Origin of the sequence: Bradyrhizobium sp. CCBAU 45384 (assembly GCF_028128665.1) — a bacterium.
Taxonomy (GTDB): Bacteria; Pseudomonadota; Alphaproteobacteria; order Rhizobiales; family Xanthobacteraceae; genus Bradyrhizobium; species Bradyrhizobium manausense.
The window spans coordinates 1-57,671 of record NZ_LBIZ01000087.1 but is presented as its reverse complement, the minus strand read 5'-3'; the positions used below and the strand labels follow the sequence as shown (position 1 = coordinate 57,671).

Below are 57,671 nucleotides of genomic sequence, written 5' to 3'. Positions count from 1 at the left end.
GAGGTCGGCATGCGCATTCGCAAGCCATGTTGGCGGTTCGTTGTAAAGGTTGGTCAGCGTCCGCTTCTTCAGGAGCTTGGCGGCTTCGTCGTTCACGGGGATGAGACGATCGGGAGTTGCGACGGCTGGACGGCGAATGTCTATAGTTGTTGGGGGAAGAGCGGAAGAAACTCGTCTTTCCTTCCGAAGGGCGCTCGTGACCGGAACTTCCAAGGTAGGACCGCTTTCGATCTAAGTACGTGTAACGTAGCCTACCGTCTGTAGGGGATCTACGAAACGGATTCAGTCAGCGACCCAGCCAAGCTCAGGGGGTGGTCGAAGTCTATTGGGTCACCGGGAACATAAATTGCTAGGATTTCTGTGACCGTGACATCCGTCTCCGACCGCGTTCCTTCATTGAATGTCGAGGCGCTCTGCAAGGCGACAGCCGACATTGCCAAGGCGATGAATCTCACGCCTGCATTTGCTATGCCGTTCGCGTGTTCCGGTTCGGCATTCCTCCAGCCGCGAGGATCTCCGCACTCGGACGCTGCCCTTCCACAGGGTGGCGTGGTCAGACTTGATGGGAATGCTGTCTGCATTCAACAGGATGACGTCGGAAGGCTGGATCGGCGGCGGCTCGGCCGGATCATGCTCGGAAATAGTCATCCCGAGGCGACTGAGCTGGCGACGCACGATAGAGATTTCGCGCTCATCCCTCATCACCATGAGAGCGCGACGGCCGCGGATGGAAAAGGGGGAAGGTCTGGTCATTTCACGATACGCAAATGGTTCGAGCGCTTCGCGACGGCATCATTGCTTTTTCCCGACCTCCTGCCGAACGCGCTCAGGTCCAGGTTCGAAAGATACGGATCCGGACGTTCAGGAGCATCGGCTTCCCAGAAGATACTGAACTGACATCCAGGCATGGAGCGTGCCAGCCTTGGCGTGAGGAAGCAGTGATTGTTGTCCGGATCCACCCAAACCGGACCCTGCGGGGAATCGTAGCGATGATTTGCTGCGGCGCGCCGCACGGCGCCGACCTCCGCCGAACCCGCGCGGCGGATGGCGCGGGCAAGCAGCATAACGCAGACATAAGTGGACTGCCCGTCGACCGAGAGGCTGCTTTCTTCGCCATGACGAGCCTTCCATCGCGCCACAAAACCGCGATTTTCGGTGCCCTCGATGCTCTCGAAATAAGCGGATGAGGTGATGCACCCGACCGAGGCCGCCGATCCGATCAGCTTGAGCTCAGGCTCGCACAGGCTGCAGCTCAGCATTGGGATCGAGAGGCCGGCACGCGTCGCCGCCGCATGGAGGGCGCGCATGAACGCGTAGCTGGATTCGCCGACCAGCGTATTGAACACGACCGGCGGTCTTCGGTCGATGACCTCCGTGACGATGTGGTCCACCGCGGTCTCGCCGAGTTCGAGCAGGCGTTCGGCAAGAATACGGCCGCTGGCGCTGGTCACGATTTCGCGGATGACGCGGTTCATTTCCCAGGTCCAAATATAATTGGACCCGATGCAGAATACGTCGGCGGAGATGTGGTCGAGCATGTGACGCACCAGCGGCACGACATGCTGGTTGGGTGCGGCGCCGACATAGATGACGTTGTCGCTGCTTTCGAAGCCTTCGTAGCGCGCGGGATGCCAGAGCAGCCGCTCGGTTCGTTCGACGATCGGAATGACCTGCTTGCGTGAGGCCGACGTGTAGCAGCCGACGATATGACCGACGTGCTCCTCGCGAATGAGATCGGCGCATGCGGTGTGATATTCGGCGACTATCCCGCCGGGATCGCGGAGGTGAGGTGTGAACGTGAAGTCGAACGCGTCGCTTTGGTTGATTTCGTCGACCGCCATCAACGCGCTCTTGCGCATTTCGCCGGCCATCATGGTGTAGGGTCCCGATTGGGAGAACACGAGGCCGAGAGGGATGGTCGTGGTGCCGGCCGCCGACGGCAGCACCGACTTATCGGTGCTGAAGAACGAACTCAAGGGCAAGTCGACCAGCCTGCGCGCAGCGGGAGACGCTGACCATCGCGGGCTTCGCCCTCGATGAAGGCAAGTGGGACGGCATCTATCTCGGCCGGCGCAAGGGCGGCGACTTGGTCTACGCCAGCAAGGTCGATCACGGCTTCGACAAAGCCTCGGCCGCCGACCTGCAGGAGAGGCTCAAGCCGCTGATCCGTAAGACGCAACCCTACGCCAAGCGTATCGCGCACAAGGGCATCTGGGTTGAGCCCAAACTGCTCGCGGAAATCGAATACCGGGCGAAGTCGGCAGAGGGGAAGCTACGCCACCCCTTCTTCAAGGGACTGCGCGAGGATCTGTGATGGATGCCTACGACGGTTTCGGCGGCGGGGCAGTGTCGCGCCCCCGCGAAGGTTGCCGGCCGGAGCGTGCCTCATTAGTCGAGACGCGCGTGGGGCAACTGTAACGGACCGCGATAAACCGCACCGGCGCTATTCGATTAGCTCGTCGGCAAGCAGCAAGATTGACGGAGGTATTGTCAATCCGAGCGACTGCGCGGTCTTGAGATTGACGACAAGACGGAAGCGCGTCGGCTGTTCAAGCGGCAGATTGGCGGGCCTCTCGCCTTTCAGTATCCGCTCCACCAAGGTCGCCCCGCGCTGAGCGGTCTCTACCTCGTCGGGACCATAGGACATGAGGCCTCCGTCGCGCACGAAGGTATCCGCCTCATAGATAGCAGGCAAGCGATGTCTCGCCGCGAAGTCAAAGACGCGTTTGCGATTGAGAGCGGTGAGCGCGTCCGCGACCATCAATAACCCATCTGGCATGGAGCGTTCCATGCTCGCAAACGCATCTTCGAAATCATCGGGCTCGCGTACGCCCAATGCCATCACTGTGATGTTCAACGTCTTCGCCGCCGCCGCAGATGCTTCATAGCGCGCGGTCATCCCGGGGTTACCTGCATTCCACAGCAATGCTACGCGCTGAAGTCGAGGCGCCGCGTTCTTCAACAATTCGAGGCGCTTCGGCGCCAGCTCGGCGGCGACATCGGAAATACCCGTTATGTTTCCTCCTGGCCGATTGAGGCTGGCGACGAGATGCGTTTGCACGGGATCACCGGTGGCAAAGATCACGGCCGGAACCGTACTGGTACCTTCCTTCACTGCAGCAGCCACAGGATAGCCGATGGCAATTATTATGTTGACCTTCGCTGCAACCAGCTCTGCCACGAACCCCGGTAAACGGTCGAGATGCCCTTCCGTGGCACGTTTGACCAGCTCGAGGCCGACCCCAGGAGTAAAGCCATTCTGCACGAAGTGTTGAGTTAGTTGGTCGGTGAGCCTGCCGGAGTAAGTATCCGGTGCGAAGCTTCCTGCGCTTATGATGCCGACGCGGTAGAGCTTTAACGTCTGCCCGAACCCATCCACGGGCGACGTGAGCGGCCATACTGCCACACCTCCAAAGGCTAAAAGCAGCTGGCGTCGTTTCATCGCAGTACCAAGGACCTGATTGATGACCACCTCAATGTAGCACGCCCCCGTATCGGCCGAGCATGATTTCGCAGCCGCATTGAGCGACAAGGCTCCGGCGATGCCCGCCTCGGGTCATTCGCGTCGATCTTGCCGGATCTCGGTTATGTCCGGTTTGGCCTCGACTGCTGACAAGCCCAAGCTCGTCGCGATCTTCGCCTTCGGGCCAACAGACGGACCTCGTGTCGCCACCTCGCATCTGGGCCACCCGCGGACCATGGCCAGACCGCTCACGGTGGCAGAAGTTCTAGTGCCTGCTCGACGAGTTGGGTGCTGGGTGCGGATTGATGGGAACGCGCGAAAACAAAACGCGATGTCACGGGTATTTCCGCTGTGGCTCGACCGTCTTGACCGATTAGGATCAGTCCGGCTCCGCCATTTGCCACATTCAGAATAATCGGCTCGCCGCTCCACGTCTTGATGGGCTCCATTCCGATGATGAGAAATTCACCCATGGGCTGGTCGAAATATTGGATTCGCAATTGCGGGCCGACCTCGGCCGCAGCAAGTTCAAGGCTGAGTTGTCGAGCGCGCGCGTAAACGTTAGCCAACGTCACCGTATCGGACGTGAATCCAAGCTGGGCTGGCGATATGGCTACAAGCTCCACATCTGTCTTGTGAGAGCCAACAGTGAACGTCGGTCGAGCAAGGATTTCAGCAGCCTGCCCACCTACATTGCAGCCCCTATCATCCAGCTCGTTGCGCAGCCTGAGCGGGTCAGCGAAGGTACCGATTGTAACAGTCTTCCATGTCGGAACATCGCGGACGAACTGGATAGGTAGTTGGGACGCTTGGGCGGAGGGTGTCTTGAATTTTAGTTGGTTCTGTAGAACATCGCGGGCTGCGCATTGAGCCGACGCGGTGGTCGCGAATTGAACGACGCAAGCTGCCCATAGCATCGAAGCGATGAAGTCACGGCTAACTCGTCGTGTACTCGAATGATCATTGCCTGCCGTGCAATCGGCGTGGTTTCTCAAAATAGACATGGCGAAATCGCCTTTTCGAAAAGCTTGGCAAAAAAAACCGCCTCCGAGTCAATGGGAAGAACGGAGGGAAATGACGTCCATGAACATTCCCCGGCCGACTTTGAAATGCGTCCGGAAGCGGGGCCTATGGCTTCAAGTATTCCAATTTCCAAATGGCAGGCGGCAGTCCGTAAGCCTGATAACCCGCCCGCCCATCAGACCTAAGTGGAATGATGTAGTAGGACGATAGCACCAAGGTCACATCGGCTCAACATCGAAAGTCCGCTGCAGGTCTTGGCCGCGTGAAAACGTTTCAATGCGGGGGCGGCGCTTTGAACAGCCCCATGGGGTCGCGGATTGGCGCCGAAATGGCGTAATTTCCGGCAAGGCCCCGGAAGCCAGCCCAATGGCTTGCCCGAGCCACTATAATCGATGATGAGGTTGGTGGCACGCGCGCGACAGCGCTCCTGGCTCACGCCTGAATCGCCGCGATCAACGCACCAGCACCCATGATGTTCATCACGCGCGTGAGATTGTAGGCGAGCACGTGCAGCGCCATCTCAGTGGCGACCTTCGGCAAGCGCTTCGTCAGGAAGTGCGTCGCGCCCATGCGCATCTTCAGCGTGCCGAACGGATGCTCGACCGTCTCGCGACGGCGACGCATCGCCTGAGGATCAGCGTCGAGCCGCCTCTGGGCATCCTCCATGACGTGTTCATGTTCCCAACGGGAGATGACGCGGTTTTTGGCCGTGGTGCAGCGCGCCTTCGGTAGGCAACTCCCACAGGCTTTCGTGACGTAGCGCCGAATGGTGCGTTCGCCATCCACTGTTGTGAGCCAATATGGCAGCAACTCGCCAGCCGGGCAGCGATACACATCCTGCTTGGCCAGATATGCGAAGTCGTGCTTTCCAAACTTGCCCTTCGCCTCCATGCCCGTCGTGTTTGGCTTCGGTAGAGTCACAAGGATATCAGCGTCGGCGCAAGCCTTGATCTCCTCGCCTGTGTAATAGCCGCGATCGGCCACCGCCTCGAGCTTGTCCACGCCGAGCACGGCCTTGGCCTGCTTGCCCATGTTTGCCAGTTGAGCGCGATCCGAGCCGCTATTCGTTACTTCGTGCGCGATGATGAGATGATGCTCGGTATCTACGGCAACCTGCACATTGTAGCCACGACGCCCGAGCCACGGCCACTCGTTGCCATGGACCGACTGTCGGGATCGGTCAGCGAGATCTGTTGATCTGGTGATGCCAGCATCGCCTCTCCGTAGGCTTCGAGCTTGTGCATCTCGCTCTTGAGCTTGGTGAGCTTTTCCTTCAGATGCGCCGTCTTCGCGGCGAGAGTCTCAGATGGCTCCTGCAGATCTGCCGTGTCGAGCTGTGCGAGATAACGCGAGACGCTCTCCTCCAGTTGCTGGCGACGGCGCTCGACCTTGCCCTTTGTGAAGTTCTTGTCACGCGTGTTGACCGCCTTGAACTTCGATCCGTCGATGGCGACGCTCGCCTGCGTCAGCAATCCCATCCGCCGGCAAAGCTCAACGAACTTCGCGCACACCTTCCTGATACCGAGGCCGTTGTCGCGACGAAAGTCGGCGATCGTCTTGTCGTCGGGCGAAAGCCGTTGTAACAGCCAGATCACCTCGAGATTGCGTCTTGCCTCCCGCTCCAGCCGGCGGCTCGACTGGATGCGGTTGAGATAGCCGTAGATGTACAGCTTGAGCAGCACCGCTGGATGATAGCCGGGTCGCCCGGTCGCCGACGGTTCGATGTCCTCAAAACCCATCTCATCAAGATCAAGTGCTTCGACAAACGCATCGACAACGCGAACAGGATTGCTCTCACCGACCCAATCATCGAGGCATTCCGGCAGCAATTCGATTGATTGCGATCCGCGCCTTCAATGAACCGTCGCATCGACCGTCTCCGAAAAACCCAGAGACGATCTCTATCTGACTCGTTGTTTTCACGCAGCCAGGGTCATTCGCGTCGATCTGGCGGCGATCTCGGCACGTCCGGTCCGGCCTCAACTGCTGACCAGCCGAGCACGACCACGAGCTTCGCCTCAGGGGGCAAGGTTGCCAGTTAGAAGCAGAGGCTATTTGTGAATCGACGTAACATTTGGCCCAAGCGGCGTCCAACGTTGACGCCATCCATGGTGTTTGAAGCTTTTGCGGCTGCAAGAGAAATCGGCATCGGTCTGCGGTCACGAAAGTTCGGAGCCGCTACAGCTTCCTCGCCCGACTAAAGCGACTTTAAACCCGCCTTCGTCAACCGCGTCTCCGCTCTTTGCGAGCTTCTTCAATCGGGACAGTGATAATGACCGGTATGGTGCCGGATTGACCGGCGAGCCGCGGCCGATGCGCTCTCTCCCTGACTTCACGCTGCGCGCGCAAGCAGGAACGCGCCCGACAGGATGAGGGCCGCCCCGGCGGAATGGCTCAGCCTGCCGCCGAAGGGCAGCATTTTCTCGCAAGCGACATAGAGCGCAATGCCTATGATCCAGACGAAGTTCATCACACCACTGACGAACAGGAGCGCCATCAGAAACCAGCAGCAGCCGACGCAGTAAGTGCCATGCCTCGTTCCCATGCGCAGCGCCCCTGCGGCGCCGGCCCGCCAGAAGCTGCTCAGGAACAGGAGCGGGCTTTGACAGTAACGAAGGCAGGCGCGCTTGAGCGGGGTGAACTGATATAGTCCCGCCGCGAGCAAGATGATGCCGCCTAAGGCACGGCTGGTGCTGGCCATCGCCATCGATAGCAGTCCGAAGTGCTCGAGCACCCCCTGCGCGAGAACGGCCATGAGGCTGAAGCCCGCCCATATCAGAAGGTATCCGGAAAGAAATATCCAACCTTCCAGCACAGGGCCGGATATATCATCCTTGCCGCGCTTGACGGCAGCGTACAGCAGCACGGTAGGAGCCGCGCTCGGCACCATCATCGCGATCATCATTACCCACCACATGACGAACAGCAGTGCGGCAGAGACCGGCGTCCATGGCATCGGCGCCATGTCCGGCATCTCGGTCATCATGTCGGTATCGATACCGGCGCCGTTGGCGAGATACACCCAGGCGAGCGCCACCACCGTTGCGGTCCCGACCGCTACGATGAGGCGTTCGCGGTGGAGCAGGCGTTCAAGCGCCAGGTGCGCGGTCATGGATGCTCTCGACCGAGGATACAGCCGATCATTGGCCCGGCTTCAGCGCGCCATCAGGCCGCGACACCCCGCGGCGTCTGCGTCACATTGGCGAGAGAGGAATGCGTTCCCTTGGTGTCGAACTTGATTTCGCCAGTGGAATGGATGTCTGCAGAGGCGACCTCGGCGCCCCGGTGTTCGAAGCCATCGGGCATCATTACCTGAATCCGGTGCGGGGCGCCCGTGACCGGATTCTTGATCGGTTCGACACTGGTTTCGAGCACGCCCTTTGCGACGAGCTTCGCGACGCGCCCGTTCTTGTCGAAGGAGAATTCGAAGGGAACGAAGACGGGATCGTGAATGGTGGTCACGATCATGCTGAAGATGTGGAACATCGTCCCTTCCGCCGAATGCTTGCCCGACAGAATATTGAAAAGGGCTTCACGCTGCTGCGGCGTCGCCCGCTCATCGACGATGGGCTGCATCTTGCCGTTGCCTTCGTGCAGCGCGCCGGGAAAATCGACGACGGCCGCAAAGCAAAGGCCATCGAGCCTAGTGCTCTCAAAATGCCCCTTGGTGATCCGCATGGCGACGAGCCCTTGGCAGGATCCATGGGTTGGCGGGGCGTTAAAATCGCAGGGGCACCCAAATGCGCAATTGCAGTTCTTGATCCATTCGCCTTCGAGACGCCAATCGGACTCAGCCATGGTACATCTCCAGTATGAGGAGGACGCAGCAGCCTCTTCTGTTTTCTATTCGGTAGACTGCATTCGGTCCCAATAGCAAAAAGCATATCAGGGGCGGGGTTGACGGTACAGCGAACGTTTGTTTGCAGGCTGGTCCGGGCCGGGAATTCCTGCGCTCGGCTGCAAGGTAGTGCCATCCGCGCCCGGATCTGCCGCTGCGCTATGCCGAAGGCTCGGCGCCATCTCCCCTCGCTCCTAACCGGGCAAATCCAACGGCGAGGGCGAATTCAAAACGGGATAAAACTTGGGAGCAAGGTCAAGGCGGCTGCCATTAAACATTCGTGCCCTTCTCTCGTCCCCGGTAACTACCTTCTGCCGGCTGAGCGAGCTCGAGCCAGGCCTGCGCGACGCGGATCCAGCGCTGCCGTTCGAAACCATCGGCGTTGACGGCCTCCTTCATCGCCGCCTCAGCCAGCTTTCGAGGATCGAAATCGCTGCCCATGCGGAAGATACCGTACCAGCCGTGCGTAAACGATAGATGGCGACAGCACCGTAGGAATCCGGAGCACTCCGCTTGGACAAAGGCGCCGCCCAGCTTTGAGCTCGCGGATGTGGCGCAGACGGCCAGCAACTGCAGTGAGCAGCGGTCGTTATCTTCCATGGAGAATGAGAGAGCCAAATTGCTGGCCCAGGCCGAACGGTGCTGGAGGCTTGTTGCCTCGATCACCGATCCGGACACGGTCGAGCGTCTCTCCGGTCTTGCCGAGGAATGCGAGAGGCGCGCCGCCGAGATCACCTCCCAAGGCGAAGAGGGCGATCGGTAAGGTACACTTGAGGTACGATCAGGCCTCCCCAGAGCCCGAGAACAGCACCGTCGGAGGCGTCGCCCGAGGTGGCGGGATCGACCTTCCGCCCGGGCTTCCGGGTCTGCTCCTGAGATCGTACCGCTGGGCCAGGTCGAGCAGCCGTCGCCTGGTGAACGGATCCGCGTTCTCGGCCAGATCGCGCGCCCGCTGCGCGAAGCTCCTGTAGAACTCTTCCACGACGCCACCCCCCGCAACATCACTGAAAGCCGAATTTCAACGCGCGCTTGCCGTCGCGTCAAGTGATCTGACGCAGTCGGATAGCTTCCTGCGATCCGCTTGCGCTCTCCGCACGTCGGGAACTAAGCTGCGTGAGGCAGGGGATAAATTCGATGGCGGTGCTCTTTCCGGTTCGAAAGCCGTGTCCGACGTGCGGCAAGCCGATGAAGACGGTGCCCGACGAAGCTCGGGAGGGGCGACTGCGCTACGTCTGCACCAGCTGCGACGACGACCCGCTGCATGACCCGGCGGCCCTCAAATGGGCTGACAGTCCTCTTCGCCCGCCCGCGAAATGAGCGGCGTTCGAGTAACTTCGCGTTCAAACAAACCTGGCGCTTGTGCCGATGCAGGTGGCAATTTGGGACGAGCGCCTGTTTTGCGTTGGCCTGTCTCAACGATCCGACTTGTTCGCGTCGGAGGGGCCCTTAGGTAATCAACCGCAATTTCGCTCGATCGGGTCCGGGAGCATGATGATGTCATGCAGCGCCAGATCATCTATAGGTGTCCGCGCACCGGCATGAACGTGCAGCATCAGCTCGACGGTGCGGCCCTGCAGCGCCCCGCCGAAACATCCACGTTTCGGTGCGGTGTCCGGCCTGCGCCTCGCTGCATTTCGTGAACGCCGTGACCGGCAAGCTGCTCGGCGATCGGAGCGGACCGCCGGCGCACGTCCTGCATTCGGCCTGAAGGACGCATCCGGACCCGCTGCAGGCGAAGGCCGCCCGATCAGTACGCCCTGGCGCCACGACCGGCGGAAACGGTATCAGTGGCTTGAAAGAGGTCCGCGCGTTCGATCAAGTTCCCGCTGGAGCATTGCCCCGACCGCATCTGCGGCAAAATCTATGTAGGGTAAGTCGAAGCGCTGGTCGTCGCTCGGCTCACCATAACCCATGACGAAAGTGCCGATAGCCGCATCCGCTCGACCATAAACGGGGCGCGAGCGCAACGATCTTATGCCGTGCGAAAGGCACGTCGCGATGAAGAGGTCGCTGAAGCGGCTTTCCTTCTCCAAGTCGTGAACGGTGATGATTTGGTTCCCCTGCATCGCGGCCGTGCAGCAGCCGATGTAAGGTGGTCCCATTGGGAGTTCCTTGATGGCCTGCTGAAACGTCGGCGGCAGATTGGGAAAGACGGATCGCTCCAACTTCGTATGATCGGAACTTGCAATGCAGACGCCCGCTCTGCATCCAGGCACCAATGCCTCCACTCGGCCGCACAAAGTGGCAATCTGCGAGTCGAGCGGATCAGTCATATCTGAAGAAGAATTCTTTGGCATCGGTCGATCCACTACCCCAGCTTATGCGGATAGGTCGCTCAGCGGTATGCTTTCTCCGCATGGACGCTCTCCTCATCAATCTAGGAACTCGCAAAGCCTTTCTTGGTTCAGGCGGCATCGAAGTCGGGGTCAATAGCCAGCCGGTGGTCAGCCTAAGGTCCTAGCGTAAGTTGCAGCATCACAACGCAAGCGCCGGCGAGGAGGCAGGAAAGAGCTCAAGGGTCCAATCCGGCCGAGAGCTCCGCGAGACCAAGCGTGCGATGCATTTCAGCGTCTTTCTCACGCGGGCCTCTTCAATCGTCGTCGGGTGGAAGCCGCTCGAGATAGGTTAGCCCGGAGCGCGCGAGTTCATCGGTGTCGCTCTGCTGCGCCTGCAAACTGCGCTGCAGGTGTCGCTCGAGCAGGCATCGCCGGGCGTCCGCCGGATCGACGTCGTCGTGCATGCTCAGGTACAGCGCCCACGCGGTATCGAGTGCCCGCCTCAGTGTGCCGTCTTCCGACATCGACAAACCTCCAGCACGGCCGGATTCTTCGGAGCCAACTCTCCCTGGCCACCGATGTTTCCTTCTTTCCCGGTGTCCGCGCATTGGGAACGTCATGCCATCTTCCAGGATTGGTTTGCGCTGGAGCACAAACATGAACAGCCCCGATCATGACTCTCTGTTTCGCGCGATCGTCGACGCGCGACGAATTCTCGCCGAGGACGGGCCAGGCCCGCCGGATCCCGGAGAGACCTTGCGCCGGCTCCGTGCTGTCCTCGACGGCGACGAATTGGTGCATGCGCTCGACCGCCTGAATCGTCAGACGGTCTCGCGGCTCGGACGCTGAGCGGCTCCGCCGGCGCGAGGTCGGCGACTGATGATCTCTGGCTATATCTTTTGGCTTGCGGAACAAAGTTCCTCTGTCCAGATTTGTACCGAGTTCAGGATTCCGGGTATCCGAGCCCTGACGCGCAAGGGGGGACGTTGGACCAGCCGTCCATCTTGGTCGTCGAGGACGACTATCAGTTGCAGGAGATGATCGAGGACGCCCTCGGCGAGGGCGAATTCTTCGTCAACACCGTGGCGACCGCGGAGGAAGCCCTGACGCTTTTCACCGGCAATCCCAGCGCGCACCGCGCCCTGGTCACCGACATCAACCTTCGCGGCCGGCTGAGCGGATGGGATGCGGCGCGGCGGGTCAGGGAGATAGTCCCCGACCTGCCGGTGATCTACATGACCGGAGCGGCCGGCGATCAATGGCCCTCGCAGGGGGTGCCCGGCTCGATCCTTCTGGCGAAACCGTTCGCGCCGGCCCAACTGGTCACGGCGGTGTCTGAATTGCTGACCGTACGGGACGCGCACTTCGCGGGAGGCCCGCGGTGACGTCCGCATCGATCCTGCTCGTCGAGGATGAGGCCCTCATTCGGATGATGGTCGCCGAAATGGTCGAGGAGCTCGGCCACCGTGTGGCGGCCGAAGCGGGGACGCTGGAGGCGGCCATTGCAACAGCCCGGGACGGCGCGTTCGACGTGGCGTTGCTCGACGTCAATTTGGGAGGCCTCGCAGTGACGCCGTAGCGCGGATCATCCACGAGCGCGGGCTGCCTTTCATCTTCGCGAGCGGGTATCCCGGAGAATTCCGGGAGCGGCCGGTGCTTCAGAAGCCTTTCATGCCCGATGCGCTGAAGCGCCAACTGGATGCCATCCTCGATCGTTAAAGTTCAATCCGGGAGCGTCCTAGTTTCGTTGTTGGAACTGGTTCTGGCCGGCGACGTTCTGGAGTCGTTTTTTAACGACCCAAGGAGCGCGCTATGCAAAAGCGCCGCAGAGTGAAGCAGACCCGCTCCCTTGAAGAACGTCTTGCCGAAGAAGCGAAGCGGCTGCGTGAACAAGCCAACTCACTTCCCCCGGGCGTCGAGCGAGATCACGCACTCCGCAAAGCCAGACAAGCCGAGACCGGCTCGCACATGAGCGAGTGGCTGACATCGCCCGGCCTCAAGCCGCCGGATTAGGAACATCGGCAGAGTCAAGCTATTTTAGATCCATCACCAGCAACGCGTGTCTTGCAGGCGCTGGTGGCTGAGAGATGCGAGCGCTCCCGCCTCAATATGGAGCGCCCATGCCCCTTTTTTATTTTGACCTAAGAGACGGCGACGCCACGTCCGTTGATGAGATAGGCATGCAATTCCCGTGTTTGAGGGCGGCCGCGGAAGAGGCCGAGCGCGTGCTTAACAACTTCACCAGACAGGCCGAGGTCGCCCCCGAGAAGTCGTACCTCCGCGAAATGATCATTGAGGTTCGCGACGACAAGGGAAACGTTACCGAGGTCTCGCACAGCAATCCGACTACACATTAAGGCCAGCGCCCCGCTGCAAAGCGACGGCGCATCATTGGGCGCGCGAGCTAACTGCGCTTGGCCATGTACCACGACTCATGCCGCCTACCTATGTGAAAGCCTATGTGAAGCGCAACAAGAACGACGTGGCCGATGCCGAGGCGATCTGCGAGGCGGTTAGACGTCCATCGATGCGCTTCGTACCGATAAAAACGACGGAGCAACAATCGGCCCTCATGATACATCGGGCTCGCGAGTTGCTGATCCGCCAGCGCACTATGCTAGTCAATGCCTTACGTGGGCACTTGGCCGAGTTCGGCCTTATCGAGGCGCAGGGGTTGCACAAAGTGGCGAAGCTGATTGCAATTGTCCTGGACGAGAAGGACAGGCGCATATCGGATATTGCCCGCCAGGTGCTGAAGATGATCGTCAGCCAAATCGAAGATACTCAAGCCCGGATCGCTGGGCTCGAGAGGCAGATCCTAGCATGGCACAAGAACAACCCAGTCAGCCAACGACTGGCCACCATTCCGGGGATAGGGCCGATCATCGCCACCGCCATTGCAGCAACTGTTAGCGATCCAGGGACATTCTGCAGCGGCAGAGACTTCGCCGCTTGGCTTGGGTTGGTGCCGCGACAAAACTCCACTGGTGGTAAAGCGCGTCTGGGCGGGATTAGCAAACGAGGTGACTGTTATCTCCGCCGCCTGCTCGTTAATAGCGCTCACACCGTGCTGCTCTGTTCGAAACAAGCCAAGACCGACCCTTGGCTAAGCTCCTTGCTCAGTCGAAAGCCAAGACTAGTTGCCGCAGTCGCCTTGGCCAATAAAACGGCACGTGTAGCTTGGGCGATTATGAGCAGACAGGAAACCTACCGAAATGCGACATTGGCGGCCTGACCTCTAAGGGGCGTACCGCCAGCTTGCGAGAGTGAAAACACGTGATGGCACAGTCGGTTACCCGACGGATCGAGAGAAACCTGACCGCCTCAGCCCGAAGTCCAAGCCGGCGGCGACCAATGTCGTCGATCTGATGGAGGCGCTGCGCCGATCCGTCGGGAAGGAGGCCGCGCCGGCGAAGGCGGGCAAGCCCGCCAAGAACGGGCGCAAGGCATCGGCCGGGCAGAAGGAAATGCTGATGCCGATCGAGGGCAAGAAGGCGAAGGAAGCGGCTACGAAGAAGCCGCAGCAAAGCCGCAGCGGAGATCGGCCTGACGGACGTGAAGCACCAGTCACGACCGACCGGTGCCAGGCGTGTGCGGTCCGCGATACAAAGGTGCAGACGATCATCCGAGCCTCGATGTCCATAGCCGGTTTGATGGAACCGCTTGGTCATGGCCCCTCTGTCGAAGAGCTTGGAGGAACCGGAAACCACACAATCGGTTACCTCACGTTGCAAATCGACATACCCGGCACGGTCTGATGCTCCGTGGGTAGGTTCTTTTTCGGGTATCGCTTAATACCCCCGGACGGGGCGGCTGGTGATGGTGGATTATCGCAAAATCTTTGAAAGCTCTCCCGCCCTATTCCTTGCCCTCGGTGCCGACGACACTTTTCCCATCCTGGGCGCCAGCGATGCCTATCTTCGGGCAACCCACACGGAACGTGATGCGATCATCGGCCGCCCTCTGTTCGAGGTCTTCCCCGATAATCCCGATGACCCATCGGCCACTGGAATTCTCAACCTCCGCTCTTCCCTCATGAGAGTTCTTGCCGGGGGCCGAGCGGATACGATGGCCGTACAGAGATACGACGTCCGCGGACCGGATGGCAGCTTCGAGAAACGGTACTGGTCACCCCTAAACTCCCCGGTGATCGGCCCGGACGGGCGACTTCAATACATCATGCACCGGGTCGAAGACGTTACCGACATCACCCGCGGCGACCGCGCCGCCGCGCACGCCGACGAAGCCATGCGGCTCGAAGTGATGCTGCGAGCGCAGGAGTTGCAGGAGGCCAACCGTCAACTGCGGGAGGCTACCGAGCAGTTCCAGGCGGTCTACGACCAAGGCCTGTTTGCCGCGCGCCTCCGCCTGGACGGGACGGTCCTCGACATCAATCGGTCCGCCCTCGAGGTTTGCGGCTTCAAACGCGAGGACGTCCTCGATCGCCCGTTCTGGGAGTGCGGTTGGTGGAATGGGTCGCGGGAGGTGATGGCGTGGGTGCGCAGGGCCGTCGAGCAGGCTATCGCCGGCGAGCCGTTCCGAGGCGAGTCGCTGTACTTCTGGGGCGATGGCTCGGAACACATCGTCGACTTCGCCTGCATGCCGGTGCGGGACGCGTCCGGCCGCGTTGTCGTCGTGGTACCGACGGGGATGGACGTCACCGAGCGGGTCAGGGCCGAGCAGAACCTGCGGGAGCTGGAGGCCGAGCGCAGGCGCGCCGAGGCGCTCGCAGAGATCGACCGCAGCAAGACGCAGTTCTTTTCCAACATCAGCCATGAATTCCGGACGCCGCTGACCTTGATGCTTGGGTCGCTCGAGGAGATGAAGCGCGAGTCGGCCGGCACGGAGATTCCGGCCGCTTACTTGGGCCAGATTGATCTCGTCCATCGCAACGGCTTGCGCCTGCTCAAGCTTGTCAACACGCTACTCGACTTCTCGCGGATCGAGGCGGAGCGCGTACAGGCCGTCTATGAGCCGACTGATCTCGCCGAGATGACGGCGCATCTCGCCAGCGAATTCCGCTCGGCGATCGAGAAGGCGGGGCTGGCGCTGGTCGTCGATTGCCCGCCTCTTCCGGACGCGGCCTTCGTCGACCGGGAGATGTGGGAGAAGATCATCCTTAATCTCCTGTCGAACGCCTTCAAGTTCACGTTCGAGGGTACGATCAAGGTAACCCTGCACCAGGCAGACGGACAGTTCGAGCTCGTTGTCGCCGATACCGGCACGGGCATTCCGACCGGCGAGCTGCCTCGGCTGTTCGAGCGTTTCCACCGGGTGGAAGGCGCAAAGGGCAGAACCTATGAGGGATCAGGCATCGGGCTCGCGCTTGTGCAGGAGCTTGCCAGGCTACATGGCGGCGACGTCACCGCCGAAAGCAAACTCGGTGCCGGCTCGACGTTCCGGGTGAAGATACCCACGGGGTCGGCGCACCTGCCGCCAGGACAGATCGGCGGTGTCCGCACCCAGGCCTCGACAGGTCTGAGCGCGAGACCATTCGTCGAAGAGGCGCTGCGCTGGCTTCCCGACGCCTCGCCTGTGCCCGACGAGATCATCGACGTTGCGCTGCCCGTGGAACGGACCCCGGCGCCGCAAGCGCAACGGCCGCTCGTTCTGCTGGCGGACGACAACGCGGACATGCGCGAATATCTGACGCGCATTCTGGGCGAACATTATCGCGTTGAGGCTGTGGCGGACGGCAAGGCGGCCTTGGAAGCGATCTCCCGGAGACTGCCCGATCTCCTGCTCAGCGACGCGATGATGCCGCGGATCGACGGAATGGAATTGCTGACGCGGCTCCGCGCCGATGCTCGCACCAGGTCGCTGCCGGTGATCCTGCTTTCGGCACGCGCGGGCGAGCAGACCAAGGTCGAAGCCCTCGGCGCCGGGGCCGACGACTACATCGTGAAGCCCTTCACCGCGCGGGAACTGCTGGCGCGCGTAGACGCGCACCTGAAGATCGCAAGCGTGCGCGGCGAGGCGATGGAGAGCCTTCGCCAAAGCGAAGAACGCTACCGCGCCTTCGTCACCGCGACCTCAGACATCGTCTATCGCATGAGTCCGGACTGGAGCGAAATGCGCGACCTTCAGGGCAAGGGCTCCGTCCGCGATACGGAGAGCCCGAGCAGGACCTGGCTCGAAACGTACGTCCATCCGGAGGATCGGACACAGGTCTTGTCGTCCATCGACGAAGCGATCCGAACCAAGACCCCGTTCGATTTCGAGCATCAGGTCAAGCAGATCGACGGCACGTCGAGGTGGGTGCATTCGCGGGCCGTTCCTGTGTTCGACCGAGACGGAGAGATCGTGGAATGGTTCGGGTCCGCGCGCGACGTCAGCGAGAGGAGGCGGCACGACGAGACGCAGCGCCTTCTGATTGGCGAGCTCAGCCATCGCGTCAAAAACATGCTCGCGGTCGTCCAGGCGATCGCGCAGCAGACGCTGCGGCGCGCGAAGGATCCGGCCGAGTTCGCGGCGAGTTTCGGCGGCCGCATTCAATCGCTATCGAGCATGCACGGGCTTCTCAGCCAATCGGGCTGGCAGCACGCGGAACTCCTCGATATCCTGCGCGATCAGCTCGCTGCGCACGAAGCGTCTCGCGTGGTCGTTGCCGGGCCCCCCGTGCAACTCGAGCCGCAGGTCGCTCTGCATGTGGCGCTGATGCTGCACGAACTCGGAACCAATTCCGTCAAGTACGGCGCTCTGTCCAAAGCCGAGGGTGGGGTGAATGTGGTTTGGTCCGTAAACGATGGCAAGTTACGGCTGGAATGGCGCGAGCGCGGCGGCCCCCCGGTCAAGTCGCCTCTCAAGCGCGGTTTCGGAACCACTCTCATCGAACAGACCGCGAAGAGCGAGGGTGGAAGCTCTCACGTGTTCGTGGAGGCGGAAGGCTTGCGCTGGGAGATCACGCTACCGCTCAACACCGAAAAATCGATAGGAGCGGCAGAGCGGGACAGATCCACTCCGTCAAGTACCGAAAGGTCGCGGACGATCCGACAGGCCGCACCGCCCGAACCGCTCAAAGGCAAGCGATTCCTGATCGTCGAGGACGAGCCTCTGATTGCGCTCGACATCGTCGCCGGTCTGGAGGGCGTTGGCGTGAACGTCGAGGGTCCGATCGGTTCGGTAAAGAATGCGCTTCGGGCGGTCGAGGAAAGTTCGTTCGACGGAGTGCTGCTCGATGCCAATCTGCGGGGCGAGCCCGTCGACGAAGTCGCTGCGGCGCTGATCCGCCGCAACATTCCGTTCGCGTTCGTGACGGGTTACGGACGCCAAGCCCTGCCGGAAAGCTTCGCGCGGGCTACGGTGCTGACAAAGCCGTTCACGCAGGAGCAATTGCTCCGCACGGTATCGCAGCTCGTCGGATCGGACCGGACCGGGCTACATCTGCTCCATGATCGAGATCGGCGCGGTTGATCGAGCATGGAGTGCGCTCGGTGGGCCGGTCCCCTTCACGTCTTCCTTAGGAGGTCGCGGATCTCAGTGAGCACCTTTACTTCCGGCGAAGGCCCGGGAGGCGGCGCGGCGGGCTCTTCCTTTTTGAGCTTGTTGATCCCCCTGATCGCCAGGAAAAGCACGAAGGCGATGATGATGAAATTCAGGGCGACCGTCAGAAATTGGCCCCATCCGAGCACGGCCCCCTGTTTCTTGGCGTCGGCATAGGATAGCCCGGCTTGGACCTTCGACGACAAGGGCAGGTAGTAGTTCGAGAAATCGAGACCGCCGGTGACGGCGCCGATCACTGGCATGATGATGTCGCCGACCAGGGACGTAACGATCGCGCCGAAAGCCGCGCCGATGATGACGCCGACGGCGAGGTCGATGACGTTGCCACGCATGGCGAATTTCTTGAATTCCTCAAGCATGATCCTCTCCTCTGGGTTGTTGCCCCTACGTCGCTGTCGCGGTAGTTGGCCTGCCGTCATCGCCACCATGTGGGAACGGGTGTTCGCGGGCAAGTGAATAACATCTTGCAGAGGGGCCCCGATGGCTTGACTGCATTTAGGTGCCGCTGCCGCCGGTGCGCCCCCAAAACTTGCTCGGCGAGCTCGAGTGCCCATGCTTCGTTCTCGAGACCACGACGCGCCGCCACGGAGGGTGGGTCATGAAGCCGCGCGGACGGAGGCGGCGGGGTGGCTAAAAGGCGAAGAAGTAGCCGCGGGCCGGAAGCAAATGCTGATGCCGATCGCTGGCGAAGAAGCCGGCGAAGGAGTCAGTTGTGAAAAACCCGCGGAAGAGGCGGCGGAAGTCGGCTCGGGAACGGAGACGCGGGAGGCCGGTTTCTATCGTGGCCACGCTGGGAGCGTTCGGATGGTTATGATGGATATGAAGAGGTGTCGGCGATGACGGAGGCCTCTGGACTGACGGACGAGCAGGGTAGCCTCGAGCGAGCTTCGGCGGAGCGGTCGAGGACCGACGCCGCGGACGGCAGGGCGATCCGGCCTGCTTCGGAGGATGCAGCGGTGCGCTGGGCCGAACGCCTGCGCAAGGCAACGTTGGAAGCCCCGCTGCAGTCGCTCCTTGTCGCATTTTTGCTCGGCATTTGGTTTGCGCGGCGACGGTAGATCTGCCGATGGTCACGCGACCGCAGCGCCGGGGCGAGCACCGCGAAAAGGGCTCCCGGGATACCATTGATCTGGCACAAGCGTCCGGCGCCGAGGTCACCGATTCTGGGAGCGTGAAAACGTCTGATGATCGGGACCGGTCCACCAAAAAGGCGCCTTCCAGGCCAACCCGCCGGGAGGAGGCGCGCAGAGCCGCGGAGGAATACGCCGACGACCTCCGACAGCTCGTCAGGAAACTTCGGGCGCGTCTTTTGAACTGAGATTGGTGACTGAGGGAGATGCGTAGCAGTCGGAGGCAAGGATTAACCAAGCCGATTTCAGGCCAAAAAAATTCGTGCTCCGCCCCTTGAAACTTTTCCCCCGCTTCTAAATTTCTCCGTCGTCGTCGCCGCGGTGGCGGCCGGGACGCCTTCGGGGTCCCGCTGATTGAGACGGGCGCCCGGACGGTGTCCGGAGCCTGCTCGTACCCATCTTGCTCCAAGGAGGATTTGGATATGAGGTATGATTGGACTCCCCTCTGGAGATCGACCATTGGGTTCGATCGCCTTTTCGACGCGCTCGACGAGGTCCAGCGGACCGCCGAAGAGACCTATCCCCCCTACAACATCGAACGCCTTGACGAGAACTGCTTCCAGATCACGGTGGCGCTCGCCGGCTTTGCGCCGGCCGAAGTCTCGCTGACGAGCGAGCAGAACGTTCTGACCCTTGAGGGCCGCAAGAACGACAAGGAAGACAAGACCTTCCTGCACCGGGGCATCTCGACCCGTAACTTCAAGCGCCAGTTCACGCTGGCCGACTACGTCGAGGTCAAGGGCGCCCGCTTCGAGAACGGCCTGCTTCTCATCGATCTGCAGCGGGAGATCCCCGAGGCGATGAAGCCGCGCCGCATCGAGATCAACGATGGTGCCCCGAGCAACGTGACCCAGATCGAATCCAAGGCTGCCTGACCGGACAGGGCAGCCAGGTTTCGATCCAACGCCGCGCGGGCCGTCCCGCGCGGCCATCCCCTGCAGTTCGTCTCAGAAACGGAGGAAGTCATGCGGCCGACGACCGCACTCGACGACAATGTCATCGATTTGAACGCCATCCTTCATCCCGGCACCGCCTTCGAACACCCGAGGGACGTGATCGCCCACCCCGGTCTCAGCCTTGCCGAGAAGCGCGCCATTCTGGCTTCGTGGGCCTCGGACGCGTCGGCGATCGCGTCGTGTCCATCGCTCCGGGCACCCGAAGGGCTGAAGGCGCCCGTCACCATCGACGAGATCCTGGAGGCGCTTTGCGCGTTGGACGAAGGCCCGCGGAATCCGCCGGGCGGGAAGCCGATGCGCCTGCGACCGGTCGAGCGGGCAGCGGCCTAGGAGGAGGAAGATGGAGATTATGGAGCCCTCGACAGAACAGCTGGAAAATGCGGAGCGCGATTTCGCGCGCAATCTGCAGAAGCAGGTGGCCGAATGGAAGGCGCTGCGGTCGCCCGCTCGGACCCGCACGGCCGACGGCGTCCGGGTCGAACGACGGTTTAGGCGCCGGCCGGCCGCTGCCCTGATGCCGGCCTGAGCGCACGCCCCGAATTCGTACGGCTGTAGTGGAGGCGTGATCGTTTACGATCGGCGATTACTTGCAGCTATGGACGTCGAGTAACGATCCCTACCGCCAAGTCGTCGCGGCCATGAGCAGGCCGCGGCTTCACATGGTCTCGAGCGACTCCGCTGGATCCAGTTGGCCCAGGCATGGCTCGATAAGCAGAACCGCGAAAACCTGAGCGCCCCGTCCTCTCACTTCGATTTCGACAAAAGGCGACCGTCCCGCTCGGCTAATCCTAGCCGCAACACGCGCTCCCGCCATTCTCTTGAATAGGTGGACACGGAACGCTGCCGTAGGAGCAAAATACGCAACAGTCGCCTACTTTGGGCTTCAACCTGGTGCCGCAGCTCTTACAGTCGTAGAAGAATTGGCAAGCATCGGTCGCCATAATTTCTGTCGTCCTGTGCCCGCAGATGGGACAAGTCAGTGTCGATTGTAAGTTCATTCGCATGCTGTCCTGCCCCCTCCTAAGGCAGATGCCACGACGAGTAATCGAAGGAAAGCCTGCGGTTCACCGAATTCGTCCATTTCCTAGCCGATCTGGCCGTTGGCCGCGTATCCTCGCGTCAGACTGGCCGGCCAGTGGAACCCACGGGCGCGGTGGTAGTTGCATGGCCGCGGCAGCAGTAGCGAGTGGGAGAGCACGTGAACCGACGCCAGCTTATTCAAGGGTCGGCGTTGCTGCCGGCGTTGCTGCTCTCTTCGCGCAGCGGTTTCGCCGCTGCGTCGGACGACGCCTTCGGCCCGTCACGGTCAGGGACCTGGCGCGTGCGTTGGCGGGCAAGTCGTTCGAGGCGCCGGACGAGAAGCTGCCGGGCGGGTTGAAGGATCTCGACTACGATCAGTACCGTTCGATCCGTTTCCTGCCTGAGCGGGCCCTTTGGCGCGGCAAGAATCTTCCGTTCGAGGCGCAGTTCTTCCATCGCGGCTTCTTCTACAAGAACAGAGTGACCATCTTTGAGGTCGTCGACGGCAAGGCCACCGAGCTCAAGTACCGCAAGGCGGACTTCTCCTTCGGCGAGAAGGTGCCGGCGTTCGAGGACGCTGATCTCGGGTTCGCGGGCTTTCGCATCCACGCGCCCATGAACCGTCCCGACTATTACGACGAGGTCTGTGTCTTCCTCGGGGCGAGCTATTTCTGAGCCGTGGCCAAGGGGCAAACGTACGGGCTCTCCGCCAGGGGACTCTCGATCGATACTGGCGAAGCCAAGGGCGAGGAATTTCCGCTGTTCAAGGCGTTCTGGCTCGAGCGGCCGGCGCCGGGTTCAACCTCGTTGGTGATTCACGCTCTGCTCGACAGCAAAAGCTGCGCAGCGAGCTACCGCTTCACCGTGCGACCGGGGGAAACGACGGTATTCGACGTCGAAATGTCGGTCTACCCGCGGGTCGAAATGTCGCGGGCCGGTCTCGCGCCCATGACCAGCATGTTCTTCTACGGTCCGAACGATCGCAATATCGACGACTTCCGCCCGTCCGTCCACGATTCCGACGGCCTTGCGATTTTCAATGGGAAGGGTGAAAGCCTCTGGCGGCCGCTCAGCAACCCCCGCGATCTCCAGATCAGCACCTTTCAGGATCTCAATCCTCGTGGCTTCGGACTGATGCAGCGGGAGAGAAACTTCTTCGCCTACCAGGACATCGAGTCCAGCTTCGAAAAACGTCCAAGTCTCTGGATGGAGCCGATCGGCGATTGGGGCGAGGGCGGGGTCATGCTGTTCGAGATTCCGACCAAGGAGGAGGTCCACGACAACATCGCCGCATTCTGGCGGCCAAAGAATCCGCTGCAGGCAAAGGGCGAACACAACTACACCTACCGGCTGCACTGGGGACCGGACAGTCCGAAACCGCATTCGCTGGCCCGCTTCACGCGAAACGGAATAGGGGCACGGGGCGAGGACGCTCGCCTCTTCGTCCTCGATCTGGTCGGCGACAACCTGAAGGGTGTCGATCCTGCCGGCGTCAAAGGCGTGGTGACGGCGGAGAAGTCCGAGGTGAAGAACATCGTGACGCAGCCCAATCCCTACACTGGCGGTTGGCGGCTGAGCTTCCAGTGCCAGGTGAAGGGAGAGCCGATCGAGCTGCGGGCGTTTCTGACCGAGGGCGACAAGCTCTTGTCGGAAGTCTGGGTCTACCGATGGGCACCCTGAACGTGGCGCCCCGCCCGGTCGCCGGCGATATCGCGACCCAGCGCTTGCTGCCGCGTGAGTCGCCCCTCCCGATAGCTCCCGGCGACCTCGGAAAGAAAGGGGTACCCGACCGCGTTCCTGCGCCGGCTGCGCCCGCGATGGCCTGGCGACGCGGCCTCATCCTACTCGCGACGGCGGCGCTCACGGGTGCCGGCGGCTATGAGATGTATCGTGTGCTGGAGGTCGGCGGGGTCACCGTCCTCGAAGCCATGGTGCTGGCGCTCTTCCTGGTCCTGCTCGCCTGGGTCGCCTTTTCGTTCGCATCCGCGGTGGCCGGCTTCTTCGTGCTGCTGGCCCATCGTTCGGGCGCCTTCGCGCCGGACGCGGAGCTGCCTGCGATCGCAAGCCGCACCGCCATGCTGCTTCCCACCTACAACGAGGACCCCCACCAATTGACGGCCCGGCTGCGCGCGATCGTTCGCATTCGATCTGCTGTGGCTGGACGGCAAGGATTTGCGCAAGGAGCGGCAGATCGAGCGGAAGAGACTGCTCAAGGAGCTGATCGAGGAGCACAAGCTCGGGGAGCCCATCTTGTTCAGCGAACACCATGAAGGGGACGGGCAAGCCCTCTTCGTTGCCGCCGGCAAGCTGAATTATGAGGGCATCGTCTCCAAGCGCGTGGATGCGCCATACCGTTCGGATCGCGTTGAAGCCTGGCAGAAGATCAAGGTCGTCCAGAAGGGCAAGTTTCCCGTGGTCGGCTTCATCAAGGATCCATCCGGCGTGGCCGCGCTGTATCTGGGCAAGAGGGAGGGCAAGGATCTTGTGTACATGGGGAAGGTCGGCACAGGGTGGAATCGAACCACCTCGGCGCAGATCCGAAAGGCGCTCGACACCGTGGTGAGCCCGAAGCAGAAGCTCACTAAGTCCATCAGAAAGCAGAAGGCCACGTGGGTCGAACCCACATTCTACGCTGAGATCGAGTATCGCGACATCGCCTCCGAAGGTCTGCTGCGGGCCAGCTCGTTCAAGGGCCTGAGCAAAGGAACGCGCCGTTCATAGCGGCGTTTTCCCTTGAGTATGTGGAGTACCGGTCATGGATCCGGAAAAGCGAGTTATGAAAGTCGTAGCAGAGGCGCAGGGCATTCTGGCCCGGTATATCGAGCCCGGTCCCAGGGATTGCGAGCAGACTATAAACCAGCTTCTGGTTGTGCTCGATGACGAGGCCGTCGCGCAGGCGGTGGAGGAAATGAAAATGGAAAAGCCCACCGCGGAACAGCTCGCCGAGCTCAAGCGGCTCAGCGCGATCGCACGGGTGCCGGATGAATCCGAGATCGTCATCTCGAAGGAGGAAGCCGAGATCCGGATCCGCGACCTCAAAGACAAGGCTCGGATGGAATGATGCCCGAGAAACCGATCAACGGCCTGCAGCCCGAACGGTCCGAAGATGGCATCCAGCGCGAACAGCTAGGTCCTTGCGGCGTCCGTGGAAAGGAAAGCCCTTCGAAGATGACGCCACAGCGGGAGAACAAGACGCCGAAGGACGTTGATCCCGGGCATACAGCATGAACTCCATGAACACGTTCGATCCCGATACGCCGTGTCACGTTCACGACGGCCTCAATGACCAGATCATCGAATGGAGCCCCCAATGGGCTTCGATGTACCGCGAGCACGCGTCGAAGTGGGATGAGGGTGTCATAGCCTGGGACGGCCTGTTGCTCGACGGATGGGAGCCCATTATTCATACGTCTTGCGGCCACTGAAGGTGTAAGCGGAACTGGGAACCCTCGATTCCCCGCGGCGTTGCATCGTCATCAACATCCCCAAGAGGAGGAGCCGATGGCCGCAGCGAAGAAGCAGACCGCGCGTGGACGCAAGCAGGACCGCGCCCGGGTAGCCAAGGGACAGGACTACGAAGTCCGGTATGAAGCGAAGAAGACCGGTCGCTCGGCATCAGCCGTGAAGAAGGCCGTCAAGAAGGTCGGCAACAGCCGCAAGCGAGTTGAGAAGCGGCTCGGCCACTGAGCCGGAGCAGTCTCCCGCGACGGAAGCATTGCTCTTTCCGCCTCGCGGCGGACCCGAGCTTACTTTCAGAAACCTTGTATTGACCGTGCGGATAGGCCAACATGAGGTACTTTTTGTATTGATCTTACTTGCTTTCACCCTGCCATTTTCAAGAGGGTGCTATGGCAGCACACGAACATTGGCAGATGGATGCCAGCGCTCCCGAGCTCTACGAGCGCTATCTCGTTCCAGCCATCACGTCCGTCTGGGCCGAGGATCTGCTCGATCGCCTCGGGCCGGCAAAGGGCGAAAGCGTGCTGGACGTGGCGTGCGGGACCGGCGTCGTGGCGCGTCGGCTGGCCGAGCGCGGCCACGCCGGAAGACTGGTCGGCGTAGACCTCAACGGGGCGATGCTGGCCATCGCTCAGGGAAAGTCCAACGACATTAAGTGGATCGAGGGCAGCGCGCTGGATTTGCCCTTCGCATCGCGCAGCTTCGATGTCGTCCTCTGCCAACTCGGAGTGCAATTCTTTCCTGACCGGCCGCAGGCTCTTAGAGAGATGGCCCGGGTCCTCCTTCCGTCCGGACGGCTCGGGCTCAGCGTCTACAGCGCCATCGAGCATACTCCGGCCGCGCACGCCTTCGTGCAGGCGCTGGATAATTTTCTTGGGGCAGAGTCTTCGCGGACCAAACGCGCGGAGCATCTTTCCTGCGGCGCTGACGCGGTGGGCAATTGGGTGCGTCAGGCGGGTTTCGGCCGTGTCCGGGTCGAGACCGTGACCAAGCAGATCGGCTTTCCGTCGGCGCTCGATTACGTTCGCTTCCAGCTCACGGCGACCCCGATGGCCGCACTATTGAAGGAGGAGGACGACGCCGGGCGTGAACGCGTGATCAAGGCTATCTCCGACGACGTGGCGGCCCGTATGGATCCCTCGATGCTGGCGAACGGCAGGCTGACGTTTCCCCAGGAGTCCTTCGTGGTTGTCGCATCGCTTCGTTGACCGTCCATTTACGTCCGTCCACGACTGCTGGTGGCAGCCGAGCCTTGCCGGCGTCCTGAAATCGGCAACGTCGATCGTAGTAGCATCCGTACATGAACGAGCATTTGAAGGAATCCGAGACGCCGCTTCATGACCGAGCGTTGCTGCTGCACGGCTCGAAACGCAACGAGCTACTGACCTTGGAAGAGGTCCGTCGCTACGGAAGCGACAGTTTCTCCGATCCCGACTTCATCCGGCTGTACGGTATGACGCCGGCCCAGTGGCACGCGCGCGGCGTGCGTTTGCTCGGCCGGACCGCAGTCGAGTGCACCCGAGATGCTGTTGCCGACCGCATCGGGCAGGACGTCGCGGCCGTCGCGGCGTCGCTTCCGGCCCCAGGCCGATGGGTCGTCGTCGATCCTTTCGCCGGCTCTTGCAATACACTGTACTGGATATTGCGGCACGTGCCGCGATCGCGCGGGATCGCCTTCGAGTTCGACCTTCAGGTCTTTCGGCTGACCAAGCAAAACCTGGCGGTCCTCGATCGGACCATCGATCTGAAGTACGGCGATTACGGCGTCATGTTGGGGCAACTCCATACCGAACCCGATGAGGCCATGATCGTCTTCGTGGCGCCGCCTTGGGGCACCGCGCTGAATGAGACGGCAGGCCTCGATCTCCGTCGAACAGAACCTCCCATAACCGAGATCATCGCGAAGTTCGCCGAAGCGTTTCCGGCAATTCGGATCCTTTTCGCCATTCAGGTGTACGAGAAGTTGGATAAGGGGTCTCTGGCCGAGCTTCGAGGCAAGCTCGAGTGGTCCGACCTGAGGATCTACGATTTCAATGTGGCCGGCAGAAATCACGGCATTCTTTTGGGCACACGAGGATGGAGCCCCTGAAGGAGTTCTCGCGCGTCATGCGCGGCAGGAATATCTCGTGAAGGCGGTCAACCTCCGCAGGGCCGGCTCGACGTCCTGCATGTAGATCTGAGTCCGCAGGAACGTGATCTCGTCTTCCAGGGCGGTCTCATCAACGTCTAGAACCAGGACTTGGGTCTTCCGTCGTTCCAACGATAGCCTCGGCGCTTCAGCGTATCCTCCAGCTCGAACGCGCTCTGCTCCGCCCATCCGCATCGCCGGCTTGGGGGCGGTCTCGAGCAGGAGCGCCAGTGCTGGCGAGCCCGTCGTCGGCAGTTCGAAAGCGAGCACCTCCAGCAGGGAGTGACAGTCGTCGAGTGCCCGGTGCGCTTGGTGGAAGCAGCCCGCGCCATGCAGCAGCCGAGCCGCGAGCCGGCAAACCGTGTTTGCGCCAGTCGATCTCGCTCATGCTGCAGCCCCAGGCCTTGTGCTCAAACACGGGCCAGTAGCGTTCCGCGAACCTCCGGTCGGAGCTGCTGTTGTGCGCGATTACGATGACTGAGTCGTCGACGAATGAGGTAACAGCCGCATCGTCGAACTTGTGGCCGGCAACGTCTTCATCGGTGATGCCCGTGAGTGCCGTCACCTCCACGACGAGGCCAGCGGGCGGCCGAAGAGACCTATTCCCCTTCAACATCGAACGTCTCGACGAGAATCGGTTCCGGATCTTGTTCGCACTCGCCGCTCCTCGCCGGACGAAGGCCGAGCACAACGTGTCGATGCTCGAAGGCTGGAAGACGGAAAAGGAAGACAAGACCTTCCTGCATCGCGGCATCTCGAACCGCAACTTCAAGCACCAGTTCACGTCGGCCGACTTACGTCGCCGTCAAGGATGTGCGATTCGAGAACGAACTGCCGCTCATCGACCTGCAGCGGAGATCCCTGACGCGATGAAGCCGCGCCGGACCGAGATCAGCGGCGCCGTCAGCAACGTGACCCAAATCACTGCAAGGCCGCTTAACGATCAGGTCACGCAGAACGAGCCGCTGGGCGCGTTCCGCGCGATGCCCTTCGTCTACAGGAAAACGGCGCCGCAAAAAGCCCGCTGCGGGGCCGGCGGAATAGGGTGCGGCCATCCCTCACTGAGGTAGAAAAGTAAGGCGATCTCGACGAGCGAACGCAATTGCGGGGCAACTGTTAAGCCGAAAATCACCAAGCCTTCACCTTCGTCTTCACGCGACTGCGCCCTTTACGTGTCGTTCGACACTCCGCCCCTAGCTTGTTGATCGGCTGGGGGTTTCTCGATGAACTTACTCTTGCGATTGCGCGCCGCTTTCTCCGTGGGCAGCATGACCGACCCCCTCGGTCGTTCGCTGCTTGTGGAGCAATTCCGGGTCTTGCGGAAGCAGGTGCCGGTTCTCTACGCGGTTCTACTGATCGACAGCATCAGCGTGGGCCTGGTGCTCCCGTCGAGCGTTTCACCGTGGCTGCGGTTCGCGGTGCCGGCCGCACTCCTGGCCATCTGCATGGTCCGATTGGTCCGGTGGGTGCGCTTGGACCGCGCCGAATTCACCCCCGAGCAGGCCTACCTCAGCTGGCGAGAACCCGTCTCGTCGCGATCGTCCTCAACACCGGCTTCGTGTTCTGGATCCTGGCGCTCTTCGGCGTCGTAGATCCCGGCCTCCGCGCACCCGTGGCGCTGCTCGTGTTCATGGGCTGCGTGATCCTTAGCGACCGTGTACTGCTCGGTAGAGCGAAGCCGGTGAATGCAATTTCGTTCGCCGCTAGAGACCGGTGAGAGCTCCAAGAGCTGATCATCTCTTCCGATGAAGGGCGTTGGGACTTTGGGATCGGCGGCGTTTGGTGCAAAGCGGGCTATCGTATCTTCGGTGCCGGGACGCTCGCGAGAGGGTACACGCCTAGACGTGACCGCGGCGGCGCTCTCGGAGTCTTCGAAAGTCCTCGCCGGCGTGGTGCGACGAACGCGTCAAAGGGGTCGCTGAAACCAGCAGAAATCCCTTCGCATAGCCGACTCTTTTGTACGCTCCGAATTCCTCGGGGGACACGAAACTCATGACGGCGTGATGCTTGCGCGTGGGCTGCAGATACTGGCCGACGGTCAGGAAATCAACATCCGCGGAGCGCAGGTCGTCCATCACCTGCAGCACCTCGTTCCGCTGTTCGCCGAGACCCACCATGATGCCGGACTTGGTGAAGATCTGCGCGTCGAGTTCTCTGACGCGCTGTAGCAACCGGACCGAATGGAAATATCGTGCGCCCGGCCGCACGGTGAGATATTTCGACGGCACCGTTTCCAGATTGTGGTTGAACACGTCGGGTCGTGCAGCAACGACCGTTTCGAGCGCGCCGGGTTTGCGCAGAAAGTCGGGCGTCAGGATTTCGATCGTGGTCCTCGGACTCGCAGCCCGGATCGCCGCAATCGTCCTGGCGAAGTGCGCCGCGCCGCCGTCGGCAAGGTCGTCTCGATCGACCGACGTGACGACGACATGCGACAGGGCGAGCTTGGCGACCGCATCGGCGATCCTCTGCGGCTCGTCCTCATCGAGTGCATTGGGCAGGCCTGTGCGCACGTTGCAGAAGGCGCAGGCCCGCGTGCACGTATCGCCCATGATCATGAAGGTCGCGTGCTTCCTGGTCCAGCACTCGCCGATGTTCGGGCACGACGCTTCCTCGCAGACGGTGACGAGCTTGTGCTCGCGCACGATGCGTCTGGTTTCCGCCCACTCGCTTGAGCCGGGTGCTTTCACGCGGATCCACGCCGGCTTGCTCTGCAGCGGCGTGTCGGGGCGGTTGACCTTCTCGGGGTGACGTGGTGCATCCGCGCGCTTGCTATTGCGCGGATCGTCATTGAGCAGATCGAGCAGGACGGTCATGGATCAGTCTCGTGAATTTCGGAAGCTGATGATGAGCGGTCATCGACTCGCCAGCCATGCCGAGGCGGACCAGTTGATGCATTCGACGAGCGGATATTGCGCACAGACATTCGACCAGGCAGAGCAAGGCCGTCAACTCGATTTCGTCCGTTTCCCTGATCCGTCTTGCAAGCGGTGGCGCATCGCCGCGGCCGTCCGATATTCCGGATGACCCCGCCGGCCCGTTTTCCGGAGCTTCGGACGGATCGCGCCTGCTGACGCCGCAAAGCTCGCGGCCGGCTAAGGTATTTCCTAGCAAAACGAATGAGATGCGGCGATTGCGAGCGTGGTCCCGCGGTCTGGCACGGATGCTGCTTTATGGATTGGCAAAAGGAGCATCGGCTCCAGAACAAGCAAAACGAGGGGACGCTCTGATGCCAGCCGGCATTCAATCCTTCACGTAACAGCGACAGGCGATATCGCCTGGACAGCATTGCGCCTCTCCGCAATAGGGCGGAGCGCGATGAACGCTGACGCTTGAGTTCGGCTTCGTATGCCAATGGAGAGGGTGATGACAGTTGCAGACGCGCAAGACCTGGACCCGCAGGAAACCCAGGAGTGGTTGGATGCGCTGTCGGCCATCAAGGGACATCGCGGCAGCGAGCGCGCCGAGTTCGTCGTCAATACGATGGTCGACGCCGCCCGCAAGGGCGGGCTTGAGGTTGCGCAGACGCTGACAACCCCCTATTGCAACACGATTCCGCTGAGCCAGCAGCCGGCGTTGCCGGGCGACCGCGCCATCGAGCACAAGCTTCGCTCGATCATTCGCTGGAACGCCCTTGCGATCGTGCTGCGCGCCAACAAAGAGAGCTCAGAGCTCGGCGGTCACATCGCGAGCTTCCAGTCGGCCGCAACGCTCTACGACATCGGCTTCGGCCATTTCTGGCACGCACCGACCGAGAGCCACGGCGGCGATCTGATCCTCGTCCAGGGCCACAGTTCGCCCGGCATTTATGCACGCGCCTTTCTCGAGGGACGGCTCAGCGAGGAGCAGCTCCTCAGCTTCCGCCAGGAGACCGGCGGCAAGGGCCTGTCGAGCTATCCCCATCCCTGGCTGATGCCGGACTTCTGGCAATTTCCAACGGTTTCGATGGGCCTCGGGCCGCTGATGGCGATCTATCAGGCGCGATTCCTGAAATATCTTCAGAACCGCAATCTGGCCGAAACTGCGAACCGCAAGGTCTGGGCGTTCATGGGAGACGGCGAGACCGATGAGCCGGAATCGCTCGGCGCGATTTCGCTCGCCGGCCGCGAGAAGCTCGACAACCTGATCTTCGTCATCAACTGCAATCTCCAGCGGCTCGACGGCCCCGTGCGCGGCAACGGCAAGATCGTCCAGGAGCTCGAAAGCGTGTTCCGCGGGGCGGGTTGGAACGTCATCAAGGTGCTGTGGGGCTCGGGCTGGGACCGCCTGTTGGAAAAGGACAAGAGCGGCTTGCTGCTCAAGCGCATGGAGGAATGCGTTGACGGCGAGTACCAGGACTTCAAGAGCAAGAGCGGCGCCTATATCCGCGAGCACTTCTTCGGCAAGTATGACGAGCTGAAGCAGCTCGTCGCTGACATGAGCGACGACGATATCTGGAAGCTGGCGCGGGGCGGTCACGATCCGGAGAAGGTCTTTGCGGCCTATGCCGCCGCGGTGAATCACAAGGGGCAGCCCACGGTCATCCTGCCGAAGACCGTCAAAGGCTTCGGCATGGGCGAATCCGGCGAAGGCCAGATGATCGCTCACCAGGCCAAGAAGATGACGCAGGACGCGCTCCGCGGCTTCCGCGATCGCTTCCAGGTGCCGGTCGCCGACGAGGACCTGGCGCAGGTGCCCTTCATCCGCTTGCCGGAAGACGGCCCGGAGATGAAATATTTCCGCGCACAGCGCGAAAAGCTCGGCGGCAGCCTGCCGCAGCGCCGGCGCAAGTCCGCCTCTCTGCAAATCCCGCCACTCTCGACTTTCCAGCGCCTGCTCGATGCGACCGGCGACCGCGAGATCTCGACCACGATGGCCTTCGTGCAGATGCTCGGTTCGCTCGTGCGTGACAAGGCCATCGGCAAGCACATCGTGCCCATCGTGCCGGACGAATCCCGCACCTTCGGCATGGAGGGCATGTTTCGCCAGCTCGGCATCTATTCGTCGGTGGGCCAGCTCTACCGGCCGCAGGATGCCGATCAGCTGATGTACTACCGCGAGGACAGGAGTGGACAGGTCTTCCAGGAGGGCATCAACGAAGGCGGTGCGATGTCGAGCTGGATCGTCGCTGCGACGTCCTACTCGACGAACAACGTGCCGATGATCCCGTTCTACATCTACTACTCGATGTTCGGACTTCAGCGCGTCGGCGATCTCGCCTGGCTTGCGGGCGACATGCGCGCCCGCGGCTTCCTGCTCGGCGGCACCGCCGGCCGCACCACGCTCAACGGCGAAGGCTTGCAGCACGAGGACGGCCACAGTCACATTCTCGCCTCCACCATTCCGAACTGCGTGTCGTACGATCCGACCTTTGCGTATGAGGTCGTGACGATCGTGCGTGAAGGCATGCGCCGCATGTACGAAGTGCAGGAGGACGTCTACTACTACATCACGCTGATGAACGAGAACTATCCGCATCCCGCACTCGCCGATGCCGGCAAGGGGGCGGAGGAGGGAATTCTCAAGGGACTTTACCTGCTCAAGAGCGGCGGCGAGGCGCCGAAGAAAGAGCTGCGCGTCCAGCTCATGGGTTCCGGCACGATCCTGCGCGAGGTGATCGCGGCAGCGGATCTGCTCAAGGCCGACTTCGGCGTCACGGCCGATGTCTGGAGCGCGACGAGCTTCAACGAGTTGCGCCGCGACGGCATGGCCGCGGAGCGCTGGAATCTGCTGCATCCAACCGAGAAGCGGCGCAAGAGCTGGGTCGAAGCGCAGCTCGAGGGCCATCCGGGTCCGGTCGTGGCCTCCACCGACTACATGCGAAGCTACCCCGACCAGATCAGGGAACACGTCCAGGCGGCGGGGCGTCGCTACGTCGTGCTTGGCACGGACGGTTTCGGCCGCAGCGACTATCGCGTGAGGCTTCGCAAGTTTTTCGAGGTCGATCGGCACTACGTCGCAGTCGCGGCGCTCAAGGCGCTCGCCGATGAGGGCGCGGTCAAGCCGGCGGTCGTGGCCGAGGCCATCGCCAAATATCAAATCGACGCCGGGCGTGCTGCGCCCTGGACGGTGTAACGCAGCGGAGCCGAGGGCAGAGCGATGAGCGGTGTGATCGACGTCAAGGTTCCAGATATCGGCGATTTCAAGGACGTCCCGGTGATTGAGATATTCGTCAAGCCGGGCGACAAGGTGAAGGCCGAGGACGCCCTGATCTCCCTGGAGTCCGACAAGGCTACGATGGAAGTGCCGTCGCCGCGCGAGGGCGTGGTGAAGTCGGTCGTCGTCAAGGTCGGCGACAAGGTCAGCGAAGGCGCGGTGATCGTGCAATTCGAAGGGGCCGGCGCGGAGCAGTCCGATGCGCGGCCGGTCGTCAGCGCGCCGCCTTCGCCCGTCAGCGCGCCCGCTGGCGTCGCAGAGGTGCGCGTCCCCGATATTGGCGACTTCAAGGACGTTCCTGTCATCGAGATCTTCGTCAAGCCGGGCGATAGCGTGAAAGCGGAAGATCCCCTGATCGCGCTGGAGTCGGACAAGGCGACGATGGAAGTGCCGGCGCCGCTGTCGGGCACGGTCCGTGAAGTCAAGGTCAAGACCGGCGACAAGGTCAGCGAAGGCTCGATCATCCTCGTGCTGGCGACCAGCGATGCAGCTGGCGCGGCAAGCTCCCCAGCGCCGGCATTCGCTGCGCCGGCGCCCGTCGCGGCACAAGCCGGCGCAGTCGATGAGAAGGCTTTCGCAGTTGCCTATGCTGGCCCTGCGGTCCGCAAGCTTGCGCGCGAAATGGGCGTTGATCTCGGCAAGGTCAAGGGCTCGGGCAATCACGGTCGCATCCTGCGCGAGGACGTCGAAGCCTTCAGCAAAGGTGGAGCCGCACCCGCCAAGCCGCAAGCCTCGGCCGCAAGCGGCGGAGGCGGCGTCGGCGGCATCGACCTTCTGCCCTGGCCCAAGGTCGATTTTGCCAAGTTCGGTCCGGTCGAGCGCAAGGACCTCGGCCGCATCAAGAAGATTTCGGCCGCCAACCTGCACCGCAACTGGGTCGTCATCCCGCACGTCACGACCCATGACGAGGCCGATATCACCGACCTCGAACAATTCCGGGTGAAGATGAACAAGGAACTGGAGAAGAGCGGCGTGAAGCTCTCGCTCCTGCCGTTCATGGTGAAGGCGGCCGTCGCGGCGCTGAAGAAGTTTCCCGAATTCAACGCCAGTCTCGACGGCGACACGCTCGTCTACAAGAACTACTGGCACATCGGATTTGCCGCGGACACGCCCAACGGCCTGATGGTTCCTGTGATCCGCGATGCCGACAAGAAATCGGTGCCGGAGATCGCGAATGAGATGAACGCGCTCGCCAAGCTTGCGCGCGAAGGCAAGATCAAGCCGGACCAGATGCAGGGCGGAACGTTCTCGATTTCCTCACTCGGCGGCATCGGCGGCATCTATTTCACGCCGATCATCAACGCGCCCGAAGTCGCGATCATGGGCGTGTGCAAGGGCTACTGGAAGCAGCATTCGGCTGACGGCAAGACCTGGACGTCGCGTCTGACCCTGCCGCTGTCGCTGTCATGGGATCACCGCGTCATCGACGGCGCGGCGGCCGCGCGCTTCAACGTCCATTTCGCCAACGTGCTCGCCGATCTGCGGCGCGTGCTGTTCTGAGATCGGGGAGAGGCAGCATGGCTCAGCAGGTCGAAGCCAAGGTCCCGGACATCGGCGACTTCAAGGACGTTGCGGTGATCGAAGTCATGGTGAAGGCGGGCGAGACCGTTGCGGTCGACACCAGCCTGATCATGGTCGAATCCGACAAGGCCTCGATGGAGATTCCGTCCTCGCATGCGGGCGTGGTCAAGGAGGTCAAGGTCAAGGTCGGCGACAAGGTCAGCGAGGGGACGCTTATCCTCGTGCTGGAAGCCGCGGGAGAGGCCGCCGCACCCAAGCCCGCACCCGTAGCTTTGGCCAAAGCCGCTCCGCCACCGGCCGCGGCGCCGACAGCATCATCCTATTCGGGCAAGGCGGATCTCGAATGCGACATGCTGGTGCTGGGTGCCGGTCCTGGCGGCTACTCCGCCGCCTTCCGCGCGGCCGATCTCGGCATGAAGACCGTGCTGGTCGAGCGCTACGACACGCTTGGCGGGGTCTGCCTCAATGTCGGCTGCATCCCGAGCAAGGCGCTCTTGCATACGGCGTCGGTGATCGATGAGGTCAAGCATCTGCCCGATCATGGCGTCTCCTTCGGCGCCCCGCAGATCAACCTCGACAAGCTGCGCGACTTCAAGGACGGCGTGATCAAGAAGCTGACCGGTGGCCTTGGCGGCATGGCGAAGGCGCGCAAGGTCGAAGTCGTGACGGGTGTCGGCAGCTTCCTGGACCCGCATCATCTCGAGGTGGTCGCCGCCGGTGGCAAGAAGACGATCAAGTTCGCCAAGGCGATCATCGCCGCGGGCAGCCAGGCCGTGAAGCTGCCGTTCTTCCCTGAAGATCCCCGCATCGTCGATTCGACCGGCGCGCTCCAGCTCAAGTCGATCCCCAAGCGTATGCTGGTGGTCGGCGGCGGCATCATCGGGCTCGAAATGGCGACCGTCTATTCGACGCTCGGCGCCAGCATCGATGTCGTCGAAATGCTGGACGGCCTGATGCAGGGCGCCGACCGCGACCTGGTCAAGGTCTGGGACAAGATGAACGCGCACCGTTTCGGCAAGGTGATGCTGAAGACCAAGACGGTGGGCGCCAAGGTGACCGATGCCGGAATCGAGGTTAGCTTCGAGGGTGAGCAGGCGCCGTCCGGGCCGCAGCTCTATGACTTCGTTCTGGTGGCGGTTGGCCGCAGCCCGAATGGCAAGAAGATCGGCGCCGAGAAGGCGGGTGTCGCGGTGACGGATCGCGGCTTCATCGACGTCGACAAGCAGATGCGCACCAACCTGGCGCACATCTTTGCGATCGGCGACGTCGTCGGGCAGCCGATGCTGGCGCACAAGGCCGTGCATGAGGGCCATGTCGCGGCGGAAGTCGCCCACGGCGAAAAATCCCATTTCGATGCGCGGCAGATTCCGTCCGTCGCCTACACCGATCCCGAGGTCGCCTGGGCCGGCAAGACCGAGGATCAGTGCAAGGCCGAGGGCATCAAGTTCGGCAAGGCAGTGTTCCCGTGGGCGGCCTCTGGCCGGGCCATCGCCAACGGCCGCGACGAAGGCTTCACCAAGCTCCTGTTCGATACCGCCACCCATCGCGTGATCGGCGGCGGGATCGTTGGAACGCACGCCGGTGACCTCATCAGCGAGATTTGTCTCGCGATCGAGATGGGCTGTGAGCCGGCCGATATCGGCAAGACCATTCATCCGCATCCGACCCTCGGGGAGTCCATCGGTATGGCCGCCGAGGTTTTCGACGGACATTGCACCGATCTGCCGCCGCAGAAGAAGAAATAAACATCGCCTGCCGGCCCGGAAGACAGCGAGATCAGGGAGAGATACATGTCTGCAACGACGAGCGCGACGCAGAAGAAGCCGTTTTACCGCATCCTTTATCTGCAGGTGCTCGCGGCGATCGTGCTGGGCGTCATGGTTGGCTGGCTCTGGCCGGATCTCGCCAAGAACGACTGGATCAAGGCGATGGGCGACGGCTTCGTCAAGCTCATCAAGATGGCCATCGCGCCCATCATCTTCTGCACCGTGGTCTCCGGAATCGCGCACATCTCGGAGGTGAAGAAGGTCGGGCGCGTGGCGGTCAAATCGCTCGTCTATTTCGAGATCGTGTCGACCTTCGCGCTGGCGCTCGGGTTGATCGTCGCCAACGTGCTGCGCCCAGGCGCCGGCTTCCAGGGCCAGTCGAATGCCGCGGCGGTCGCCGGTTACGCCAAGCAGGCGAGCGAAATGAAGTCGGTGGACTTCGTGCTGCACATCATTCCCGACACGGTCGTGGGAGCGTTTGCGCAGGGCGAAATCCTCCAGGTCCTGCTGTTCGCGATTCTGTTCGGCTTCGCCCTGATGGGTCTCGGCGAGCGGGCGCACACGGTGCGTGCGTTCGTCGACGATGTCGCTCACGCCATGTTCGGCGTGATTGCAATCGTCGTGAAGGTCGCGCCCATCGGCGCCTTCGGTGCGATGGCCTTCACCATCGGCCGCTACGGACCTCAGGCGCTCGGCAATCTCGCGGGCCTGATCGCGACGTTTTATCTCACGTCGCTGCTGTTCGTCGTCGTCGGCCTCGGCATCATCGCGCGCATTGCCGGCTTCTCGATCTTCAAATTCCTCAAGTACATCAAAGACGAATTGCTGATCGTGCTCGGCACCTCGTCCTCCGAAAGCGCGCTGCCGCAGCTCATGGAGAAGCTCGAGATCCTCGGCTGCTCCAAGTCCGTGGTGGGGCTGGTCGTTCCGACCGGCTACTCGTTCAACCTCGATGGCACCAACATCTACATGACGCTGGCAACGCTCTTCATCGCCCAGGCGATGAATGTGGATCTGACCTTTGGCGAGCAGATGACGATCCTGATCGTTGCCATGCTGACGTCGAAGGGCGCCTCGGGGATCACCGGCGCTGGTTTCATCACCCTTGCCGGTACGCTCGCTGCGGTCCGGCCCGAGCTGCTGCCCGGCATGGCGATCGTGCTCGGCATCGACAAGTTCATGAGCGAATGCCGCGCCTTGACCAATCTCTGCGGCAACGGCGTGGCATGCGTCGTGGTCGCATGGTGGGAGGGCGAGCTCGATCGGGACAAGCTTCGTATTGCCCTGGATCGGAACGTCGATCCGGCTGATCTCGAGGTTGCGGTAACGACAGGTTAGGAGCGCAGGGTTGGTGATCTCTGCGGATCACCGGGCTGCCATCAACAAAACATAGGGGAGTGGGTCATGACGGACGTGGTAATCGTCTCCGCAGCGCGGACGCCGGTCGGTTCTTTCAACGGAGCATTCGGCGCGATAATCGCGCATGAGCTCGGCGCCGTGGCGATCAAGGCCGCGCTCGAACGGGCCAAAGTGTCCCCTGAAGAGGTGGATGAAGTCATCCTGGGTCAGGTTCTGTCCGGCGGTGAGGGGCAGAATCCCGCGCGCCAGGCGGCGATGGCGGCCGGCATCCCGAAGGAGAAGACCGCCTGGGGCATGAATCAGCTCTGCGGTTCGGGCCTGCGGTCGGTGGCGCTCGGACTCCAGCAAATCGCCAATGGCGATGCGAAGGTCATCGTCGCCGGCGGCATGGAGTCGATGTCGATGGCGCCGCATTTGTCCCATATGCGGACCGGCACCAAGATGGGCGACGTCAAGTTCATCGACTCGATGCTGAAGGACGGCTTGATGGATGCCTTCCACGGCTATCACATGGGCGTGACGGCGGAGAACATTGCCGCGAAATGGCAGATCACCCGCGACGAGCAGGACACGTTCGCCACCAAGTCGCAGAACAAGGCCGAGGACGCGCAGAAGGCGGGCAGGTTCAAGGACGAGATCGTCCCCGTTACCGTCAAGACCCGCAAGGGAGATGTCGTCGTCGATCAGGATGAATACATCCGCCCCGGCACCACCGTCGAGGCGCTTGGCAAGCTGAAGCCCGCCTTCAACAAGGAGGGCACCGTCACCGCCGGGAATGCCTCCGGGATCAACGACGGCGCGGCCGCGCTTGTCCTGATGAGTGCTGACGAAGCCGAGAAGCGCGGCCTCACGCCGCTCGCGAAGATCGTGTCCTGGGCGACCGCGGGCGTTGATCCGGCCGTGATGGGCTCGGGCCCGATTCCCGCATCCCGCAAGGCGCTCGAGAAGGCCGGCTGGAAAGTCGGCGATCTCGATCTCGTCGAAGCCAACGAAGCCTTTGCCGCGCAGGCGATCGCCGTCAACAAGGACATGGGCTGGGATCCGTCGATCGTGAACGTGAACGGCGGCGCGATCGCCATCGGCCATCCGATCGGTGCATCCGGCGCACGTGTCCTGACGACGCTGCTGTTCGAGATGCAGAAGCGCAACGCCAAGAAGGGTCTTGCCACGCTGTGCATCGGCGGCGGCATGGGAGTCGCTCTGACGGTCGAGCGCTGAGGCGCGGACCGACCGGTCGTTCGCAAGAGCGGCTCGCGAGAGCCATACGACAAACCGATCACGATCAGGAGGAGATCATGTCCAGAGTTGCAGTGGTGACCGGCGGGACGCGCGGCATCGGAGAGGCCATCTCGGTTGCGCTCAAGTCGGCCGGCTACAAGGTCGCCGCCAGCTATGCCGGTAACGACGAAGCGGCGGCGAAGTTCAAGAGCGAGACCGGCATCAAGGTCTACAAGTGGGACGTCTCGAACTACGAGGCCTGCGTTGCCGGCCTCAAGCAGGTCGAAGCCGATCTGGGCCCGGTGGATGTGCTGGTCAATAATGCGGGCATCACCAAGGACGGCATGTTCCACAAAATGACGCCGGACCAGTGGTACGCCGTCATCAAAACCAACCTCAATTCGCTCTTCAACATGACGCGGCCGGTGTGGGACGGAATGCGCGAGCGCGAGTTCGGCCGGGTGATCTGCATCTCGTCGATCAACGGCCAGAAGGGCCAGATGGGCCAGGTCAACTATTCGGCGGCCAAGGCGGGCGACATCGGCTTCGTCAAGGCGCTTGCCCTGGAAGGCGCGCGCGCGGGCATCACGGTCAACGCGATCTGCCCCGGCTACATCGCCACCGACATGGTGAAGGCGATCAACCCGGAGATCGTCGCCAAGAACATCCTGCCGCTGATTCCGGTCGGTCGTTTGGGTGAACCGCAGGAGATCGCACGGGTCGTGGCGTTCCTGGCATCCGACGATGCTGGGTTCATCACCGGCTCGACCATTTCCGCCAACGGCGGCCAGAACATGATCTGAGCCGGGCGCTCGGGAGCAGAGGAGGGGTCGGCAGTGCCGACCCCGCGTATGAGGGCAACAAGTCGAGGATCACGATGGACGAGGAACTGAGAGACGCCGCACTCGAATATCATCGTCTGCCGAAGCCGGGGAAGATCTCCGTCGTTCCGACCAAGGCGATGGCGACGCAGCGCGACCTGGCGCTGGCCTATTCGCCCGGCGTGGCGGAGCCTTGCCTGGTCATCGCCAAGGACGCGTTGCAGGCGGACGTGCTGACGGCGCGCAGCAACCTCGTCGCGGTCGTCACCAACGGCACCGCCGTGCTCGGCTTGGGAAACATCGGTGCGCTCGCCGCCAAGCCGGTCATGGAAGGCAAGGCGTGCCTGTTCAAGAAGTTTGCCGGAATCGACGTGTTCGATATCGAGCTCGCGGAGAACGACCCGGACGCGCTGATTGAGACCATCGCCAGGATGGAGCCGACCTTCGGCGGCATCAACCTGGAGGACATCAAGGCGCCCGAGTGCTTCTACATCGAGCGAAAGCTCCGGGAGCGCATGAATATCCCGGTCTTTCACGATGATCAGCACGGGACCGCCATCATCGCGGCGGCGGCGATCCTCAACGGGCTGAAGCTGGTGAAGAAGGACATCGCGGACGTCAAGCTCGTCTGCTCCGGCGCCGGCGCGGCCGCGCTTGCATGTCTCGATCTGATCGTCAGTCTCGGATTGCGGCGCAATCGAATCATCGTGAGCGATGCGAAAGGCGTGGTCTATGCCGGCCGCACCGAGAGCATGGACGACAACAAGGCGCGCTATGCCGTCAAGACGGACGCGCGGAAGCTCGACGACATCATCGAGGGCGCCGACATCTTTCTCGGCTTGTCGGCCGGCAACGTGCTCACGCCCGACATGGTCAAGAAGATGGCGCGCGATGCGCTGATCTTCGCGATGGCCAACCCGGTCCCCGAAATTATGCCGGAGGACGCGCTGGCGGTTCGCCCCGACGCCATCATTGGCACCGGGCGCTCGGACTATCCCAACCAGATCAACAACGTCCTCTGTTTTCCGTTCATTTTCCGGGGCGCGCTCGACTGTGGCGCGACGACCATCAACGAGGAGATGAAGCTCGCCACGGTCCGCGCGCTTGCGGACCTCGCCATGGCCGAGGTGCCCGAGGTGGTTGCCGCGGCCTACAAGGGCGAAGGGCTTCGGTTCGGCCGCGACTATCTCATTCCCAAGCCGTTCGACCCGCGTCTCATCGAGATGATTGCACCTGCGGTGGCCAAGGCTGCCGCGGACACGGGCGTCGCGCGGCGTCCGATCACCGACATGGAAGCTTACCGCCAGCAGCTTGGCCGGTTCGTCTATCACTCCGGCAATGCCATGCAGCCGGTGTTCTCAGCCGCCAAGGGCAGCGGAAAGTCTCTCATCCTGGCAGAAGGCGAAGATGAGCGCGTGCTACGCGCGGCGCAAGTCATCGTCGATGAGAGGATCGCCAGGCCGCTGCTGCTCGGCCGTCCCGCGACGATCGAAGACCACATCAAGGCCTTTGGCCTGCGGCTCGAGCCTGGCAAGGACTGCGAAATCATCGATCCGCACGATGCGCAGGTCTATTCCAAAAGCGCCGAGATCTATCACGCGAAGGCGAAGCGCGACGGCGTTTCGGCGGCGCTCGCCCTCTCGGAGACGCGGAGCAATGCGACGGTGCTGGCCTCGATCCTGCTCGAGCGGGGGACGGGCGATGCGATGCTGTGCGGCGTCATCGGCAGGACCGCGGATCATCTGGCCGCAATCCGCAACGTGATCGGGCTCCGGGACGGCGTGCGGACGCTCGCGGTGATGCAGATGCTCATCCTCCAGCAGCATCAGCTCTTCATCTGCGATACCCATTGCAATCTCGAGCCGACGGCCGAGCAGATCGCCGATATTGCCCTGCTGGCGGCAGCGGAAGTCAGGCGCTTCGGCATCACGCCGAGGGTGGCGTTGCTGTCGCATTCGAGCTTTGGCAGCTCGCCGATTCCGGAGGCGCGCAAGATGCGGGAGGCGCGCGCCATCGTTCGCGACCGCTCGCCCGATCTGGTGGTGGAAGGCGAGATGCGCGGCGACGCGGCGCTGTCGCAGACCGTGCTCGACCACGAGTTTCCAAACTCCGGATTCGAGGGACCTGCGAACATCCTTGTGATGCCAAATCTCGACGCGGCCAACATCTCCTACAATCTCTTGCGAATGGCTGCGGGGCAGGGACTGACCGTGGGCGGCATTCTGCTCGGCGCGGCCAGGCCTGCTCACATTCTGACGCCGTCCTCCACCGTGCGCCGTATCGTGAACATGGCTGCGGTTGCCATCGCGGATGCGGTTTCGGACAGGGATTGATCGACGAATAGGCGGTTGGCGAGCTGTGAGGGCGATCGGTCGAGGCTATCCATGAGTAATCCCCAGCCGGGCAAGCCCCGGGTCGTGATCGTCGGAGGCGGAGCCGGGGGATTGGAGCTCGCGACCCGTCTCGGCGACAAATATGGTCGAAAGGGGACGCTCGACGTCACCCTGATCGAGCGGAACCGCACGCATGTGTGGAAGCCGAAGCTCCACGAGATCGCGGCCGGGAGCATGGATATCGCGGCGCACGAGGTCGATTACCTCGCGCAGTCATATTGGCACGGTTTCCGCTACCGCATCGGCGACCTGATCGGGATCGATCGTGAGCGGCGCCAGGTGCTGGTGGCGCCGTACTTCGATGTCGAGGGACGGGAGGTCACGCCCAAGCGCACATTCGATTACGAGGTTCTCGTTGTCGCCATCGGAAGCCAGAACAACGACTTCGGCACGTCAGGCGTCGTCGACCATGCGATCAAGCTCGAATCGCAGGCCGATGCCAAGCGGTTCCACGAGCGCATGGTGAATGCATGCATCCGCGCGCATGCGCAGTCTTCGCCGCTTGGCGAGCACCAATTGAAGGTCGCGATCATCGGGGCCGGCGCGACCGGTGTCGAGCTTGCGGCTGAGCTCCACCGGACGACCCGCGAAGTCGTGGCCTATGGGCTCGACCAGGTCGATCCCCAGAAGGACATCAGGATCACGCTGATCGAAGCTGCCGAGCGGGTTCTGCCGGCGCTGCCCGAGCGTGTTTCGAAGGAGACGGAAAAGCTGCTGGTCAGGCTGGGCGTCGACGTGCTGGTCGGCGCGAAGGTCTCAGGCGTCGAAGCGGACCGCGTCAACCTCGCGGATGGCCGTACCATCCCGGCCGAGCTGATCGTCTGGGCCGCAGGGGTCAAGGCGCCCGACGTCCTGAAAGACATCGCCGACCTCGAAACCAACCGCATCAACCAGCTCGTCGTGCGTCCCACGCTGCAAACGACCCGTGATGACAACATCTTCGCGATCGGCGACTGCTCGGCCTGTTCATGGGGCGAGCGCGGCAATGTCCCGCCCCGCGCGCAGGCGGCGCATCAGCAGGCCTCGCATCTCTATTCGCAAATTCCTCGATTGTTGCGGGGCGAGCCGCTCAAGTCCTACCGCTACAGGGACTTCGGGTCGCTGGTGTCGCTCGGCGAGTTCTCGACGGTCGGTTCGATGATGGGCGCGCTGGTCGGCGGCAATCTCGTCTTCGAGGGCATCTTCGCCAGGATGATGTACCTGTCGCTCTACAAGATGCATGAATATGCGCTGCACGGAGCGGTGAAGGTGACACTGGACACGCTCGCCCGTCTGATCACGCGGCGGACTGAGCCGCACGTGAAGCTTCATTGATCGCTCGTGACGGCGGAAGGCTCCTCCGCTACGCAACTACGCGACGACGGTATCGAATGGGGAGGGATGCTAATGGACGCTGTGGTCCTTGCGCGCGTGCAGTTCGCCGCAAACATCACGTTCCACATCCTGTTTCCGTCGATCTCGATCGCGTTGGGCTGGGTTCTGCTGTTCTTTCGGCTGAAACATCTGCGCGCTCGCGATTCGCAAGCGAAGCGGGACTGGCTCAAAGCCTACCGCCTGTGGACCAAGATATTCGCCCTGACATTTGCGCTCGGTGTCGTGAGCGGCGTCACCATGAGCTTCCAGTTCGGCACCAATTGGCCGGGCTATATGGAACGCGTCGGCAATATCGCAGGCCCCCTGCTTGGTTACGAGGTGCTGACCGCGTTCTTTCTCGAGGCCGGCTTTCTCGGCGTGATGCTGTTCGGCCACCGGCGGGTCGGCGAGATGATCCACCTTGCCTCGACCTGTCTCGTCGCGCTCGGCACGCTCTTGAGCGCATTCTGGATCCTCGCTCTCAATTCATGGATGCAGACGCCCGCGGGTTACGAGATCGTCAACGGCGAATTTCACGCTCGGAGCTGGCTCGATATCGTCTTCAATCCGTCGTTTCCCTACCGCTTCGTTCATATGGTGCTTGCATCGTCACTGACATGCGCATTCCTGCTGATCGGGATCAGCGCCTGGCAGATCCTGAAGGGCGTCTCAGGCAGCAGCGCCTCGCGCGTGCTGCGGAGCGCCTTGGTGCTGGCTGCGCTCGCCGCGCCGGCGCAGATGGTGGCCGGCGATCTTCATGGCCTCAATACGCTGGAGCATCAGCCGCAGAAGATCGCCGCGGTCGAGGCGATCTGGGAGACGACGCGCGGAGCGCCGCTCCTTCTGTTCGCCATCCCGAACAGCGCAACGCGATCGAACGATTTCGAGTTGGGGGTGCCGAAGCTCGCAAGCCTGATCCTGCGCCACGACGCGGGAGGAGAGATCCGGGGGCTGAACGAGTTTCCATCGGCTCATCCGCCCGTCCTGCCGTTGTTCCTGGCGTTCCGGATCATGGTGGGAATGGGCATCCTGATGCTGCTGGTGAGCTGGAGCGGGCTTTGGAAGCATTGGCGCGACGGTTGGGAGGTCGGCCGGATGCCGCGAGCGATGCTCAAGCTGTTCGCGGCGACGACCTTTGCCGGCTGGATTGCGACGGTCGCCGGTTGGTACGTCACGGAGATCGGGCGCCAGCCCTTCATCGTGTCTGGCCTGGTTCGGACCAGCGAAGTCGCCTCGCGCGTCCCATCGTCGAGCATTGGCCTGACGCTTGGCGTGTATATCGCGCTCTATGTTGCGTTGCTCGCGGCCTATGTCGGCGTGTTGAAATACATGTCGGAAACATCGGACAAGAAACTGGATGCGATCAGTCCGGTGAGCCTGACGGATGATCCGGAGCAGTATCAGGGCAGCGGAGAATACGCATGACGACGATGTCCTTCGATGAAGTGCTGCCGCTCATCTTCATCGGGCTGATGGGGACGTCGCTGCTGGTCTATGTCGTGAGCGACGGTTACGACCTCGGCGTCGGCATGTTGATGCACAGGGCGAGCCCTGAGGAGCGCGACACCATGGTCGCCTCCATCGGTCCGTTCTGGGATGCGAATGAGACGTGGCTCGTTCTCGGCGTCGGACTTCTTCTGGTTGCCTTCCCGAAGGCGCACGGCCTGGTCCTGTCTGAACTGTACCTGCCGACCACCCTCATGCTGGTGGGCCTGATCCTTCGCGGTGCAGCCTTCGATTTCAGGGTCAAGGGCAAGGCGGATCGAAAGCCGATGTGGGATCGGCTGTTCATCGCGGGGTCGATGCTGGCGTCGGTGTGTCAGGGATGGATGCTCGGCCGCTACATCAGCGGCTTCGGCGAAGGCTGGAACTATCCGATCTTTGCCGGCGCGATCGCAATCGCGTTGCCGATGGCCTATGCGTTGCTCGGTGCCACCTGGCTGGTGATGAAGACGGACGGCAAGCTCCAGGAAAAGGCAATCGGGTGGAGCAAGATCGCCTGGCCGCCGATGGTCCTGGGCCTGATCCTGATCTCGATGGCGACGCCCTGGATCAGCGAGACCGTTCGCGTCAGATGGTTTACCCTGCCTGCGTTGATCGCGGTCGCATCGATCCCGATCACGGCGGGGATCGCGCTGCTCGCCGTGCGCCTCCTGCTCGGCTCTGCGGTGGTGCGGAGCAGCCTCTGCTGGCTGCCCTTCGCTCTCCTGGTGCTGGTCTTCTTCCTGAGCTTCCTGGGTCTCAGCTACAGCATCTACCCGTTCGTCGTGATCGACAGGCTCACGGTCTGGCAGGCTGCCAGCAGTCCTGAATCGCTCAAGGTCATCCTGATCGGGGTGTGCGTGACGGTTCCGGTCATCGTCGCCTATACAGGATTTTCCTATCGCGTATTCCGGGGCAAGACCATAGAGTTGAACTATGCGTGAGGGAGCGTTGATCGCGGCCGACACGCCTCGGATCTGTTTGGTTCATGAGATGACGGACCTTCCATCCCTGGTGAACACAAGGGAACGTCCCGAAGTCGGCTCGGTGGCTCCCCATTCGGCGCGTTGGCTTGTTCGCGGCGCAATGGCTCTCGTGCTGGTCGTGGCCGCATCGTGGCTTGGCTATGCAAGCGCCTTCTACCGCGGGCTGGGCGAGTTGCACGCCGCCGCGCAGCAAAGGCTGGCCGTTGAGGTGGCTCGCCTGGACGGTCATCTCTCTCGATTCGAGTACTTGCCGTCGCTGCTCGAGACATCGTCTGACGTCCTTCGTCTGCTCGGAGACCCCATCGATCCCGCACTGCAGCACGCGGTCAGCCTGTATCTGAAATCGATCAACCTGCTTGCCGGGGCGGACAACCTCTACGTCCTGTCGGTTTCCGGAGAGGCGCTCGCCGCGGCCGATTTCGACCAGCCGGGCACGCCGGTTGGCATGAACCTGTCGTATCGTCCCTATATGAGCGAAGCTCTTGCCGGCGGGCGCGGTGCGTTCTTTGGAGTCGGCATCACCAGCGCCCGGGCAGGTTACTATTTGTCCTACGCGCTGAAACAGGGTGGACTGACGCGAGGCGTTGCCGTCGTCAAAGTGAATCTCGAGTCCTTCGAGCGGGAATGGAGCGACAGGGCCAACGACCTGGTCCTGGTCGACGGACGCGGCGTCACGATCCTCGCCTCGAAAGACGATTGGCGGTTTCGTCCGATCGCGGCGTTGTCGCCTGAAGCTCGCGATGACATTGTCCGGTCCAAGCCCTATGGAAACTCCTCGCTCAAGCCGCTCGGATGGACCTACTTGCCGGGCGGCGGCCGCGTTTCGGCCGAGGATGGCTCGACCTACAGCATCGACGAGCGCTGGTTGAACGGTAACCAGTGGCGGCTCGTCCTTCTCGGCGACGAGAGGCCGATGCGGCAGACGGCCATCGCCATCGCGGGCTTCTCGGGGCTTGCCAGCGTCGCGGCCTTGCTCGCGTTGGGGCTGCTCGAGCAACGCAGGAGGGTCATCAAGCAGCGGCTCGCCAACCAGGCGGCGCTGCAAGCCGCGAACGATAGTCTCGAGATCAGGGTGCAGGAGAGGACCGCCGAGCTACGATCCGCACAAGACGAACTCGTCCACGCCGGCAAGCTGGCGGCGCTCGGCCAGATGTCGGCCGGCATCGTGCACGAGTTGAACCAGCCGCTGGCCGCTTTGCAGACCGCGGCCGACAACGCGATCCTGCTCGTCGATCGCGGCAAGGTCGACGATGCCCGCGGCAATCTCACCCGGATCGGCGAGCTCGTACGCAGGCTCGGCCGCCTGACCGGACAGCTCCGGGTCTTCGCCTACAAGTCGAACAGTCCTCTCGGGGCCGTGTCCGTGGAGCACGCCTTGGCGGAATCCCTCACCATCGTCGCGGCGCGGATCAAGGAAAACAGCGTCGAAATCTCGACGAGCACCGAGCCCGGCCTCCGCGTTGTCGCCGATCAGATCCGGCTGGAGCAGCTCCTGTGCAACATCCTGGCGAACGCACTGGATGCCCTCGAGGGGGTTGAGCAGAAGTCGATCTCGATCCGGGCGGGCAGAGAGGAGGGGCAGAGTGCCCGTGCCCGCATCGCCATCAGCAACAGCGGACCTCCGATCGCTCCGGAGGTTGTCCAACACATGTTCGAGCCCTTCGTGACGACGAAGCCGGCCGGCAAGGGCCTCGGTCTCGGCCTGATGCTGTCCAATCATATTGCGCGCTCATTTGGAGGCGAGCTGCAGGCGCGAAATCTCGCGCCGAGCGGCGCCGAATTTGTCGTGCTTCTTCCACTGGCTGATTCAGCGGGAAACTTGCCATGAGCGATGAGCAGTCGATCGGCGTGATCTACGTCGAGGACGACGACGACGTCCGGATCGGCGGCGTCCAGGCCCTCGAGCTTGCCGGCTTTGCCGTCTCGGCCTTCGCCTCGGTCGAGGCCGCCGATGCGGCCGTCCGATCGGACAAGCCGTTCATCGTCGTCTGCGACGTTCGCCTGCGCGGCAAGAGCGGGCTTGACTGGTTGACCGATCTGCGCCGGCTGGATCAGGATCTCCCGGTGATCCTGATCACGGGGCACGGCGATATTTCGATGGCCGTTCAGGCGATGCGAAATGGAGCCTACGACTTCATCGAGAAGCCGTGCTCGTCGGAGCAGCTCGTATCCGTGGTGCGCCGAGCGGTCGAGAAGCGGCGGCTGACCCTGGAGGTGCGCTCGCTGCGATCCGCGCTCGCCGACCGCCAGGGCATCGAGGCGAGCCTGCTCGGTCGGTCGCCGCAGATCCAGGAGGTGCGCAGGCTCGTATCAACCTTGGCCGCCACAAACGTGGATGTCACGATCTATGGCGAGACCGGCACTGGCAAGGATGTGGTCGCGCGCTGCCTTCACAACCACAGCGGACGCCGCGGCGGCAATTACGTCCCGGTGAATTGCGGCGGCTTGCCGGAATCGCTGGTCGAAAGCGAACTGTTCGGGCACGAAATCGGCGCATTCACCGGCGCCACGCGTCAGCGCATCGGCAAGATCGAATATGCCAATGGCGGGACGCTCTTCCTCGACGAGATCGAGAGCATGCCGCTCAGCGTGCAGGTGAAGCTCTTGAGGTCGCTCCAGGATCGCTCGATCGAGCGCGTCGGCTCGAACAAGCAGATCTCGGTCGACTGCCGCGTCGTGGCGGCGAGCAAGACGAATTTGCTGGAATTGAGCGAGAAGCGGCTGTTTCGCGCGGATCTCTATTATCGCCTCGGCGTCGCCTTCATCGAGCTGCCGCCGCTGCGCGAGCGGCGCGAAGACATCCCGCTGCTGTTCGAACACTTCACGCTGGAGGCCGCCCGGCGGTTCGAGCGCGACGCGCCGATCCTCGATGAGCAGACGACATCTGCCCTGCTGGCCTATTCGTGGCCGGGAAACGTACGGGAGCTTCGCAACGTTGCGGACCGTTTCGTGCTGGGCGTGCTCGATGGCAAAACCATCAACAAGTCCGGCCTTGGCGGTTCGGACATATCGCTGCCGCGCCAACTCGAGAACATCGAACGATCGATCATCGAGGATGCATTGCGCCGTAAGCAGGGCGACGTCCAGGCAACCGCCGCGCTCCTCGGTGTCCCCAAGCAAACCTTGTACGACAAGATCAAGCGTCTTGGGGTGAACGTCGACGGCATCAGGGAAGGTTCGAATCTCCGCGCAGGACCGTGATCGGACATGAACGCCGGCGGGACGTCCCGTTGACGTCCCCCGACCACCGTGAAGGCCGCCGGACAGACGCGGCCCCGGAGCCGGAAGCGCGACGTTTTTGGAGTGAGGGTGACATGAGCCGACCATTCAACATGCCTGACGAGTTCGTCGATGCCTTCGTGAAGGCCGGTGCCAGCCTGTGGCGATCGCTGGGGGCAGCATCCGCATTTTCCGGCGGCGCGGACGCGAGCTCGGCGATGGATTCGACGGCACGTCTGGCCGAGCTCCAGGTCGACCACCTGAGGCGCTTTTATGCGCTCGCGGAGCACGTCCTCACGGCGGGTGCAGGCGTCGAGAGCGAGGGCGCGGTCGAGCCTGCACGCGGCGATCGGAGATTCAACGCCACGGAATGGCGCGACAACGCCCTCTATCGTCTCTTGAAGCAATGCTATCTGCTGAATTCACGCTATTGCGTCGAGATGGTCGAATCGCTCGACCTGGACGAGAAGGAAAAGCATCGCCTGCGGTTTTTCACGCGGCAGTTTGTCGAGGCGATGAGCCCGACCAATTTCGTCGCCACCAACCCCGATGCCATCAAGCTCGCGACCGAGACGGAGGGCCAAAGCCTGACAACGGGCCTCGGCAATCTGATGGCCGATCTCGGCCGTGGCAATTTGACGATCACCGATGAGCAGGCATTTGAGGTCGGTAAGGACGTCGCGACTTCGAGGGGCGCGATCGTGTTCGAGAACGAACTGTTTCAGCTCATCCAATATGAACCGGCGACGGAGCAGGTGGCGGCGCGGCCGCTGCTGATCGTCCCGCCCTGTATCAACAAGTTCTATATTCTCGATCTTCAGCCGTCGAACTCCTTCGTCCGCTTTGCAATCGAACACGGTCAGACGGTGTTCATGGTGTCGTGGCGAAACCCGGATGCGTCATGTGGTCACCTTGGCTGGGATGACTATGTCGAGCATGGCGCCATGCGGGCCATTGAGATCGCGCGATCGATTTCCGGCGCAGACAAAGTCAACGTCGTCGGCTGGTGCGTGGGAGGCACTATTCTGTCTTCGGCGCTCGCGCTGTTGCGCACGCGCGGCGATGAAACGGTCGCGAGCGTGACGTTGCTGACGACAATGCTCGATTTCCGGGAGCCGGGTGACCTCGGTGTGTTCGTGGACGAGGAGAGCGTCCGCCTCCGCGAGGAGACGATCGGGCGCGGAGGCATCTACCGTGGCGCCGAGCTCGGCTTCGTGTTCCAGACGCTGCGTTCAAAGGAGCTTATCTGGCCCAACGTGGTCAATCACTATCTCAAGGGAAAGCCGCCGGAGCGCTTCGACCTTCTGTTCTGGAACGCGGACGTCACCAATCTGCCTGGTCCGATGTATTGCTGGTACATCAGGAACATGTACCTGGAGAACAACCTTCGGGAGCCGAACAGGCTGACGATGTGTGGGGTCCCCGTGGATCTCGGTCGGGTCGACCTGCCGGCCTACGTCCTTGCGACCATGGAGGATCACATCGTGCCGTGGCGATCCGCATATCGCACCACCGGGCTGTTCAGCGGCGATGTTCGTTTCGTACTGGGGGCAAGCGGCCATATCGCAGGCGTGATCAATCCGCCGGCGAAAAACAAGAGAAGCTATTGGCTTTCGGACAAACGGTGCGAAGATCCAGCGGCATGGCTTGCCGGCGCGCAGGAAAGGCCGGGAAGCTGGTGGAACGACTGGATCGCCTGGTTGGCGCCATGGGTACAGGACAAAGTGGAAGCGCGCACCCAGCTCGGCAATAATCTCTATCTCCCCGGCGAAGCGGCGCCCGGCCGATATGTGAAAGAGAAGGCGAGCTGACGACGCGTTTGAAGTCGTCTGGTCGGTGCCGAGAGCGCAGCTCAGCTTTCAATGTAGCGCTACGATGATGGAGATCGGACTATATACCTAATTCGCTTGGCATGCAGGAAGGCGCTAGGGCTCCAGTGACTCGAACCCCCCGACGGTTCCGATGTCTCGATCTGCCAACCACGACGCGTTCTTGTGGTTGGATTTTCCGCTGTAAGCCATTGATCTCTAATGATCGGATTTTGGCTCAGTTGGAAAAATTCGCTCGAGAAATCAATGGTCTTAGCGTGTCTCTTAATCAGCGGGTCCCAGGTTCGAGCCCTGGTGCGCCCACCAAATCAATGCCTTAGCCAGCAAAACCGTTTGAGCATCTAATTTTTCGAACGGCATTTGCTTCGAGCAACAGCCGACACCGCGCGGTGGAGGGGCGTCGTGCGGCAATCAGTGGTTCGTCGTGTGAGTAAGGTCTGACAGACCATCAGCAGGGGGCGACCTACAAGAGACGCTGCTGCCCAATGATGGATTGGATCGAGAGTCCAGGTTCTTCAACTTGTTAGACGGTGGCGTGTGCACGACGGGTGCATCGGGAGATCAAGAAAAATCTTGCGACCGGCACGGCCGGGCCGCTCCCGGAGGAGATCGTCGGCGAGACTGCGAAACACCAGGGAACGACCGTCACGATCAACGATGGTATTTGCGCGATGGTGCTCACCACCAACGCCGAATGCCTTCAGCTCGCATTGCGCAACCTGCATGAAAACGCGGTCCAGCACACGCGCGATGGGCGCATCCTTTGGTCGGCAGGATCGTGCGCAATCTCGGTAGAGGATGAGGGGCCCGGCATCCCCAGCGACGAGCTCGACAAGCTCGGCAACCGCTTCTTCCGCGGAAGGTTGAGAAGCCCGGTTGGAAGCGGGCTCGGCCTGGCCATCGTCAACCTGGCGGCGGCGAAGATCGGCGCTCGGGTCACGATCTCCAATCGCCAGGACCGCAGCGGTACAAGATCAGAATTGACCTTCCTCGCCTGATCGCGTCAGCGCGGAACTGATTGCAGGGAGAAGAGCTTCTTTCGCCAAAGCCGCCATTTTGACTTGGCTCAACGCGAACTCGGAGGCCTTCGACAGGTTGTTACGGCGCACCAAAGCCGGAGAAACATCATGCGAAACCGAACCATTGCTGCAGCCCTGCTACTCGCCAGTCTGAGCCATCCTGCTTTCGCTCAATCGGCCGCCGACCACGAGGCCCATCATCCCGGCCAGGACCAGACAACCGCATCCCCGCAGACGAATCCTCCTGCAAATCAAGGCACAGAGCGGCAGGGCACGATGCACGGGGGAGATATGATGGACATTATGGGGCGCGGGATGAAAGGGCATACAATGATGGGCGGCGAGGCGATGGGCTCACCGCCCATGTTTCGGATCATCTTCGCGCTAATGGATGCCGATGGCGACGGGACCGTCTCATTGCCGGAGTTTCAGGTCGCGCACGAACGAATTTTCAAGGCGATGGACAGCAACAAGGATGGAAAGCTCACTCCAGAAGAGATGATGGCGTTCATGCGGGGGACCAGGAGCTTGGTCCCGCAGCAGTGAGCGCAGGCTTCGCCGCGCGGGGATCGAACGGCAGGTGTAAGAGCGGACTTCCCCAACCGCGGACCAAATGCCTGGGTCGGTCGTGACCGATAGCCGCGCTGCGCCATCAAGAGATAGAGACCAAACAGGCGCCAGCCCATGCGGCAGCGATGACCAGGACGAGGCCCGGGATCAGCCGCAGCGCGAAGGAGCGCCCGCCGCTGACCCAGCCGACGACGATCTTGCTGAGAGTATTGGTCGACAGCGCCGCGAGAACGGGAGCGACAGCGTCCGAGGAGTTGATTTTGCCTGAAGCCGCAAGTGCAGCTGCGGCCACTGCGGGCGAGTGCGTATCTGCAAGTCCGGCTACGGCCGCGCTGACCACCAGGCCAGCGGCGGGCAGGCTGTGAGCGGTACGAACGTGCGCGTCCAGTATGCGGTTTTTAGCTACCTCGCCGCAGAAGCAGCGCGCAATCCCTTCCGCCGTTGTGTGGGAAGCGGCAACGTTAGATCATGCATTCGGTTCTTCCATACAGTCCAATCGCGCTGGCGGCGCCAAGCCTCGTAATCGGCTTCGGTGCGAGTAGCAGCCAACTCATCCCAGGCGGCTTGGAAGCCGGCGCGGGCGCCGTCGAAGGTTTCGGCGATACCATTCCGATGATCACCCGGGTCAATGCCGGATAGAAACCGCAGGACCATCCCCATCGCGGGGCCGAATTGGGAAGGCCAGCGCGGAGGCCGCTCACGCCAACCCTGACGTCGCCGAAATAGATCAGCCACGTTTCGCAATGAGGATCGTCCCTGCTTCGGCGGCAGGTGAGGGCGGGCATGCCGCCATCAAAGCGAATGGGTGCCACTCGTAAATTGTCAATTCATTGGGCCTCGTACCAATCCCGTACCACTGTCGGTCGTGGGTGTGGACAACCCGAGGGGAACAAGGACGAGGTCTCTGTTACGAGCACGATGGCCGGCGGTCATCACCGCCGGCCATCGCTTGCGCTACCTCGGCTTGGGGGGTGTTGGGGCAGCGCTGACCGCAAGGCTGCCGAATTCCAATTAACAGTCCGCTAACCAATTCGGGCGAGCTATGGACCTTTCGTCGGCAACAAGGCGGCAGCTTGTGCTGCTGTCCGTTCTTGGTTGAGCACGAACAGGCGCGCGATCGCCTCCTCCTCCGAAATGCCAGCAGCCCAGCCATGGCGGGGCGACCGCCGCGTCGAGATCGGCGAGCTTGAGGAAATACCAGCGATGAGTATCTGGGCACCAAAGCCTACAAGGAGTGCTGAGATCGCATAGCAATCGCTTTTTCCATGGTTCGATTCACGAGCAACACAAGATCGATTGCGCCTCTACGACTCCATACTAACGCAAGTGTTCCTATGTGCCGGGCGCGCTTCTTGGTCCTGGAGGAGTTTCGAGATGGGCGGCGTTCTGGAGGCGGACGAAGGCGCCATCCATTCCACGCTGGTGGCAATCTCCTTTCTGGCCGATACGACAAGGTTCTCCGCGTGGTGGCGTTCAACCCAGCAGAGGCTGAAAGCTGCGGCGTTTGTTCAGCTCATCGACGAAGCCGTGCCGTTCACAACTGCCGCGAGTTAGGTCGGTGCTCGAGGCAGTTCAGCGCGTTGGTGTGCGAGCCAACGATCTCCACCTTGATAGCCGCCCATGGTAGCCAACGAACTCCGCCAAGCCGACGTCTTCACCGACCTCGACGAATCTCAAAGCTAGGATCGCTGGCACGGACAGCACCGCGCCTCTCGCGAGGGTGACGCGCTAACGTCCGTATCAGGTGCCGGGCACCGTGGAAGGATGTTCGAGGGGCGCTGAGAGCCATTTGCCCAGTTCAACGTCCAGGAGCCGATCTACCATCTCAATCGGTATAAGCGCCTCGTCGCTCCGTTTCCGCGGTCTCGTTTGAGGCCAAGCAACGTCTTGCTCGTTCGATCTGTGCATCGGTAGCGCCGTGATTACGGGCGTACATCTCAGCCACTGACGCCGAATATTTCGCGACGTAGTATCTGACCTCGCTGCAAGAGATGCGCGCCGTGGGTCTGTGGTGTCGCGAAGCGAAGGCTTCGGACCCCAAGGGAATCAGCAACAACGCAACAGTGACCCCCGCCCGTACGTTCATCCTCGCCGTCCCCTATATTGTGTTTGGGTTGTAGAGAGAGCAGGCCTGAATCGTGCAGACGACGCAAATTAACAATCGTGCGCTGGTGCAAAGTGCCGTGAGACTGTTGCTCCAATGCCGCGGTGCTGGCACGTCATAAAGCGATTGGACGCGAGGCTTCTAACAATGTCAAAGGAGCAAATTCGACGATGGTCCTAGGCCCGCGCCTTGCGCTCGAACAGCGGCAGCTCGCGCAGATCATCGCCCTCGGGCGCCACCAGGTCGAAGGCGTAGAGCTGGGCTTCTCCGTTATCCGGCAGCAATGTGCTTCAAATAGCTACCGGAGGGCACGGTAATCCGACAAGCTACCGGGTTTGCTTGCGTCGAGGCCCCGCTTTGGCGGGGTTTGTGTTTTAAGCGGAATGTCCGAGTTGGGTCACAAGCAGCGGTCGAAGTGAGCACGGGCCCCGGGTCCGGTCTGCCGCCGATAGCCGACAATACAATGGTTTCAGCGTTGTTCGGCTGAGGGCCATAGGCAGACATGAACCGATGCCTGCGGACACCCGGTTATTGCTCAGGTCCCTTTAGGCAGCAAGAACCGATAAGCAAGCCGGTGCGATTATTCAGCGCGCGCCAAAACTGGCGCGAGGCGAATTTGTATCATCAATTTGAGTGCCGCCGAAGCGCTTCGAGCGTGAAGCAGATGCCACGCGTGAGCTATCGCAATGCGCAACAATGGCGGCGAGATCGCGACCTCGAAGGTACATCATTTTTGTCGTCAACCCGCCGCGCCGTGCGATCCAAGCGCGCACCGGAGCTGGATAGGTCGTCATTAGTTCTTGCGTCCCGGATGCGCTGACGACGCGTTTGCCGGAGTCATCGAACATCCAGGCCGCATGAAAACCAAGCACCGCATCAGGAGTGGCGCAGACTCGGTCGCTCGGGACTAATCCGAGCACCATGGTGCAGGCCGAAACGCATTTGCCCGTAATGATGACGGACTCACCGGAGTCGCGCACATGTCGGAAGTGCGTCGCATAGTCCCGCATCTTACCGCCGATGTCGGCGCTGATAATTACGGTCGCGGAAGCCGATGTAACGCTTAGCGCCATCAAAACAACAGCAGCAATCAGGTGCGCTCGCATGTCCTTTTCCTCGGCAGTAGCGGATCAATCCCGCGCCACGCGTCGCAAGTCGCGTGCCACCAGCCGATGCCGTTTAGAACGGTCACCTAAAGGCGTGATCTGAATTAGTTTTCTTTTGAAGAGCGCCCCGCTTTCACAAGGGCAGGCAGGTAAGACGGTTCGCTGAGGCTAAAAAATAGGCACGCTCACAGCTCTTTGATGAAGATGAGTGCAGCAGGGGTGTAACCTGCCAGCAACACTTTGGAGTAAGTGCCGGAGGAAAATCATGACTATCAAATACGTCCTTGCCGTCGCACTCGTCACGCCATTCTTGACTGTGTCCAGCATGGCTCAGCAGTACCAAGGCGGCCCCAAATCGTCTGCCCCCATGACACGGCAAAGCGGTGGCGATATCTATGCGCAAGGAATTGATATTTACGCGCCGCGAAGCGACATCTACGCGCAGGGCGTCAGAACCGAAAAATCCCACGCTTATGGCGGTGGCCCAAAGACTGTCGTTCGGCACGGTAGATGAGAGGACTGCGCTTCGGGATCACGCTCTCTATGAGCGAGAGTGACGCGCCATGATGCAAGACATGATGGGCGGCGCCGGTATGTGGGGCATGGGCTTGATCGGCCTTTTGCTGGTGATCGTGCTGATCCTCGCGGCTGCCGCTCTTATTAAGTATCTGTTCAAGGAATAAGGCATCTCTGGATAGATTTCGGCGCTCGCCAGGACAAGCATTGCCCCTGGCCCGCGCCCGCAGCTTTCTAAGAAATTTGCGCTGCTCAAGAATGTTCTGGCGCACCATCGCTCGAAGCTCGTTGGCTCGCTTTTGCTTCTGGAGCAGGAGCGTCTTCTCATTTGTGGGGAGGCTTTGTTGTTCTCCCAACAAACGTCGAGGGGGCGCTCTGTTGAAGCAGTGCTTCGGAGTTTGCGAGGGCCTCTCTCGCCCGGGCGATCAATTTGGCTTCCCGTGCTGCTATGCGAGAATGGCGGGCGAGCATGGCGGCTCAAGGAAGCAGGGGCGGTCGTCATCCCAGCCGACTATCGCATCAGTCGCTGGCCTACGCGCCCGAGGCCATCACGATGGTCACCGCCGACCTCTACATGCCCACCAAGGGCGTGATCGACTCGGCCCGCGCCCAGTACGATGGCATTTCGATGCGATCGATCTCGGCCTATCTGCCGGGCTCCGACCAGGCCATCAACCGCGACGATGCGTCGTGTCGGAGACTGCATCGTTGACGGACCTCGATGAGGGGTGCCGCCACTTCGCTGATCCGCCAGAAGCGGGGGTGCCACGATCTCTGCTTTTGCGTCACTCGTGTCGCAGCAACAAGCGTCAAGCCGTGACCACCGGATCGAAGGCGCCAGCCGATGCTTTGCGGCCAATCAAGAACCACGTCTGCATTTCGCCTTTTCCCTTGATATCGATTGGGCCGCGCCTCTCGAAGCTGAAGTCGTCCTTTAGGCCCTCGTATGCTTTGTCGGTAACTTGAATCTGGCCGGGAATACCCGTTGACTCCATACGCGAGGCCACGTTCACGGCATCGCCCCAAACGTCGTAGAAGAACTTTCGCGTACCAACCACGCCGGCTACAACAGGACCGGTGGCAACACCAATCCGCACCGGCACCGCACGACCCTTTCCATCAACGAGACCTGCCAAAGCCTCGCGCATATCGAGTGCTAACCCGGCGAGCGCGTGAAGGTGATCAGGTCTCCGTGCGGGCACTCCGCCAACAACCATGTAGGCGTCGCCGGAGGTCTTGATCTTTTCCAGCTCGTGCTGTTCGACCAGACCATCGAGTTGGGAAAATACGCGGTTCAAGAAGCTCACAAGTTCTTCCGGCGTCGTGTCGGCTGTACGGAGCGTGAAGCTTGCCATGTCGGCAAATAGGATGGATGCTTCGGCATAAGAGTCGGCGATGATCGTGCCCGGCCGTTCCTTCAATCGATCTGCGACCTTGGCTGGAAGAATGTTAGCCAGCAAGGCATCGGAGCGTTTACGCTC

At 61.9% G+C, this 57,671-nt stretch carries 52 protein-coding genes and 6 pseudogenes (1 of these 58 running past the window's edge); 40 read left to right on the top strand and 18 right to left on the bottom strand.

Annotated elements, in window-relative coordinates; all coding sequences use genetic code 11:
- From XH80_RS06475 to XH80_RS06465, 3 genes are all read right to left on the bottom strand, one after another.
- On the bottom strand, nt 1-96 hold the beginning of the coding sequence (locus tag XH80_RS06475; protein WP_271597842.1) for a type IIL restriction-modification enzyme MmeI. It extends 135 nt beyond the left edge of the window; only the first 96 of its 231 coding nucleotides appear in the window; it begins with the start codon at nt 94-96; its stop codon lies off the left edge, out of view.
- Nucleotides 97-393: 297 nt separating this feature from the next.
- On the bottom strand, nt 394-753 hold the full coding sequence (locus XH80_RS06470; RefSeq protein ID WP_271597841.1) for a hypothetical protein: 360 nt from the start codon (nt 751-753) through the stop codon (nt 394-396).
- The gene (locus XH80_RS06465) at nt 750-1,976 is read right to left on the bottom strand and encodes a transporter substrate-binding domain-containing protein (RefSeq protein ID WP_271597840.1); all 1,227 of its coding nucleotides are present in this window, start codon (nt 1,974-1,976) and stop codon (nt 750-752) included. The genes XH80_RS06470 and XH80_RS06465 overlap by 4 nt, the downstream gene beginning before the upstream one ends.
- Nucleotides 1,977-1,984: 8 nt before the next feature.
- Here XH80_RS06465 and XH80_RS06460 point away from each other — a divergent pair.
- A pseudogene (locus tag XH80_RS06460) lies at nt 1,985-2,314 on the top strand (ATP dependent DNA ligase); the annotation flags it as partial.
- A 129-nt stretch (nt 2,315-2,443) separates the two neighbouring features.
- Here XH80_RS06460 and XH80_RS06455 read toward each other — a convergent pair.
- The 7 genes and pseudogenes from XH80_RS06455 to XH80_RS06425 form a co-directional block, all read right to left on the bottom strand.
- Complete coding sequence (locus tag XH80_RS06455) at nt 2,444-3,532, bottom strand: ABC transporter substrate-binding protein (RefSeq protein WP_271597839.1); 1,089 nt, start codon at nt 3,530-3,532, stop codon at nt 2,444-2,446.
- A 179-nt stretch (nt 3,533-3,711) separates the two neighbouring features.
- Nucleotides 3,712-4,467, bottom strand: a complete 756-nt coding sequence (locus tag XH80_RS06450) for a hypothetical protein (RefSeq protein WP_271597838.1) — start codon at nt 4,465-4,467, stop codon at nt 3,712-3,714.
- 451 nt (nt 4,468-4,918) lie between these two features.
- A pseudogene (locus tag XH80_RS06445) lies at nt 4,919-6,356 on the bottom strand (IS1182 family transposase).
- A gap of 462 nt (nt 6,357-6,818) precedes the next feature.
- Complete coding sequence (locus XH80_RS06440) at nt 6,819-7,598, bottom strand: DUF2182 domain-containing protein (protein ID WP_271597837.1); 780 nt, start codon at nt 7,596-7,598, stop codon at nt 6,819-6,821.
- 53 nt (nt 7,599-7,651) lie between these two features.
- Nucleotides 7,652-8,284 carry a DUF1326 domain-containing protein gene (locus XH80_RS06435; RefSeq protein ID WP_271597836.1) on the bottom strand — a complete coding sequence of 211 codons (633 nt, stop codon included), beginning with the start codon at nt 8,282-8,284 and terminating at the stop codon, nt 7,652-7,654.
- Nucleotides 8,285-8,594: 310 nt separating this feature from the next.
- Nucleotides 8,595-9,002 (bottom strand): hypothetical protein, encoded by a 408-nt coding sequence (locus tag XH80_RS06430; protein WP_271597835.1) that lies wholly within the window; start codon nt 9,000-9,002, stop codon nt 8,595-8,597.
- A gap of 103 nt (nt 9,003-9,105) precedes the next feature.
- Nucleotides 9,106-9,306 (bottom strand): hypothetical protein, encoded by a 201-nt coding sequence (locus XH80_RS06425; RefSeq protein WP_271597834.1) that lies wholly within the window; start codon nt 9,304-9,306, stop codon nt 9,106-9,108.
- A 152-nt stretch (nt 9,307-9,458) separates the two neighbouring features.
- Between XH80_RS06425 and XH80_RS06420 the strand changes: the two genes are divergently transcribed.
- On the top strand, nt 9,459-9,641 hold the full coding sequence (locus tag XH80_RS06420; RefSeq protein WP_271597833.1) for a zinc ribbon domain-containing protein: 183 nt from the start codon (nt 9,459-9,461) through the stop codon (nt 9,639-9,641).
- A gap of 467 nt (nt 9,642-10,108) precedes the next feature.
- On the opposite strand, the gene XH80_RS06415 is transcribed toward XH80_RS06420, so the two are convergent.
- Complete coding sequence (locus tag XH80_RS06415; RefSeq protein WP_271597832.1) at nt 10,109-10,621, bottom strand: GAF domain-containing protein; 513 nt, start codon at nt 10,619-10,621, stop codon at nt 10,109-10,111.
- 293 nt (nt 10,622-10,914) lie between these two features.
- Nucleotides 10,915-11,124 carry a hypothetical protein gene (locus XH80_RS06410; RefSeq protein ID WP_271597831.1) on the bottom strand — a complete coding sequence of 70 codons (210 nt, stop codon included), beginning with the start codon at nt 11,122-11,124 and terminating at the stop codon, nt 10,915-10,917.
- A gap of 133 nt (nt 11,125-11,257) precedes the next feature.
- On the opposite strand from XH80_RS06410, the gene XH80_RS06405 reads away from it, so the two are divergent.
- The 8 genes and pseudogenes from XH80_RS06405 to XH80_RS06370 all read left to right on the top strand — a co-directional run bounded on the left by XH80_RS06405 (nt 11,258) and on the right by XH80_RS06370 (nt 18,013).
- On the top strand, nt 11,258-11,449 hold the full coding sequence (locus tag XH80_RS06405; RefSeq protein WP_271597830.1) for a hypothetical protein: 192 nt from the start codon (nt 11,258-11,260) through the stop codon (nt 11,447-11,449).
- A 137-nt stretch (nt 11,450-11,586) separates the two neighbouring features.
- A complete protein-coding gene (locus tag XH80_RS06400) occupies nt 11,587-11,985 on the top strand; it encodes a response regulator (protein WP_271597829.1) in 399 nt (132 codons plus the stop codon).
- Between the two features lie 44 nt (nt 11,986-12,029).
- A pseudogene (locus tag XH80_RS06395) lies at nt 12,030-12,319 on the top strand (response regulator).
- A gap of 93 nt (nt 12,320-12,412) precedes the next feature.
- On the top strand, nt 12,413-12,613 hold the full coding sequence (locus XH80_RS06390; RefSeq protein WP_271597828.1) for a hypothetical protein: 201 nt from the start codon (nt 12,413-12,415) through the stop codon (nt 12,611-12,613).
- A gap of 107 nt (nt 12,614-12,720) precedes the next feature.
- Nucleotides 12,721-12,957, top strand: coding sequence for a DUF6894 family protein (locus XH80_RS06385; protein WP_271597827.1), 237 nt, complete (start codon nt 12,721-12,723; stop codon nt 12,955-12,957).
- A 20-nt stretch (nt 12,958-12,977) separates the two neighbouring features.
- Nucleotides 12,978-13,835, top strand: a pseudogene (locus tag XH80_RS06380) (IS110 family transposase); the annotation flags it as partial.
- An 88-nt stretch (nt 13,836-13,923) separates the two neighbouring features.
- A pseudogene (locus XH80_RS06375) lies at nt 13,924-14,150 on the top strand (Ku protein); the annotation flags it as partial.
- 269 nt (nt 14,151-14,419) lie between these two features.
- Complete coding sequence (locus XH80_RS06370) at nt 14,420-18,013, top strand: response regulator (protein ID WP_271597826.1); 3,594 nt, start codon at nt 14,420-14,422, stop codon at nt 18,011-18,013.
- Between the two features lie 35 nt (nt 18,014-18,048).
- On the opposite strand, the gene mscL is transcribed toward XH80_RS06370, so the two are convergent.
- On the bottom strand, nt 18,049-18,462 hold the full coding sequence (gene mscL / locus XH80_RS06365) for a large conductance mechanosensitive channel protein MscL (protein ID WP_271597825.1): 414 nt from the start codon (nt 18,460-18,462) through the stop codon (nt 18,049-18,051).
- 1,193 nt (nt 18,463-19,655) lie between these two features.
- On the opposite strand from mscL, the gene XH80_RS06360 reads away from it, so the two are divergent.
- The 3 genes from XH80_RS06360 to XH80_RS06350 all read left to right on the top strand — a co-directional run bounded on the left by XH80_RS06360 (nt 19,656) and on the right by XH80_RS06350 (nt 20,715).
- Nucleotides 19,656-20,108, top strand: a complete 453-nt coding sequence (locus tag XH80_RS06360; protein ID WP_271597824.1) for an Hsp20 family protein — start codon at nt 19,656-19,658, stop codon at nt 20,106-20,108.
- A gap of 90 nt (nt 20,109-20,198) precedes the next feature.
- Nucleotides 20,199-20,519: a hypothetical protein gene (locus XH80_RS06355; protein ID WP_271597823.1), complete on the top strand. Its 321-nt coding sequence runs from the start codon at nt 20,199-20,201 to the stop codon at nt 20,517-20,519.
- A gap of 10 nt (nt 20,520-20,529) precedes the next feature.
- Nucleotides 20,530-20,715 (top strand): hypothetical protein, encoded by a 186-nt coding sequence (locus XH80_RS06350; RefSeq protein ID WP_271597822.1) that lies wholly within the window; start codon nt 20,530-20,532, stop codon nt 20,713-20,715.
- 262 nt (nt 20,716-20,977) lie between these two features.
- Here XH80_RS06350 and XH80_RS06345 read toward each other — a convergent pair whose 3' ends face one another.
- Entirely contained in the window at nt 20,978-21,187 is a 210-nt protein-coding gene (locus tag XH80_RS06345) for a GDCCVxC domain-containing (seleno)protein (protein ID WP_271597821.1), read from the bottom strand.
- A 200-nt stretch (nt 21,188-21,387) separates the two neighbouring features.
- Between XH80_RS06345 and XH80_RS06340 the strand changes: the two are divergent.
- The 9 genes and pseudogenes from XH80_RS06340 to XH80_RS06295 all read left to right on the top strand — a co-directional run bounded on the left by XH80_RS06340 (nt 21,388) and on the right by XH80_RS06295 (nt 27,866).
- Nucleotides 21,388-22,889, top strand: a pseudogene (locus XH80_RS06340) (glucan biosynthesis protein G).
- Entirely contained in the window at nt 22,877-23,479 is a 603-nt protein-coding gene (locus XH80_RS06335; protein ID WP_333968659.1) for a hypothetical protein, read from the top strand. Before XH80_RS06340 ends, XH80_RS06335 begins: the two are co-directional and overlap by 13 nt.
- Nucleotides 23,382-23,930, top strand: a complete 549-nt coding sequence (locus XH80_RS06330; RefSeq protein ID WP_271597820.1) for an ATP dependent DNA ligase — start codon at nt 23,382-23,384, stop codon at nt 23,928-23,930. The genes XH80_RS06335 and XH80_RS06330 overlap by 98 nt, the downstream gene beginning before the upstream one ends.
- Nucleotides 23,931-23,964: 34 nt before the next feature.
- Nucleotides 23,965-24,270, top strand: coding sequence for a hypothetical protein (locus XH80_RS06325; protein WP_271597819.1), 306 nt, complete (start codon nt 23,965-23,967; stop codon nt 24,268-24,270).
- A 163-nt stretch (nt 24,271-24,433) separates the two neighbouring features.
- On the top strand, nt 24,434-24,634 hold the full coding sequence (locus XH80_RS06320; protein ID WP_271597818.1) for a hypothetical protein: 201 nt from the start codon (nt 24,434-24,436) through the stop codon (nt 24,632-24,634).
- 76 nt (nt 24,635-24,710) lie between these two features.
- Nucleotides 24,711-24,896 (top strand): DUF3606 domain-containing protein, encoded by a 186-nt coding sequence (locus XH80_RS06315; RefSeq protein ID WP_271597817.1) that lies wholly within the window; start codon nt 24,711-24,713, stop codon nt 24,894-24,896.
- A 128-nt stretch (nt 24,897-25,024) separates the two neighbouring features.
- Entirely contained in the window at nt 25,025-25,876 is an 852-nt protein-coding gene (locus XH80_RS06310; RefSeq protein WP_271597816.1) for a methyltransferase domain-containing protein, read from the top strand.
- Between the two features lie 92 nt (nt 25,877-25,968).
- Entirely contained in the window at nt 25,969-26,757 is a 789-nt protein-coding gene (locus XH80_RS06305; protein ID WP_271597815.1) for a hypothetical protein, read from the top strand.
- A 590-nt stretch (nt 26,758-27,347) separates the two neighbouring features.
- Nucleotides 27,348-27,866 (top strand): hypothetical protein, encoded by a 519-nt coding sequence (locus XH80_RS06295; protein WP_271597814.1) that lies wholly within the window; start codon nt 27,348-27,350, stop codon nt 27,864-27,866.
- A 768-nt stretch (nt 27,867-28,634) separates the two neighbouring features.
- Here XH80_RS06295 and lipA read toward each other — a convergent pair.
- A complete protein-coding gene (gene lipA, locus XH80_RS06290) occupies nt 28,635-29,609 on the bottom strand; it encodes a lipoyl synthase (RefSeq protein WP_271597813.1) in 975 nt (324 codons plus the stop codon).
- 550 nt (nt 29,610-30,159) lie between these two features.
- Here lipA and aceE point away from each other — a divergent pair.
- From aceE to XH80_RS06215, 15 genes are all read left to right on the top strand, one after another.
- Nucleotides 30,160-32,847, top strand: coding sequence for a pyruvate dehydrogenase (acetyl-transferring), homodimeric type (aceE, locus tag XH80_RS06285; RefSeq protein WP_442869124.1), 2,688 nt, complete (start codon nt 30,160-30,162; stop codon nt 32,845-32,847).
- Between the two features lie 24 nt (nt 32,848-32,871).
- Nucleotides 32,872-34,428 carry a dihydrolipoyllysine-residue acetyltransferase gene (locus XH80_RS06280; RefSeq protein ID WP_271597812.1) on the top strand — a complete coding sequence of 519 codons (1,557 nt, stop codon included), beginning with the start codon at nt 32,872-32,874 and terminating at the stop codon, nt 34,426-34,428.
- Nucleotides 34,429-34,445: 17 nt separating this feature from the next.
- On the top strand, nt 34,446-36,194 hold the full coding sequence (gene lpdA / locus XH80_RS06275; protein WP_271597811.1) for a dihydrolipoyl dehydrogenase: 1,749 nt from the start codon (nt 34,446-34,448) through the stop codon (nt 36,192-36,194).
- 45 nt (nt 36,195-36,239) lie between these two features.
- Nucleotides 36,240-37,553, top strand: coding sequence for a dicarboxylate/amino acid:cation symporter (locus tag XH80_RS06270; RefSeq protein WP_271597810.1), 1,314 nt, complete (start codon nt 36,240-36,242; stop codon nt 37,551-37,553).
- 66 nt (nt 37,554-37,619) lie between these two features.
- Entirely contained in the window at nt 37,620-38,792 is a 1,173-nt protein-coding gene (locus tag XH80_RS06265) for an acetyl-CoA C-acetyltransferase (protein WP_271597809.1), read from the top strand.
- Between the two features lie 77 nt (nt 38,793-38,869).
- Complete coding sequence (gene phbB / locus XH80_RS06260; protein ID WP_271597808.1) at nt 38,870-39,595, top strand: acetoacetyl-CoA reductase; 726 nt, start codon at nt 38,870-38,872, stop codon at nt 39,593-39,595.
- A gap of 74 nt (nt 39,596-39,669) precedes the next feature.
- Nucleotides 39,670-41,946 carry an NADP-dependent malic enzyme gene (locus XH80_RS06255; protein WP_271597807.1) on the top strand — a complete coding sequence of 759 codons (2,277 nt, stop codon included), beginning with the start codon at nt 39,670-39,672 and terminating at the stop codon, nt 41,944-41,946.
- 51 nt (nt 41,947-41,997) lie between these two features.
- Nucleotides 41,998-43,320, top strand: coding sequence for an NAD(P)/FAD-dependent oxidoreductase (locus XH80_RS06250; protein WP_271597806.1), 1,323 nt, complete (start codon nt 41,998-42,000; stop codon nt 43,318-43,320).
- Nucleotides 43,321-43,392: 72 nt separating this feature from the next.
- A complete protein-coding gene (locus tag XH80_RS06245) occupies nt 43,393-44,784 on the top strand; it encodes a cytochrome ubiquinol oxidase subunit I (protein ID WP_271597805.1) in 1,392 nt (463 codons plus the stop codon).
- Nucleotides 44,781-45,785 (top strand): cytochrome d ubiquinol oxidase subunit II, encoded by a 1,005-nt coding sequence (locus XH80_RS06240; protein ID WP_271597804.1) that lies wholly within the window; start codon nt 44,781-44,783, stop codon nt 45,783-45,785. The genes XH80_RS06245 and XH80_RS06240 overlap by 4 nt, the downstream gene beginning before the upstream one ends.
- Before the next feature lie 49 nt (nt 45,786-45,834).
- Nucleotides 45,835-47,655, top strand: coding sequence for a sensor histidine kinase (locus XH80_RS06235; protein ID WP_271597803.1), 1,821 nt, complete (start codon nt 45,835-45,837; stop codon nt 47,653-47,655).
- A complete protein-coding gene (locus tag XH80_RS06230; protein ID WP_271597802.1) occupies nt 47,652-49,028 on the top strand; it encodes a sigma-54-dependent transcriptional regulator in 1,377 nt (458 codons plus the stop codon). The genes XH80_RS06235 and XH80_RS06230 overlap by 4 nt, the downstream gene beginning before the upstream one ends.
- A gap of 113 nt (nt 49,029-49,141) precedes the next feature.
- On the top strand, nt 49,142-50,857 hold the full coding sequence (gene phaC / locus XH80_RS06225; protein ID WP_271597801.1) for a class I poly(R)-hydroxyalkanoic acid synthase: 1,716 nt from the start codon (nt 49,142-49,144) through the stop codon (nt 50,855-50,857).
- Between the two features lie 566 nt (nt 50,858-51,423).
- A complete protein-coding gene (locus XH80_RS06220) occupies nt 51,424-51,873 on the top strand; it encodes a sensor histidine kinase (protein WP_271597800.1) in 450 nt (149 codons plus the stop codon).
- Between the two features lie 129 nt (nt 51,874-52,002).
- Nucleotides 52,003-52,440, top strand: a complete 438-nt coding sequence (locus tag XH80_RS06215) for an EF-hand domain-containing protein (protein ID WP_271597799.1) — start codon at nt 52,003-52,005, stop codon at nt 52,438-52,440.
- A gap of 106 nt (nt 52,441-52,546) precedes the next feature.
- On the opposite strand, the gene XH80_RS06210 is transcribed toward XH80_RS06215, so the two are convergent.
- The gene (locus tag XH80_RS06210; protein ID WP_333968658.1) at nt 52,547-52,807 is read right to left on the bottom strand and encodes a DUF4010 domain-containing protein; all 261 of its coding nucleotides are present in this window, start codon (nt 52,805-52,807) and stop codon (nt 52,547-52,549) included.
- A gap of 1,031 nt (nt 52,808-53,838) precedes the next feature.
- On the opposite strand from XH80_RS06210, the gene XH80_RS06205 reads away from it, so the two are divergent.
- On the top strand, nt 53,839-54,018 hold the full coding sequence (locus tag XH80_RS06205; RefSeq protein ID WP_271597797.1) for a hypothetical protein: 180 nt from the start codon (nt 53,839-53,841) through the stop codon (nt 54,016-54,018).
- Nucleotides 54,019-55,152: 1,134 nt separating this feature from the next.
- Here the strand turns inward: XH80_RS06205 and XH80_RS06195 are convergent.
- Nucleotides 55,153-55,674 carry a hypothetical protein gene (locus tag XH80_RS06195; RefSeq protein WP_271597795.1) on the bottom strand — a complete coding sequence of 174 codons (522 nt, stop codon included), beginning with the start codon at nt 55,672-55,674 and terminating at the stop codon, nt 55,153-55,155.
- Nucleotides 55,675-55,939: 265 nt separating this feature from the next.
- Between XH80_RS06195 and XH80_RS06190 the strand changes: the two genes are divergently transcribed.
- Nucleotides 55,940-56,188, top strand: a complete 249-nt coding sequence (locus XH80_RS06190; protein WP_271597794.1) for a hypothetical protein — start codon at nt 55,940-55,942, stop codon at nt 56,186-56,188.
- A 471-nt stretch (nt 56,189-56,659) separates the two neighbouring features.
- A complete protein-coding gene (locus XH80_RS06185; protein ID WP_271597793.1) occupies nt 56,660-56,902 on the top strand; it encodes a hypothetical protein in 243 nt (80 codons plus the stop codon).
- A gap of 97 nt (nt 56,903-56,999) precedes the next feature.
- On the opposite strand, the gene XH80_RS06180 is transcribed toward XH80_RS06185, so the two are convergent.
- Nucleotides 57,000-57,671 (bottom strand): adenylate/guanylate cyclase domain-containing protein (locus XH80_RS06180; protein ID WP_271597792.1); only part of this gene is annotated, 672 nt, incomplete at its 5' end.

Bases quoted from the DNA above. Each gene is read 5' to 3' on its own strand.
- XH80_RS06345 (WP_271597821.1), bottom strand. From the start codon at position 21,187: ATGAACTTACAATCGACACTGACTTGTCCCATCTGCGGGCACAGGACG.
- XH80_RS06190 (WP_271597794.1), top strand. From the start codon at position 55,940: ATGACTATCAAATACGTCCTTGCCGTCGCACTCGTCACGCCATTCTTG.
- XH80_RS06205 (WP_271597797.1), top strand. From the start codon at position 53,839: ATGGGCGGCGTTCTGGAGGCGGACGAAGGCGCCATCCATTCCACGCTG.
- phaC (WP_271597801.1), top strand. From the start codon at position 49,142: ATGAGCCGACCATTCAACATGCCTGACGAGTTCGTCGATGCCTTCGTG.
- XH80_RS06435 (WP_271597836.1), bottom strand. From the start codon at position 8,284: ATGGCTGAGTCCGATTGGCGTCTCGAAGGCGAATGGATCAAGAACTGC.
- XH80_RS06470 (WP_271597841.1), bottom strand. From the start codon at position 753: ATGACCAGACCTTCCCCCTTTTCCATCCGCGGCCGTCGCGCTCTCATG.
- XH80_RS06440 (WP_271597837.1), bottom strand. From the start codon at position 7,598: ATGACCGCGCACCTGGCGCTTGAACGCCTGCTCCACCGCGAACGCCTC.
- XH80_RS06255 (WP_271597807.1), top strand. From the start codon at position 39,670: ATGGACGAGGAACTGAGAGACGCCGCACTCGAATATCATCGTCTGCCG.
- XH80_RS06265 (WP_271597809.1), top strand. From the start codon at position 37,620: ATGACGGACGTGGTAATCGTCTCCGCAGCGCGGACGCCGGTCGGTTCT.
- aceE (WP_442869124.1), top strand. From the start codon at position 30,160: ATGACAGTTGCAGACGCGCAAGACCTGGACCCGCAGGAAACCCAGGAG.
- XH80_RS06410 (WP_271597831.1), bottom strand. From the start codon at position 11,124: ATGTCGGAAGACGGCACACTGAGGCGGGCACTCGATACCGCGTGGGCG.
- XH80_RS06370 (WP_271597826.1), top strand. From the start codon at position 14,420: ATGGTGGATTATCGCAAAATCTTTGAAAGCTCTCCCGCCCTATTCCTT.
- XH80_RS06320 (WP_271597818.1), top strand. From the start codon at position 24,434: ATGAACTCCATGAACACGTTCGATCCCGATACGCCGTGTCACGTTCAC.
- XH80_RS06305 (WP_271597815.1), top strand. From the start codon at position 25,969: ATGAACGAGCATTTGAAGGAATCCGAGACGCCGCTTCATGACCGAGCG.
- XH80_RS06415 (WP_271597832.1), bottom strand. From the start codon at position 10,621: ATGCCAAAGAATTCTTCTTCAGATATGACTGATCCGCTCGACTCGCAG.
- XH80_RS06215 (WP_271597799.1), top strand. From the start codon at position 52,003: ATGCGAAACCGAACCATTGCTGCAGCCCTGCTACTCGCCAGTCTGAGC.
- XH80_RS06280 (WP_271597812.1), top strand. From the start codon at position 32,872: ATGAGCGGTGTGATCGACGTCAAGGTTCCAGATATCGGCGATTTCAAG.
- XH80_RS06270 (WP_271597810.1), top strand. From the start codon at position 36,240: ATGTCTGCAACGACGAGCGCGACGCAGAAGAAGCCGTTTTACCGCATC.
- XH80_RS06185 (WP_271597793.1), top strand. From the start codon at position 56,660: ATGGCGGCTCAAGGAAGCAGGGGCGGTCGTCATCCCAGCCGACTATCG.
- lipA (WP_271597813.1), bottom strand. From the start codon at position 29,609: ATGACCGTCCTGCTCGATCTGCTCAATGACGATCCGCGCAATAGCAAG.
- XH80_RS06405 (WP_271597830.1), top strand. From the start codon at position 11,258: ATGAACAGCCCCGATCATGACTCTCTGTTTCGCGCGATCGTCGACGCG.
- XH80_RS06390 (WP_271597828.1), top strand. From the start codon at position 12,413: ATGCAAAAGCGCCGCAGAGTGAAGCAGACCCGCTCCCTTGAAGAACGT.
- XH80_RS06355 (WP_271597823.1), top strand. From the start codon at position 20,199: ATGCGGCCGACGACCGCACTCGACGACAATGTCATCGATTTGAACGCC.
- XH80_RS06245 (WP_271597805.1), top strand. From the start codon at position 43,393: ATGGACGCTGTGGTCCTTGCGCGCGTGCAGTTCGCCGCAAACATCACG.
- XH80_RS06230 (WP_271597802.1), top strand. From the start codon at position 47,652: ATGAGCGATGAGCAGTCGATCGGCGTGATCTACGTCGAGGACGACGAC.
- lpdA (WP_271597811.1), top strand. From the start codon at position 34,446: ATGGCTCAGCAGGTCGAAGCCAAGGTCCCGGACATCGGCGACTTCAAG.
- XH80_RS06385 (WP_271597827.1), top strand. From the start codon at position 12,721: ATGCCCCTTTTTTATTTTGACCTAAGAGACGGCGACGCCACGTCCGTT.
- XH80_RS06235 (WP_271597803.1), top strand. From the start codon at position 45,835: ATGACGGACCTTCCATCCCTGGTGAACACAAGGGAACGTCCCGAAGTC.
- XH80_RS06315 (WP_271597817.1), top strand. From the start codon at position 24,711: ATGGCCGCAGCGAAGAAGCAGACCGCGCGTGGACGCAAGCAGGACCGC.
- XH80_RS06350 (WP_271597822.1), top strand. From the start codon at position 20,530: ATGGAGATTATGGAGCCCTCGACAGAACAGCTGGAAAATGCGGAGCGC.
- XH80_RS06325 (WP_271597819.1), top strand. From the start codon at position 23,965: ATGGATCCGGAAAAGCGAGTTATGAAAGTCGTAGCAGAGGCGCAGGGC.
- mscL (WP_271597825.1), bottom strand. From the start codon at position 18,462: ATGCTTGAGGAATTCAAGAAATTCGCCATGCGTGGCAACGTCATCGAC.
- XH80_RS06450 (WP_271597838.1), bottom strand. From the start codon at position 4,467: ATGTCTATTTTGAGAAACCACGCCGATTGCACGGCAGGCAATGATCAT.
- XH80_RS06195 (WP_271597795.1), bottom strand. From the start codon at position 55,674: ATGCGAGCGCACCTGATTGCTGCTGTTGTTTTGATGGCGCTAAGCGTT.
- XH80_RS06335 (WP_333968659.1), top strand. From the start codon at position 22,877: ATGGGCACCCTGAACGTGGCGCCCCGCCCGGTCGCCGGCGATATCGCG.
- XH80_RS06240 (WP_271597804.1), top strand. From the start codon at position 44,781: ATGACGACGATGTCCTTCGATGAAGTGCTGCCGCTCATCTTCATCGGG.
- XH80_RS06250 (WP_271597806.1), top strand. From the start codon at position 41,998: ATGAGTAATCCCCAGCCGGGCAAGCCCCGGGTCGTGATCGTCGGAGGC.
- XH80_RS06360 (WP_271597824.1), top strand. From the start codon at position 19,656: ATGAGGTATGATTGGACTCCCCTCTGGAGATCGACCATTGGGTTCGAT.
- XH80_RS06420 (WP_271597833.1), top strand. From the start codon at position 9,459: ATGGCGGTGCTCTTTCCGGTTCGAAAGCCGTGTCCGACGTGCGGCAAG.
- phbB (WP_271597808.1), top strand. From the start codon at position 38,870: ATGTCCAGAGTTGCAGTGGTGACCGGCGGGACGCGCGGCATCGGAGAG.